The 45,991-nt window shown below is 47.4% G+C and carries 31 protein-coding genes and 1 CRISPR repeat array (1 of these 32 running past the window's edge); of the genes, 5 read left to right on the forward strand and 26 right to left on the reverse strand.

Translation table 11 applies throughout. The features are described from left to right. Positions 1-169, forward strand: partial view of a rhodanese-like domain-containing protein gene (locus tag ABLA33_RS00610; RefSeq protein WP_311489755.1) — the 3' end only. The gene continues 215 nt to the left of window position 1, outside the view; 169 of the gene's 384 nt are visible here — the last part of the coding sequence; its start codon lies off the left edge, out of view; its stop codon occupies positions 167-169. Positions 170-412: 243 nt separating this feature from the next. Continuing rightward, positions 413-3,583 carry a carboxypeptidase regulatory-like domain-containing protein gene (locus ABLA33_RS00615; RefSeq protein ID WP_347718826.1) on the forward strand — a complete coding sequence of 1,057 codons (3,171 nt, stop codon included), beginning with the start codon at positions 413-415 and terminating at the stop codon, positions 3,581-3,583. A gap of 104 nt (positions 3,584-3,687) precedes the next feature. Here the strand turns inward: ABLA33_RS00615 and ABLA33_RS00620 are convergent, their stop codons facing one another. Beyond that, positions 3,688-5,820, reverse strand: a complete 2,133-nt coding sequence (locus tag ABLA33_RS00620) for a hypothetical protein (RefSeq protein ID WP_347718827.1) — start codon at positions 5,818-5,820, stop codon at positions 3,688-3,690. A gap of 495 nt (positions 5,821-6,315) precedes the next feature. Next, positions 6,316-9,804, reverse strand: a complete 3,489-nt coding sequence (locus ABLA33_RS00625) for a glycoside hydrolase family 95 protein (RefSeq protein WP_347718828.1) — start codon at positions 9,802-9,804, stop codon at positions 6,316-6,318. A 235-nt stretch (positions 9,805-10,039) separates the two neighbouring features. Between ABLA33_RS00625 and ABLA33_RS00630 the strand changes: the two genes are divergently transcribed. After that, positions 10,040-11,683 (forward strand): fumarate hydratase, encoded by a 1,644-nt coding sequence (locus tag ABLA33_RS00630; protein ID WP_347718829.1) that lies wholly within the window; start codon positions 10,040-10,042, stop codon positions 11,681-11,683. 176 nt (positions 11,684-11,859) lie between these two features. Here ABLA33_RS00630 and ABLA33_RS00635 read toward each other — a convergent pair whose 3' ends face one another. From ABLA33_RS00635 to cas3, 18 genes are all read right to left on the reverse strand, one after another. Further along, complete coding sequence (locus ABLA33_RS00635) at positions 11,860-12,774, reverse strand: tRNA threonylcarbamoyladenosine dehydratase (RefSeq protein WP_347718830.1); 915 nt, start codon at positions 12,772-12,774, stop codon at positions 11,860-11,862. A 90-nt stretch (positions 12,775-12,864) separates the two neighbouring features. Next, entirely contained in the window at positions 12,865-14,130 is a 1,266-nt protein-coding gene (gene hflX, locus ABLA33_RS00640) for a GTPase HflX (protein ID WP_347718831.1), read from the reverse strand. A gap of 131 nt (positions 14,131-14,261) precedes the next feature. Next, entirely contained in the window at positions 14,262-15,503 is a 1,242-nt protein-coding gene (locus ABLA33_RS00645; protein WP_347718832.1) for a D-alanyl-D-alanine carboxypeptidase, read from the reverse strand. 278 nt (positions 15,504-15,781) lie between these two features. Continuing rightward, on the reverse strand, positions 15,782-16,267 hold the full coding sequence (locus ABLA33_RS00650; RefSeq protein ID WP_347718833.1) for a DUF805 domain-containing protein: 486 nt from the start codon (positions 16,265-16,267) through the stop codon (positions 15,782-15,784). A gap of 1,809 nt (positions 16,268-18,076) precedes the next feature. Next, on the reverse strand, positions 18,077-18,481 hold the full coding sequence (locus tag ABLA33_RS00655; RefSeq protein ID WP_347718834.1) for a hypothetical protein: 405 nt from the start codon (positions 18,479-18,481) through the stop codon (positions 18,077-18,079). Positions 18,482-18,572: 91 nt separating this feature from the next. Then, the gene (locus tag ABLA33_RS00660) at positions 18,573-18,677 is read right to left on the reverse strand and encodes a type II toxin-antitoxin system HicA family toxin (protein WP_347718855.1); all 105 of its coding nucleotides are present in this window, start codon (positions 18,675-18,677) and stop codon (positions 18,573-18,575) included. A gap of 316 nt (positions 18,678-18,993) precedes the next feature. Continuing rightward, the gene (locus tag ABLA33_RS00665; RefSeq protein WP_347718835.1) at positions 18,994-19,263 is read right to left on the reverse strand and encodes a hypothetical protein; all 270 of its coding nucleotides are present in this window, start codon (positions 19,261-19,263) and stop codon (positions 18,994-18,996) included. Between the two features lie 56 nt (positions 19,264-19,319). After that, complete coding sequence (locus ABLA33_RS00670; RefSeq protein ID WP_347718836.1) at positions 19,320-19,781, reverse strand: hypothetical protein; 462 nt, start codon at positions 19,779-19,781, stop codon at positions 19,320-19,322. A 146-nt stretch (positions 19,782-19,927) separates the two neighbouring features. After that, entirely contained in the window at positions 19,928-20,398 is a 471-nt protein-coding gene (locus ABLA33_RS00675) for a hypothetical protein (protein WP_347718837.1), read from the reverse strand. After that, entirely contained in the window at positions 20,395-20,724 is a 330-nt protein-coding gene (locus ABLA33_RS00680; protein ID WP_347718838.1) for a hypothetical protein, read from the reverse strand. Before ABLA33_RS00680 ends, ABLA33_RS00675 begins: the two co-directional genes overlap by 4 nt. A 26-nt stretch (positions 20,725-20,750) precedes the next feature. Next, positions 20,751-21,182, reverse strand: coding sequence for a hypothetical protein (locus tag ABLA33_RS00685; RefSeq protein WP_347718839.1), 432 nt, complete (start codon positions 21,180-21,182; stop codon positions 20,751-20,753). Positions 21,183-21,796: 614 nt separating this feature from the next. Beyond that, positions 21,797-23,240: a CRISPR direct-repeat array (repeat unit 33 nt; unit sequence GTTTCAATCCACGCACCCCGGGCGGGGTGCGAC). A 169-nt stretch (positions 23,241-23,409) separates the two neighbouring features. Next, positions 23,410-23,700 carry a CRISPR-associated endonuclease Cas2 gene (cas2, locus tag ABLA33_RS00690; RefSeq protein ID WP_347718840.1) on the reverse strand — a complete coding sequence of 97 codons (291 nt, stop codon included), beginning with the start codon at positions 23,698-23,700 and terminating at the stop codon, positions 23,410-23,412. A gap of 4 nt (positions 23,701-23,704) precedes the next feature. After that, positions 23,705-24,727 (reverse strand): type I-C CRISPR-associated endonuclease Cas1c, encoded by a 1,023-nt coding sequence (gene cas1c / locus ABLA33_RS00695; protein WP_347718841.1) that lies wholly within the window; start codon positions 24,725-24,727, stop codon positions 23,705-23,707. After that, on the reverse strand, positions 24,711-25,382 hold the full coding sequence (gene cas4 / locus ABLA33_RS00700; protein ID WP_347718842.1) for a CRISPR-associated protein Cas4: 672 nt from the start codon (positions 25,380-25,382) through the stop codon (positions 24,711-24,713). The genes cas1c and cas4 overlap by 17 nt, the downstream gene beginning before the upstream one ends. Positions 25,383-25,386: 4 nt before the next feature. Further along, positions 25,387-26,244 carry a type I-C CRISPR-associated protein Cas7/Csd2 gene (gene cas7c / locus ABLA33_RS00705; RefSeq protein WP_347718843.1) on the reverse strand — a complete coding sequence of 286 codons (858 nt, stop codon included), beginning with the start codon at positions 26,242-26,244 and terminating at the stop codon, positions 25,387-25,389. 21 nt (positions 26,245-26,265) lie between these two features. After that, positions 26,266-27,987: a type I-C CRISPR-associated protein Cas8c/Csd1 gene (gene cas8c, locus ABLA33_RS00710; RefSeq protein WP_347718844.1), complete on the reverse strand. Its 1,722-nt coding sequence runs from the start codon at positions 27,985-27,987 to the stop codon at positions 26,266-26,268. Then, positions 27,984-28,700: a type I-C CRISPR-associated protein Cas5c gene (gene cas5c / locus ABLA33_RS00715; RefSeq protein WP_347718845.1), complete on the reverse strand. Its 717-nt coding sequence runs from the start codon at positions 28,698-28,700 to the stop codon at positions 27,984-27,986. Before cas5c ends, cas8c begins: the two co-directional genes overlap by 4 nt. A 5-nt stretch (positions 28,701-28,705) precedes the next feature. Beyond that, positions 28,706-30,880, reverse strand: coding sequence for a CRISPR-associated helicase Cas3' (cas3, locus tag ABLA33_RS00720; protein ID WP_347718846.1), 2,175 nt, complete (start codon positions 30,878-30,880; stop codon positions 28,706-28,708). Positions 30,881-31,345: 465 nt separating this feature from the next. On the opposite strand from cas3, the gene ABLA33_RS00725 reads away from it, so the two are divergent. After that, positions 31,346-33,031 carry a choice-of-anchor Q domain-containing protein gene (locus ABLA33_RS00725; protein WP_347718847.1) on the forward strand — a complete coding sequence of 562 codons (1,686 nt, stop codon included), beginning with the start codon at positions 31,346-31,348 and terminating at the stop codon, positions 33,029-33,031. A gap of 272 nt (positions 33,032-33,303) precedes the next feature. Here ABLA33_RS00725 and nifJ read toward each other — a convergent pair whose 3' ends face one another. The 5 genes from nifJ to ABLA33_RS00750 all read right to left on the reverse strand — a co-directional run bounded on the left by nifJ (position 33,304) and on the right by ABLA33_RS00750 (position 42,410). Beyond that, a complete protein-coding gene (gene nifJ / locus ABLA33_RS00730; RefSeq protein ID WP_347718848.1) occupies positions 33,304-36,855 on the reverse strand; it encodes a pyruvate:ferredoxin (flavodoxin) oxidoreductase in 3,552 nt (1,183 codons plus the stop codon). Positions 36,856-36,964: 109 nt separating this feature from the next. Further along, positions 36,965-38,152, reverse strand: a complete 1,188-nt coding sequence (locus ABLA33_RS00735; RefSeq protein ID WP_347718856.1) for an AAA family ATPase — start codon at positions 38,150-38,152, stop codon at positions 36,965-36,967. 955 nt (positions 38,153-39,107) lie between these two features. Next, entirely contained in the window at positions 39,108-40,109 is a 1,002-nt protein-coding gene (locus ABLA33_RS00740) for an iron ABC transporter permease (protein WP_315091739.1), read from the reverse strand. Between the two features lie 87 nt (positions 40,110-40,196). After that, positions 40,197-41,375 carry an ABC transporter substrate-binding protein gene (locus ABLA33_RS00745; protein WP_347718849.1) on the reverse strand — a complete coding sequence of 393 codons (1,179 nt, stop codon included), beginning with the start codon at positions 41,373-41,375 and terminating at the stop codon, positions 40,197-40,199. 9 nt (positions 41,376-41,384) lie between these two features. Beyond that, positions 41,385-42,410, reverse strand: coding sequence for a type I asparaginase (locus ABLA33_RS00750; protein ID WP_347718850.1), 1,026 nt, complete (start codon positions 42,408-42,410; stop codon positions 41,385-41,387). A 277-nt stretch (positions 42,411-42,687) separates the two neighbouring features. On the opposite strand from ABLA33_RS00750, the gene ABLA33_RS00755 reads away from it, so the two are divergent. Beyond that, a complete protein-coding gene (locus ABLA33_RS00755) occupies positions 42,688-45,141 on the forward strand; it encodes a polysaccharide biosynthesis tyrosine autokinase (protein ID WP_347718851.1) in 2,454 nt (817 codons plus the stop codon). Between the two features lie 152 nt (positions 45,142-45,293). Here the strand turns inward: ABLA33_RS00755 and ABLA33_RS00760 are convergent, their stop codons facing one another. Then, positions 45,294-45,443 (reverse strand): hypothetical protein, encoded by a 150-nt coding sequence (locus ABLA33_RS00760; protein WP_347718852.1) that lies wholly within the window; start codon positions 45,441-45,443, stop codon positions 45,294-45,296. Between the last annotated feature and the right edge of the window lie 548 nt (positions 45,444-45,991).

Raw genomic sequence — 45,991 nt, forward strand, 5'->3', positions numbered from 1 at the left:
AAAAGCACAAGCGGCTCTCTCGCGCAAACGCATCGTGGGCATCTATTGCCGTTCGGGCAAACGCAGTATGCGCGGTGCTGAAATCCTAAACAAAGCAAAGTTCACCGTTGTCAACCTCCAAGGCGGCATCATCGAATGGCAGGATGCGCAAAAAGTCACAGAAGAGTGAAAAAACCCTTAAAACTGCAAACTGCATCGGACAATTTGTAAGTTTCCAACTTGTCTGATGGGCAAGAATAGCATCTTTATTCTCTTTTTCTCTGTTAAAAGCCCAAAAAGAATTTAATTTCTTACAAAAACGTGTAACTTCGCGGCGTGGAAAAGTGGCAGGTTCGAGCAACCCGCTGCAAGAGAGGCTTAATTCCTTTCCCCTCTAAGTTTTAAAGGACATTCTAAATCTTTTCTATTTCTTATGGAATACTATCAAAGAGTATTGTTGGCAGCCTTGACGCCTGCAGTTGCAGTTTGCGTTCAGGCTCAGGTGACTACGTCCTCATTGGGCGGTCAAATCCTGAATGAGTCCAACCAGCCAGTTGCAGGAGTAGTGGTAAAGGCCACTCACGTTCCTTCTGGAACGACCTACAGCGCAGTGACCAACGCCAATGGCCGTTATACCATTCAGGGTATGCGTCCGGGCGGCCCTTACACCGTAGCTATCCACTACCTGGGTTACAATGCAGAGAAGTTTGAGAACATCAATCTCGAGCTCGGCAATATGTTCCCGCTCGATGCTTCATTGTCACCGAAATCTACTGACTTGGGCGAAGCAACGGTAGTGGCCAATCGCAAGACACGTACGGGAGCAGGCGAGAACTTCACGCTGCAAAAAATGCAGAACATCCCAACGATTGATCGTTCTGTGGCAAGCATTGTGAAGAACACGCCGATGGCCGTTTCATCCAAGAGTGGCGGTATTTCCTTCGTAGGTTCTAACAATCGCTACAACAGTTTCCAGATCGACGGTGTTGTGGCCAACGACGTGTTTGGTTTGAGTGCCGATGGTACCAACGGCGGACAAACGGGTGCAAACCCCATCTCCATGGATGCCGTTCAGGAACTCCAGGTGGTTATTGCTCCTTATGATGTTCGCCAAGGTGGCTTCACGGGTGGCGGTATCAATGTAGTGACAAAGTCGGGTACGAACGATTTCCACGGAAGTGCGTACTCCTACTTCAACAACCAGAGCATGTATGGCAAGTACAGTGCTGTGCGCGACTATGCCAAGGTGCCCCTCACCGACCAGTTTGAGCGCACCTTCGGTGGAACGCTCGGCGGTCCGATCATCAAGAACAAACTCTTCTTCTTCGCTTCTGTAGAAAACAAGAGAAAGAGTTATCCCAACAACATCTACCCCGGCTATAGCGAGAAATACATCTCAACGGATGTGGCACAGCAGGTAGTGGATCGCTACTATGCGCTGACGGGCATTCGTGATAGTTTCGGCCCACGCAACGTTGAGAGCCACAGCCTCGGCATTACGAGCCGCATCGACTGGAATATCAACGAGACCAACCACCTCACACTGCGCTATCAGCACAATAATAGCTACAAAGACGGCTATGCTGTTGGTGCTACCAGCTATTTTTTCGCTAATTCGGGCTACCGTTATAACAACAAGACCAACGACATTGTTGCAGAATGGACAAACCGCATCAGTGATAGCTTCTACAATGAGTTGCGCGCCAGTGCAAGCTTCGTGCGCGACCACCGCGAGTCACCCTACCAAGGTCCAACGGTATTGATTCAGAACGTGTACAGTGCAGACAATTCAACTCGCATAGGCCTCAATATCGGTACAGAATATAGCTCTGCAGCCAACGGACTGGACCAGAACATCTACACGTTGGAGGACAACCTCAGCTGGTACTTGGGTAGCCATACGCTGACTTTCGGTACACACAACGAAATCTACAGGGTTTCTAACCTCTTCATTCAGGCTGCTAATGGTTCTTGGACTTTCGATAATTTGAACGATTTCCTCAACGATAAGCCCAACAGATTCAACTATAAGTACACCGACCCATCTCTCACCGGCGGTGACACGAAGTATTCTCCAGCCATCAAGGCGGGCCAGTTTGGTTTCTATGCGCAAGACAAATGGAACGCTACTTCCAACTTCAATGTGACTTATGGTTTGCGTATCGATTTGCCCGCTGTTTTCAACAAACCAACAGCTAACGAAACTTTCAACCAATACGCCAAGAGCAAGAATCTGGATGCTCAGGTAGGTGTCGTTCCTAGCACGAAACTCATGGTTAGTCCGCGTCTCGGCTTCAACTGGTACCTCACCGACGACCACAAGACGCTCCTGCGCGGCGGTACGGGTATCTTCACCGGTCGTGTGCCTTTCGTATGGCTCAGCAACGCCTTCAATAGTAATGGTGTAGAAATGAAATCTACCACTATCTCTAAGAGCGTGCCTGGTATGAACAACTACCAGCAGGCTCTCACTGATGTGGTTAACTCTAGCGCTACGAGCCAGAAACCCGACATTGCTGTAGTGAGCAAGAAGTTTAAGTATCCACAGGTTTTCCGCTCTAACCTCGCCCTCGAACACACGCTGCCCGGCGACGTGAAGATGACGCTCGAGGCCATCTATAGCAAGACGATGAACAACGTCTTCTTCGAGAACCTTGCCATCAATCAAGTGGCAAAGACCTATGCTGTGCCTGGCAAAGAGAACTCTGCTGTTCCCTACTACAACAGTGAAAAATCTGACTACTACAGCATCATCAATCTGAAGAATACGAACCGCGGCTACAGCTACGCCCTCAGTGCACTCTTTGAAAAGACTTTCAACTTCGGCCTTGACCTCGCAGCAAGCTACACCTTTGGACACTCTAAGAGTGTGAACGATGGTACAAGTTCTGTTGCTTATTCTAACTGGAAGTACAACTATTCTCGCGACACCAACGGTAAGGGTGAACTTGGCTATTCTAAGTTCGACATTCCTCACCGCGTGATGGTACGTGTGGGCTGGACTTCTCCCAAATACCTCAACGGCTGGACCAGCACGCAGATCGGTATCGTTTACAACGGCTCTAATGGTGGCCGCTACAGTCTCTCAATGAACGAGAGCGAAGACTTCAACGGTGACGGACAGAAGGGTAACAACCTCCTCTACATCCCAACGAAGGACGAACTCGCGCTGATGAACTTCACGCCGACCATTGTGAAGGGTCAGGTGATTATGGATGCTGATAAAAACCGTGCAGCTTTTGAAAAATGGATCGAAGGCGACAGCTACGCTAAGAACCACCGCGGACAGTATGCTGAACGTAATTCTAACATGACTGAATGGGAACACCAGATTGATCTCCACTTCGGTCAGAAGATTTACTGGAAGAACATCTGCAACTTTGAGTTCACCTTCGACATCATGAACTTCGCCAACTGTCTGAACAAGAAGTGGGGTGCTCAGTATAGCAACGTCTACAACGTAAGCCCGCTGATGGTTTCTAAGATGACGAAGGGTGCTGATGGCAACTATACGCCGGTTTACCAGTATAACAACCCACGTCTCACGAAGAGCGATATCCTCAGCCGCTGGCACATGCAGCTCGGCTTCCGCGTAAGCTTCTAAGCGAGACCTCTATTCTCTAAGCGGACTCTTTAGAGACCGCTCACAAAAAGGCTTCACCTCCGTTCGGGGTGAAGCCTTTTCTTGTTGTCTTTTTTTGAGTTATCCTATTTCCCGTCGAAGTTGATAATCATATCCTCTACAGCATCTGCTGGCACACCGATAGCGGCAGGTTGAGCGGATTGGGCTTGTTCTTTGAGGCGTGCAAACTCATCGTCAAAATTGTGGAAGCCGTTGATGCTGAGGTCTTCTCTGACGCGGTAGCCCTCAGGGGTGATGGTCTCGTAGTGCGGAATGGCGTTGAAGCGGAAGAGTTCGCACAGTTGGTTGTATTCTGCTGGCGAAAGGCAGATACACTCCTCGTCGGTGAGCCATTCTTTCACATATTTCTGATATGCCTCACTGCCCTGCGGCGTGTTCTCTGCAGCGATAAAGATGAGTTTCACATCCTTGCGTTGCGCAATGCTGGCGCGCAAATCCTTACTCTTCTGGATAGCGGCACGGCAGGGAGCACAGCCCATTCCCCAGAAATCGATGAGGAGATAGCGGCCCGGGAAGCGCGCCGATAGTTGGCGGATCATTTCGGCCGCTGCGTTGTTGGCGGGGAGAGGCGTAGCGATGTCTTGTTCCATCATGGCTGCCGAACAGAAGAGATCGGCTTGTTGGCGGATGAAGGGAGAGGAAAGAACTTCCAAGTAGGGCGATAGCATATTGTTGAGCGCGGGCAGACTTTCCGCCTCGGCCAAGCGTTCTTGTTCTGTGAGGCTTGTGTCGGCCAGTATTCCAGGGATGAGCGCCTCATTGTTGCGCCACTCTTTGAAGTTTTCCTGAATGTCTTTGTAGATGCAGATTTGCAGCATCAGGTTGCTGTCGTTGCATCTCATTAGTTTTTTCAGGGCCGCGCGCTTGTTGTTGAGAATTTTCTGCTGAATATCGGCCGTTATCTTGACGCTGTCCATCTTTCCAAGGGAAGCAAACTGCCCTGAGAAGACGGGAGGGGCGAAGCGCAGGCGGTTGATGAGAGTGGGGAAGTAGCTACTGGCTGTCAGCAAAGGATTGTCGAAAGGAATGCGCGATAAGAGTTTGAAATTGCTGGGATCGTTCAGCGCATCCATTTCGGCTTTGTCCGCTCCAGTGAGTTCCTTCTGTCCGTTGGCTTCTGCTTTTTTTGAAAAATCATCCTCACGGTTCATGGCATATTCAATCAATGCGCTGGCAAAGCTCACTTGCAAATCAGCCAAGGCCAACTGCTCTTCCATCGGAGTGAACTTGTCGCGCTCGCTCGTAAGTGCCAGTAGCGTTAGCGCATTTTTCCAGAGCGTTTCCGCAAGGGGTTGCGCTTGGCTAAACGGCCCATTGAAATAGCGCAGGGCATTCATGATGCCATTGAAAGGGAGTTTCGCTTTGAGCCATCGTTCCATCTCTTTGCAACTCCCGTTGTTGTACTGGCACTCATATTGTCCGCGCGCGTTCTTTTGCACCGTCACATCGATGGTCTCGCCAGGGCGGGCAAAGAAAGGTATCTCGCTGAACGCTATATTGGAATTGCCCGCGAAGAAAGCCTCTCTCACGGGATAGCACGCCGAGAATTTCTTTTCGAAAGTCCCATCCGGCGCAATATTGAGCATGAGTATTCCCTGCTCCTTCTCAAAAATGTTTTCGTAGTAACATTCTAAGTGGTTGAAACCAAATTTTGCGACATCATAGTCCATGATGCGACCGCGAATGGTGATGGAATCGTTCTTGAACCACTCCGTTGGCAGCACATAGGGATGGCTCTCGGTGAGTGCTTCGAGCCTGGGCGTGGTGAGTGGGGTGTTCTTGTCGTGGATGCCGAGGAGCATAAACGAATAGAAGTCGTCTCCCCCTATGAAGTCGAACACTCTGACGCGTTGCGGCATGGGGGCAAAATGCAGGGCGAATTGAGTTGGGCCATTTTTAGGAGAAGAAATCGGTTGGTCGAGCACGACGCCCTCAGCCGAGCGCAAGGGATATCGGTGGCCGCTTTCATCTTTCAGATAACTGCTCTTGTTGAGAATGAACGGATCTCCTGCTGGCGATTCGATGCAAAGGTGAAGCGTGGTGGCCGTATCTGTCAAGACCACTTCTTGCACAGTGATTTTTTCTTTGAATGGGATTGCGCAAGCCGTCACCTTGGGCGTTTTGATGGTTTTGAAGGTCTTGCTCCAGCTCGCCACCGTGCAAGTCAGGAGTAGAAGGGTGATAAAAAACTGTTTCATTGTATTTAGGAAATACTACCGATTAAAAAATAAAGCCTCGAACCCCTTTCGTTGTTCAAGGCTCTTATCGTGTGGTTGCAAAAATACGTCATAATTCTATTTTCCACCAAGAGAACGCCCCAAATCCTTCATCTATATGGTCATCAGTAAGCGGTTTGACGGTGGACATCTCGCCTCTGTTGGAAGCGCATTATCTCCATCGCGGGGAAAAACTAAGCTTTGCGCGGGAGATTTCGCGGAATTTTCAGCCCTTTTATTACCGTCGAAAATGCAATAAGAATGCTGGCTGACAGAATAAGGCTGTCAGCTGACACAATAAGGAAGCCAGCTGACAGCCTTATTGTATTTTCAAGCGCAATAAGGATATCCACGCACTGCTTGATGGCGTTTTGTGGAGCAACCATAATGGGGAATGGCGTGTGGATATTTGTCATAGAAAAAGAGCGAACCTGCTGTGGGGCGGGTTCGCTCTTTGTCTTGAGAGGTGGGATGCTCTTAGAGAGCCACCTTATAGGAATGGTTGCCCAGTTGGAGGACAACGGTGTTGCCTGCTGCAGCCGGAATGGTGAATGTGCGCTTAGCGGTCTGCACAAACTTGCGACCTTGGAGGTCGTAAACGCTCACGCTTTCAACGTCAGTACCTTTGAGGGTCACCGTGCGGCCTTCGACCGTGAAGAGCGGCGCATTTTCTGTGACTTGCCTGACGCCCGTGGGCTGGTAGCTGCCGTCGATGTCGAACACTACTACAGCACCCTGACGAGCAGGGATAGCAGCGGTGTTGCTGTTTGCGCCAGCGGGCTGCTTTGTGCCGTCGATGTAGCAGTTGGCTTGACCAATGCCGGGATACTTCACAGTTCCAGCTTGTCCCTTCACATTCGTCACCGTGATGCGAGTGGCCTTGCCTGCCTTCCATGCAATGTCGACCGTGTAGTTACCGATGGCTTTGAGGCCCTTGATATGACCAGCCTTCCAAACAGAGGGAAGAGCGGGTAGCACTACGATGGTGTCCGTTGCGCTCTGCATGAGCATCTCTGCAATACCTGCACAAGCACCGAAGTTACCATCGATCTGGAACGGAGCGTGTGCATCGTAGAGATTGTAGTAGATACCGCCAGCGTACTGGTTTGTGCCGAACGACGTAGCGTGGCGCAGAGCGCGGTGGAGTATCACGCGAGCGTGGTCGCCGTCTTGAGCGCGCGCCCAGAGGTTGATGCGCCAGCCCATAGACCATCCTGTTGATTCATCGGAACGGAGTTTCAGAGAGTTGACAGCAGCCTTGAAGTAAGGGCTACCAGGTGTCACCTGATTGAAAGGATAGAGACACATCAGATGGCTCTGGTGGCGGTGGCCATCTTCGCCGCGCGTGTAGGAGCTATATTTCCATTCGCGCAGAAGGTCTTGACCCGTGCTCACGCTGTGGTGAGGAGAACCCCATTTGCCCGTATATTTTTCGATGGCGAGACCTTTGTCGGCCTTCTCCAAGCGGTCTTCCAATTTTGCTTTATCAGCAGCGGAGAGATTAGCATCGCTGCCCAGAATGTCGGCAGCGTCTTTGGTGTTCTGCAAGAGCTCAACCACGAGTTGCTGTGCATGAGCTACGGCGTTTTCCGTAGGACCTTGTTCGGGAGAGTATTCGCTGGGGCATTCGTAAGTGCCATCGGCAGCCAGCTTCATACGCTCAATCCAGAATTGCGAAGCACTCCACATGGTGGGGAAGGCGCTGAGCAAGAAATCGCGGTCGAGCGTGTAGCGATAGTGCTGCCAAAGGTGAGTGGCATACCAAGCGTTGGCGATGACATAATTGTGCATGAAACCACCTACACCGCCGAAGATGTTGTTCTCAGTATAGCAAGTCCAACCCTTCGTTTGGCCGGCATCCTTGGCATACTTCTGCCACTGACTATGATTCATGGCCATGTTGGTGATATAATTGAGGAACGGCAGGTGCATCTCGCTCAGGTTCGTAGGTTCTGCGGGCCAGTAGTTCATCTGCACGTTGATGTTAGAGTGAATATCCGAAGCCCAAGGTGGAGTGTTGGTGTTGTTCCAAATACCCTGCAAGTTGCTGGGCAGATCCACACCGCGTGAAGAAGCAATCTCGAGGTAGCGGCCGTAAGCAAAGTAGAGCTGTTCGAGCATGAGGGAAGAACCCTTCACGCCAGTATTGTCAGCTGAGTAAGCATCCACCAGTTTGTTGGTAGGTATAGCATTCTCCGAACCTTCGAGGGAGAAATCCACACGGTCGAAGTAGTTGCGATAGTCGGCCACATGATCCGTCAAGATGGCTGCCATACCTTTCTGTGCGGCAGCGTCCACGCGCTCTTTCATCGTGCTGGGAAGAGCAGCGGTGTTACTGATATACGTAGTCTTGTAAGCATCGAAATCAGTACCAGCAGCGAGATACACGCAAATCTCATCAGCATTGCGCACCTCCACGCCGTTGGCATCCGTGGTCATCGTACCGCCAACGGGCACCACCTTCATGCGAGCGTTGAACGTCACCGTGGTGAGTTTGCCGCTGAACGTTCCTTCGCCGTCGGCATAGGAGAGGTTGGCTTTTACGCCCGGTTTGAGCGTGAAGCGCAGGGAGAGGCTTCCCGGTTTGTTGCAAGCGTAGCGCACAGCAATAACGCGGTCGGGGAAGCTGGCAAGATAGGTGCGGTCGTAAGTCTTGCTGCCGTCAGCATTGGTGAAGTGTGTTGAACCAATGGCACGGGTCAAGTCGAGCGCACGATAATAGTTTTTCACTTTCTTATCTGAACCGAAATCGAAATCTCCGCTCAAATCTTCGGCAAAGAGGGAGCCGAAGTTCTGGTATGCCCCGTAGGAACTACCGTTGTCCGTGCTCGAACCACTCCAGAGGGTTTTCTCGTTGAATTGTACTTCGTCCTTGTAAGCGCCATTGAAGAGGCTCGCGCCCAACTGGCCATTGCCGATGGGCAAGGAGTATTCCATCCAGTTGTTCGACGTTCCGCCGAGCGTAGCGGGCTGTGTGTACCAAAGCGTGAGTTTGGACAATCCGCTTACAGATGCGGGAGCGATGCCCTCCACCTTGTAGTCAGCGTAGGTCATGTCCTTAGGTAGGATAAATTCCACGGGGTTGTTCACATCGTTAGCCGCCCACAAACCAATCTCATTTCCCAGTTGCGCACCGCCCCATTGGTTGAAAGCGTTATTGCCACTGATACCGTTGGCGTGGATTTCCCAGTTGGGGCTAAATGCTGCCACACCTGTTGTTTCCAGAGAGAAGCCGTTGGCGTCGGGCGTGGTGCGCGTTTTGATGCGTGCGGCATTGCCCGTTCCGTCCACATAGGCGTAGAGTCCAGCCTCGTTGACGAGTTGGAAGTTGCTTTGAGTGCCCACGAGTTTCCATTTCTGCGCTGGTATGGGGTCGGCAGCTGCTATTTGCACGCTCTGGCCTGCACCCTGGTCGGCCAAATAGCCACCGCCTTGGCAGAACTTCACGAAATAGAAAGTAGAGGACGTTTCGGAGCTAAACACAGGCAGTTTGGCCTCAGTAGCCACAAAACGAACGGGATTGTTGTTGTCGCCAGCAGTCCACTCTCCGAGGTTCACGCCAGCCGACGTGCCGCCCCATTGATTCATGCTTTGTGACGATGTCTTGCGCTGTATCTCCCAGCAGTCGGAAGCCGCAGCGTTGGTGCTCTCCACCATCTTCAGCGCAACACCAGTAGCGGAGGTGGTGAAGTTTGAGCTATTGAAATTAACGTAGTTGCCTTTCTTGGAAAGCAACACAAAGTTGTCTTTCGTGCCGATAAAAGCCCATTTCTGTGCATCGACATTTGCTTTTGTCGCAGTTTTGAGTGCGTTGCCGCGCCCTTGGTCTGCCAAGCAGTTGGAACCCGTCTTAAACTGAACGTGGTACCAAACTGGATTGTCGGCCGTAGAGAACGACGGCAAAACCTGCGCTTGCATCGAGCTGACGCCCAGCAAAACAAGCAGCAAGAGTAACAATTTTCTCATAGATTGTTGGTGTTTAGTAATTTGTTAAATGAATTATGGTGGCGAAGATACAAAAATTTCATAAAAAGCAGAAATACAATAAGGAAAAGCCTTTACAAATGTGTCGTTTCTGCCGGATTGTCTTTACTGTGTGTACACTTGTGCGTTTCTGTCTCTTTTCTCCTCACCATCTTTCCTATTTGAATTATAATACTTAATTTCGCAGCAACATAATCATTAAATAACTCATAGCATTATGGCACAAACACCGGAATTCAAGTATGCTCCTATGTTCCAGCTCGGCAAGGACGACACGGAGTACTATCTGCTGACGAAAGAAGGCGTCAGCACCAGCGAGTTCGAAGGTAAGACAATCCTGAAAGTAACACCCGAAGCCCTGACGCGCATGACCAATCAGGCTTTCCGCGACGTGGCTTTCCTGCTCCGCCCCGCCCACAACGCCCAAGTGGCCAAGATTCTGAGCGACCCGGAGGCTTCTGACAACGACAAATACGTGGCACTCACGTTCCTGCGCAATGCAGAAATCGCGGCGAAAGGGCAGCTCCCCATCTGCCAAGATACGGGTACGGCCATCGTTCACGGAGAAAAGGGACAGCGCGTTTGGACTGATTTCGACGATGCTGAAGCCATCGCGCGCGGTGTCTATAAAACTTATACGGAGGAGAATCTCCGCTACTCACAGAATGCACCGCTCTCTATGTTTGAGGAGGTGAACACGCGCTGCAACCTGCCCGCACAAATCGACATCGAAGCTGAGGAAGGCGACGAGTATAAATTCCTCTGCGTGATGAAGGGTGGCGGTTCGGCCAATAAGACGTATCTCTTCCAGGAAACGAAAGCCATTCTCAACGAGCCTACGCTCATTCCGTTCCTCATTGAAAAGATGAAGAGCCTCGGTACGGCTGCCTGCCCGCCTTACCATATCGGTATCGCCATCGGTGGTACGAGTGCGGAGAAGAACTTGATGACCGTGAAACTGGCTTCTACTCACTACTACGATAACCTCCCCACTACGGGCGACGAGACCGGCCGCGCTTTCCGCGACCTCGAACTGGAGAAACAGTTGCTTGAAGAGGCCTATAAGATAGGACTTGGTGCTCAGTTTGGCGGTAAATATTTTGCCCATGATATTCGTGTAGTTCGTTTGCCCCGCCACGGTGCAAGTCTGCCTGTAGGCATCGGTGTGAGTTGCTCGGCCGACCGTAACATTAAGTGTAAGATCAATAAGGACGGTATTTGGATTGAGAAACTCGACGATAATCCTACGCGTTGGATTCCGGAGGAACTCCGCAACGCAGGCGAAGGTGGCGGTGTGAAAATAGACCTTGACCAACCGATGGAAGAAGTGCTCAAGGAACTCACTAAGTACCCCGTGAGCACGCGCTTGAGCATGAGCGGCACCATCATTGTGGCGCGCGACATTGCCCACGCTAAGATCAAAGCCCGCATTGATGCCGGTGAAGGTATCCCTGATTATTTGAAGAACCACCCTGTGCTCTACGCTGGTCCAGCAAAGACGCCGAAGGGTATGGCCTGTGGCTCTATGGGTCCGACAACTGCCAACCGCATGGACCCCTATGTAGACCTCTTCCAGAGTATGGGCGGTTCGATGGTGATGATTGCCAAGGGCAACCGCACGCAAGTGGTGACCGATGCCTGCAAGAAGCACGGCGGTTTCTACCTCGGTTCTATTGGTGGTCCAGCAGCTATCCTCTCCTATAACAATATAAAGAGCATCGAGTGTGTGGAATATCCCGAACTCGGTATGGAAGCTGTGTGGAAGATTCGCGTGGAAGATTTCCCCGCCTTTATCCTCGTCGACGATAAGGGCAACGATTTCTTCAAACAAATCAAACCCACTTGCGGCAGCTGCAAGTAATCTTTATCAACTCCATAATTTTAGCCCCGAACATTCGCTGAATGCTCGGGGCTTTCTATTGAATAGCTGGTATTTTGAAGAATCGGACGAGTCGGAGAAGTCGGACGAGTCGGACGGATCAGACTTGTCAGACAGGTCGGATTAGTCAGACTGGTCGGAGAAGCAGGCAGCTTTTTTTATTCTCCTTTGTTGTGGATTTTGCTGACACGTTCGCGGTGGGCTTTGGCCCGTTCGGCCGCAGCTTGGGCGGCAGGACTGTTGGCCATGTCGGCAGGCGCGATGCGATAGGTATCGGCCAAACGGAGGAGGTCCTTCACCACTTCGCCGCCCGCGATGAGACCCGCAGCAGCAGGTACGAAAGCGTTGCTGGCGGGAACGGAACGCCGCCCCGCGGGAGTGGGCATCTCCGCATTTGTCGAGAGGTTGGGGGAGGAGGCGGCAGAAGCCTGAGCAGCGGCGGAAACGCTTTGGACTGCTTCGGCAGGCATCTCCTCGGTGAGCGGACGGAGCGGCTGCTCCTCGCTATACACCACTTTGAGATGAGGTATGCGCAGAGTGCGAAGTTTCTTGCGTATAACTTTCGCCAGAGGGTCCATTGTTGTCTTGGTAATATCCGCCACGCGAAAGGCCGTTGCATCCATTTTGTTGGCAGCTCCCATGCTTGAAATGATAGGCACGTGGAGCTGGTGGCAACGCTTGATGAGTTCGATTTTTGCCGTGACCGTGTCGATGCAATCCACCACATAGTCGTACTGGCTCAAATCGTAGTCGTCGGCATTTGAGGGAAGATAAAAAGTGGGATATTTATGGACAATGCAATGCGGGTTGATGTCGTGGATACGCGCCTCGGCCGCATCCACTTTATATTGCCCCACAGTGGAATGAAGAGCCACAATTTGTCGGTTCAGATTGGAGAGACACACGCGATCGTTGTCGAAAAGAGCGAGTTCGCCCACGCCGCTGCGGGCGAGTACTTCCACAACGTAGCCGCCTACGCCACCTACGCCGAAAACCGCCACGCTGCTACCTTCGAGCGTATCGATGGCCGGACGACCTAAGAGGAGTTGGGTTCGAGAATGTTGTTCTTGCATAATGGGTGGGAAAAGGCCGAGCCGCGGCAGCACGGAAACGAGAGAAGGTGCTGCAAACTGGATCGGCTCTTAGGGATATGATAGAATGAATCAGAGTGGACGGCCGTCGCTGTCGTACTGATTGAAAAGAAAATCGTTGTAGGGATATTTTTGAACGTGGAGCTGACGCACACGATTATAGAGCAAGTCGCGGAGTTCGTCGATGTTGAGGCGTTCTCGAGCGGAGATGAAAATACAATTCTCGCCCATCTTATTCATCCAAGTTTGTTGAAGTTCCACAAGGCTCACGTTCTCGCTACCTGCCGGCGTGAGATCGTCAGCCTCCTTCTCCGTCCAGGTGTAAGCGTCCACTTTGTTGAACACGATAATGACAGGTTTCTCCGCACAACCCAGGTCGGCCAGCGTGCGGTTGACCACTTCGATTTGTTCCTCGAAATCGGGGTGCGAAATATCGACAACGTGGAGCAGGAGGTCGGCCTCGCGCACCTCATCAAGGGTGGATTTGAATGAATCAACGAGGTCGGTGGGAATCTTGCGGATGAAGCCTACGGTGTCGGAGAGGAGGAACGGCAGATTGTCGATAACCACCTTTCGGACCGTCGTATCGAGCGTGGCGAAAAGTTTGTTTTCGGCGAACACCTCCGTCTTAGCCATGAGGTTGAGGAGCGTGGATTTTCCCACGTTCGTATAACCCACGAGAGCCACGCGAATCATGCGGCCGCGGTTGGAACGCTGCGTGCGCTTTTGTTTGTCGATTTCCGCCAAGCGACTTTTGAGCAGTGCCATACGGTTGAGGATGATTCGGCGGTCCATCTCGAGCTGTGTCTCACCCGGACCGCGAAGTCCTACCGAACCTTTTCCACCGCCCGAGCCAGAGCCGCCACCCTGACGTTCGAGGTGGGTCCACATGCGTTGCAAGCGCGGCAGCATATATTTGTATTGAGCCAGCTCCACTTGCGTCTTGGCGTTGGCCGTCTGGGCGCGCATGGCGAAGATGTCGAGGATGAGTTGTGTGCGGTCGATGACGCGCACTTTCAGCTCGTTTTCAATGTTGCGGATCTGCTTCGCGCTGAGTTCATCGTCGAAGACCACCATATCTACATCCCGCTCCGCTTCGAGTTCGGACTCGATCCAGCGGCGCATCTCTTCGAGCTTTCCTTTGCCCACATAAGTGACGGAATTGGGCCCATCGAGCTTCTGCGTGAAGCGTTTGACGCATTCCGCGCCAGCCGTTTCGGCCAGAAAAGCCAGCTCGTCGAGGTATTCGTTAGCTTGGCGTTCGTCCTGCGTTTTAGTGATGAGCGCAACGAGCACCGCCTTTTCCACGCGGTTCTCTATTTTTTCTATTTCGAACATAATGATTGGTTTGACTGCAAAAATACGATATTGTGATAAAAACGCCAAATAAGCCTATCGGCAGAGCGGGCGGATTTTTGGGCAATGCCTTTGGGCTTTCCCTTCTGCCCCTTCCTTTGTTTCCCTTCTCCCTACTGGATCATGATTTCGCAGAGCCGTTGCTGAATGGGGCGGGCATCGAGGATGGACATCTGACTGTTGAGAATGGCGAAAGCCAAGAGATGGCCGTTGCGACCGCGGCAAAAGCCCGACAGTGTGGAGATACCGTAAGGGCGAGTGAGTGTGCCGGTTTTGGCCTGAATCTTACCGCGCGCCGTGCTGCGTTCCATCATGTGGCGGAAAGAGCCGCTGGTGCCCGAGATAGGAAGGTGGGCGCGCATCATGCGGAAGATGTCGGGATGGTGGTAGGCGTAGCGCAGGGTCTTAACGAGGAGCTCGGCTGTGACGCGGTTTTCGGAGCAGAGGCCGCAAGCGTCGTGGATGGTATTTGTTCCAGTGCTGTCGAGCTGCTCACGCACGAAGCGGTGGATATAGTCCACGCCGCGCTGGCGTAGGTCGTGGCGGTCGGGATTTGCGGATGCACTGGGCGCCGACTCTAAGCCGATGGTGTAGAGAATGCCGTTGCTCTGCGTGTTACTACTGTTGTGCCATGCCCGCCCGAGGACGAGCCCCATTTGGCGGCTGAAGCGGAAGATTCGGCGCGCTCCATGGGGCACTGTGCCTATGCCCACTCGTGCGGCGTCCACTTTGATGCCGGCGCGCTGCAGTGCGTTGCGGAGGGCGCGCAAGATGGTGGGGCGCGGTTGGTAGAAGAGTCCGTACTGAGGGAGCACTACATCGCCAGGGCCCCAATGTTGCTCAGGCGTGGGTACTTCATCGTGGACGGGCGCGAAGAAGACATTGCCCTCCACCTCCTGGATGCCGCGACGCTTCAGGGCGTTGGTGAACATAGCGAGGTCGGGAGCGTAGAGTTGCGGGTCGAGACTGCCTTGTAGCACTACATCGCCTTGCAATACGCCGTTGAGGATGCGTCCTTTCGTGTAGAGCGTGGTGCGGTAGAAGTATTTGTCTGTGAGCAGGTGCATAGCCGCCACGCCACTGATGAGTTTCATGCACGAAGCCGGTGGCATCGGGGTTTGTTCGCGATAGCCAAAAACGGGCTTATCGGCCGTGAGGTCGTAGACATAAAGCCCCAAATGGTCGGCTTGCTGTTTTTGTTCGACATAGTCCGCCAGCTGCTGGCGGAGCGCATCGTCCACCACGGTATCGGCAGGACTTTGCTGATTAGAATGATTGTGCTGATTTTTGCCACTGCTGCAACTGGCGAGCAGCAGCAGAAGGGCGGGGAGATATAGAAAAAGTCTGTGAAACATTTTTTGTGCGTTAAGTCTTACGCAAAAATACACCAAAAAAACGGTAGCTTTGAGGAATTAAAGATTTTTAGATACGGAGCACATGGATTCCTACAGAAGCGTATGTCTCCAACTATTTTGACACAGGAAAAAGTGTTACCTCATACTCTTTTGTCAGTTTTTTCTCTCTTTCAGTTCCTTCCTAATATGTACCATTTCTTAGAAAAAAAAGAGGAGGCCACATTTCGCAATGTAGCGCTCCTCCGAAACAATTAAATGTTGATTGACTTTTGTAGATATTAGTCTATATATTTGGGCGAAGGCCCATACTTGTTGCTGTATGTACTCGAATCGCTGGCGCAGAACACCAAGATGGTGATGCTGAGAGCTAAGCAGATCAGAGCGCAAAGAGAGAGAATCACTACTGCCCAGATATAGCCATTCCATACGGCTAAAGGGAGAGTAGGTATCATTGGAATTGCCGAGAAGAAAAGCCCGACAGTCCAACCACCGCTCCGTCCCGTGTCATGTAGGCGGCGCACCGCGACGGCGAAGGACGGAATGAGTGTTGCCAAAGAATAGAGATAAACAAGGAATTTTACCCAAACAAGTCCCGTGATACCAGAGATCGTGAAAAATGCAAACTGCAAACCCATGGTCACAACCATGTTGAATAGTGCGAACCACCAGAATTCCGACCGGCGCGAGCGTCCACTGAAGACGGCGTAGTCGCGGAATGCCTTTTTTATTGCTTTCGGAGCCGAAAGCATCGGTGTTGTTTGCATGATTTAAGTAGTTGTATAGATGTTAACTTTAGTTGGGATAGGCAAATATATATACTATATTTTATTATGCCAAGTAAAGTTAACAAAATCTGCAATAAAATCGTAAAAAACTTTATCCTTCTCCTTTCCGTTCCATCTTTCTTCTCTTTTGCACCCTATATATTTACATTAGAGCTGTATGTGTGTAGCGTGGAGAGGACACAGAATGCTGCATGGGATATTGTCGCTTTTTCCTCCACGAGCGAAACTGTTCTCTTTTTGTTGTCACGTTGTCACAGAGGTGCTGATGGGTTGATAAACAGGAGTTTAGACGTGTGGCAACGATTTGTGTTTTGATTTTGTTGTCACGCTGTTGTCACCCGCGCAACATGCATGTTTCCAGTTTGTTATAATAGAAGTGTGACAACGTGACAACGTGACGGCACGAAAACAAAGCAGAGGAGGAGAATGAATCCTCTTCGCTTCAGCATTCCTTATCATCAGCTTCGCTACAATAAGGGTGTCGGCTGACAGAATAAGGCTATCAGCTGACAGCCTTATTCTGTTCTCAAACGCAATAAGGCTATGGACGATGCAATAAAAGATATGTTTTTTTCGCCTTTTTCTGCTGAAGACAATCAAAATTGCAAAAAAAGGAAGATTACACAGATTTTTCCGTATATTTGCAGTGCGAGGGTGCGGTTAACCTTCAGTTGTGAATTGCTTTCAGAATCGTATCTTTGTGTGCATTATTGTTTAGCGCTTTAGAAAAGAGAGAATTTTATTCGTAACTTTTTGTGTTTTGAAAAGTTATTGCTACTTTTGCCCTAAAGCAATGTATCAAGTTATCCTTCGTCCGCGTTTATCGCGAGACACACGAGGAAGGCGACGGATCATTGCTTTTCTTTTTTTATATCCTCGTAGGGATGTACATGAAGTTTCCGTTGCACTTATGACTTTTTGTGTTTTGAAAAGTTATTGCTCTCTTTGCAGAGAGAACGATGCGGATTTTTACATGTCGGTGTTTTATTCTTCCTCCCTTGCTTCCTCTTCTTCTCTTCTTCCTGTCTGCTGCTGGCGTATGAGTTTGCACGCTGCATCATACATAAGTGAGTAGTGCTATGTAATATACAAAGACAAGGCTATGATTTCTTTTCTGGAGAGGCGAGGCAAACGAATGAAATAATAAGGACTGAATTAGAAAAAATAAAAAGGTGACCGAAGCCACCTTTGAAAGTGTGAAAGGAAAGCTTGAAGTTATCGCGCCGAATCTTCGACATTCACACGCTGCAAAGATAACAATATTTTGCAACATAACAAGTTACGAACAAAATACTCTCATTTCTAAAGAAAAGTAATCCCATGATGGACCGAATGCCGAACGCTTCTTCTGAGGGCTTATATCGATCACCTTGAAAATGAATACCAGATGCAGTTGTTTAGAATGGGGCATAGTGCTATTCATCATGGATGAGTCTCATCTATCACAAAGAATAAAAAAAGCCGGGTGCTCCCGAAAAGCCCCCGACACCTTCCTTAGATGTAAGAACCGAATTATTGATTCTTACCGATGCAAATATACAATTTATTTTGAAAAATAAATGGGCGCAAAAGATTTCGTAAGACTCATAGAGTAGGAGCAAAGGAGGCTGAGAGAAAACTCATGCGGCATCAACTTTTTGGCATTATCGGGCGTATGGAGAAAGACCATAATCAGGACAACTTTAGCACAGACCGATCCCGAAACCACCTAAAAGATGCTTGTAGTGATTTGATTCGGGGATGAACCTCAAAAGAGTTCATTTTACAATTGAAATATTCAATTTCTTATCAATAGACACTCGTTAATTCAATTTTCTTTGCGAGTGATTTAACGCCTTCAATAATCCGTGTTTTTCGCTTTTGGCTCGGTTTCCTTGCGCCAGTGGCATATTGTCGCATAACTGCCGGACTAATACCTATCTCCCGTGATATGCCAGCAACGTTGATAAAGTCGTAGTAATTGAAAAAGGCGCCAATATCAAAGGTGTATTCAATATCTATGGAAGGAACACCAACCCCATCATCTTTCAAGTCCGTTTTGATGTCTTCCCAACCTCGGAGCATATCGGCAATGGCCGCCTTTGCAGTATTCCCTTGTCCTAATACTCCTACATTAATACTACCAACTTTCATGTAACAAGAGAAATTCCTGTCTCCAGTCTCTCGTTCTACTTTTGCAACTACCTTACACATACCTTCTATTGTTTATATATTAAAAGTCCAATTGTACATGTACACATTCTGTAAGGAGATACCGCCATCCATGAAGGATGGCGGCACTCTTTTACTCATTCAAAAGGTCTTCAAGAATTGATTTTGCAGTCTTTTCTTTGATTTTCTTACTTCCATGCCTCGGTACGCTTGTTCTCGCCCCTGTTTTTGGGTTTATCCAATGTCATGCGAAGCACCATGTCGCTTCAAAAGGCAGCCAGCCCTTCTTAACACGCGAATTAACTCTGAATGTTTCATGATGTAAATGAACTCTTGTCTTAATGACAATGTAAAGATGACAAAAAAGTAATCAATTACCAAAACATTTTGCGTTTTTTACTACTAACCCCAATTCGGTTTATTGGTCTTTCCGAAAATATACACGGACTTTCTTACTTTTCCACCTGCAAGAACTTTATCTGCAAATCCTTGTAGGTCTTTTGTGTATCTCCGTTTGCTATCATTTAATCTATATATCAATATATCTTCACCCATTATTTAGTTAAAAGCGTTTCTATCTTTTCAGAGAATACTTCACCTTTGAGAAACTTCTCATCGGGGTTAAACCCGAACTTCTCACAGAACTCTGCCTTTGCGTCCCAATTGTCGAATGATAGCATAAGGTAAGCGTCCATGTTGGCGGCCGCCTTTGTAGCAGCTTGTTTCACTTCTTCTTTTACTTGCTTCATGTGAGCAACTTTCTCCGCTCTCTCGGCTTGCTTTTGTGCTACTTCTACTTGACGTTCCTCCCTGACGGGTTCCATGAGTGTTTCGAGTTCATCAGCGATAGTATTTTCTTTTTCTGTCTGAAAATTGAAGTCTACGCCGATGATGTCAAGGTCTTGCTCGGTAAGACCTGCATCTTTATTGTCGATATTTCTGATTCTTGCATAACCGCCTTATCAGTGAGCGTTACCCACCCTGTACCACCGCAATAGGGGCATTTCTTATCCTGCCCCATGCATTCGCACTTATCTTGGACGAACTTAACAACCTTTGATTTTGTCTTCTTGCCACCAAAAGCACCTTTGATATATACACCACGAAGTAAAGCTACTATCTTTGTCCGACCATGCGCTAAGACGTTAGTTATACACTCTCCACGCCTTTTGTTTTCTTCATCAGTCCAATTCTCATAGTTGCCGTTTTTCATGCAAGTAAACACCTCTCTACGAAGGTTCAGCTCGTTTGCTATCTCCTCATCCGTATATCCATTCATTGCAAGAGCTTCTATGCGCTTGTAGAAATCTTCACTATCGTAGTCGTGTTTTGGCTTTGCCATATCTTTTAACGTTTATAATTTGCGTTTATCGAATTTTTTCGTTTATCTTTGTAGTGTAAAGGTTGGTAGATAGAGCCTGTATGTATGGTAAGTAGGCATAGGATATTCCTATGAGCAGCAGTTCGATTCTGCCGTCTACCAAACTTTTATACTTTTGAGTATTTTTTTAACTTAAATTCGTTTGCATCATTAACTTTCGTTGCGGTAATATAGTTTACCTTTTTCACTTTATTGCGATTTATTTTAATATCATAGTTTGGATGAATAATGAATTTAGACTTGTAGTCCGTATAAACAAAGGCCTTGCCGTCAAAATATAAATCCATCCTTGATCGGCTTTTGGGGAAACTTGCCAAGTCCATTAAAGATACAGCCATATTATCTCGTTGTTTACTTCCTCTAAAAGTATGAGCTATGGAATGGGAACTCATATATACAGATTTGCTTGCCAACGTTATACCATGTGTTTTTGCATATTCTGCCATTCGAGATTCTACTCGCCCCATAGCGAACGGTTTTATTTTGGAAAATCCCTTCATCTTGATGTCTGTCACTATATCACGGATTTTCCGTGCCGCAGAACTCGTCCCATATATGTCAATACCCTCACCATTCATTCAGTCAAAAGTGCGTCTATCTTTTCTTCAAACACTTCTCCTTTGAGAAATTTCTCTTCGGGATTAAATCCGAACTTCTCACAGAAATCTGCCTTTGCATCCCAATTATCGAATGATAGCATAAGATAAGCATCCATATTTGCAGCCGCCTTTGTAGTGGCTTGTTTCACTTCTTCTTTTACTTGCTTCATGTGAGCAACCTTCTCCGCTCTTTCTGCTTGCTTTTGTGCTACTTCTGCTTGTCTTTCTTCTCTGATGGGTTCCATGAGTGTTTCGAGTTCATCAGCGATGGTGTTTTCTTCTTCTGTCTGGAAGTGGAAATTCACACCGATAATATCGAGGTCTTGCTCGGTCAGTCCTGCATCTTTATTGTCAATATTTCTGATTCTTGCACCACTGCTTTATCAGTGAGCGTTATCCACCCTGTGCCGCCGCAATAGGGGCATTTCTTATCCTGCCCCATACACTCGCACTTGTCTTGGACGAACTTAACAACCTTTGATTTTGTCTTCTTTCCACCAAAAGCACCTTTGATATATGCACCACGAAGTAAAGCTACTATCTTTGTCCGACCATGCGCTAAGACCCTATAAACTTCGCTTCCACGACGTTTGTTTTCTTCATCATTCCATCCTTGGTAGTTTCCGTTCTTCATAGCCCCAAACACGTCAGCGGACAAGTTGAGTTCGTTTGCTATCTCCTCATCCGTGTATCCGTTCATTGCAAGTCCTTCTATTCGCTTGTAGAAATATTCATTATCGTAGTCGTGTTTTGGTTTTGCCATAACGTTCAACGATTATAATTTACTTTTATCGAATATTCTCTTTACATTCGCAAAGTAAAGTTCAGCATGGTAGAGACGTGATAGCTTGGAACGGAGGAGGCTTAGCCTTATGAGGGTGTCGATAGCCCCGCCATGCTGAGTTTTATATTCTGTCAAACCTGCTCCCTTCAAACCTCTTATTCTTGTTCAATTTTTGTGTCGTGATGAAGTTTAGGACCTTTGTTTTCCCATTCCTGAGTTTCATCTCATAGTTGAGAAGAATGATAAACTTAAACTTATTCCTTACATACACAAAATTCCTTCTCCTTTGATCGGCCTTGTTGTCAAAGTAACTTAGCTTAAACTTTATTGTAAACGTCTTAATAGGTATTGTGGTGTATAATTTTTATAACACGACCTTTCAATTAATATGGAATTTGAGAAAGGAGAAGTTGAGAATGTGAAGTAGTTAACGCTATTTCTAAAACGTTGTGTAAAAAATGCTAATAAAGAGAAAAAGGGAGAATTGTGCTCATTAATACCGATAATGAAAAGCTCCATTAAATCGAATAGGGGAATATCTTTGTCGCGAGATGCGCCCCTTTTCCTGGCTCTGTAGTGTCTGTTCAACCTCCGTTTCAATGCATGCACCCCGGGCGGAGTGCGACAACGACTTTCGTACTTGAATTGTGTAAGTACCTTACGTTTCAATGCACGCACCCCGGGCGGGGTGAGACTTCCCCGAATTTGCATCTGCAATAACCAGTTATATGTTTCAATCCACGCACCCCGGGCGGGGTGCGACCAAGAAAGGTGAAGCAGGAGCGGTAATTGAGGGTGTTTCAATCCACGCACCCCGGGCGGAGTGCGACTTCACCGCGACCTTTCTTCAATGTTGCACTTCTTGTTTCAATCCACGCACCTCGGGTGGGGTGCGACATTTATCTCCAGCTGGTAAAGTTGGCCGTGTCTTGTTTCAATCCACGCACCCCGGGCGGGGTGCGACTTCAATGCTTTGTGTCAGTCGTTCAGCTTCTTTCAGTTTCAATCCACGCACCCCGGGCGGGGTGCGACTTCTCTAAACAAATAAATTCTTGCTCCATCAGTGTGTTTCAATCCACGCACCCCGGGCGGGGTGCGACCATAAAACGCTAGACTTGCGCTGCTCGTCGTCTTTGTTTCAATCCACGCACCCCGGGCGGGGTGCGACCGGAGATACAGACGCATCCAGATGCCCGAAAAGGTGTTTCAATCCACGCACCCCGGGCGGGGTGCGACCTTGGAGAGGTTTCTCGTTGGCGTGACCAATTGGTTTCAATCCACGCACCCCGGGCGGGGTGCGACTCGGCTTTACGCAAATTCCCAGAAGTAACGTGTTGGTTTCAATCCACGCACCCCGGGCGGGGTGCGACTTCTGAAAGGCCGTTGCACCGCGCTCCACGCCCAGTTTCAATCCACGCACCCCGGGCGGGGTGCGACGAGGATAATCGGCAGGGATGATATTACGCCTAAGTTTCAATCCACGCACCCCGGGCGGGGTGCGACCGGGTCTACACCATGAGAGTTATAGGTAGTTTCAGTTTCAATCCACGCACCCCGGGCGGGGTGCGACTGAGACTCAGATATAATATTTTGCAAATATTGCTGTTTCAATCCACGCACCCCGGGCGGGGTGCGACCCTGTCAGACCGACAACACGGGACAAGTGGGGGCGTTTCAATCCACGCACCCCGGGCGGGGTGCGACATAAGTTAGCTGGCTTTGATGTGATAGGGTGCAATGTTTCAATCCACGCACCCCGGGCGGGGTGCGACAGATTTAAACAATTCTGTAGATTGTTCTTTGCCAGTTTCAATCCACGCACCCCGGGCGGGGTGCGACAGATTAACGAAGTAGTTGCTACGTCTGATTCAGGTTTCAATCCACGCACCCCGGGCGGGGTGCGACAAGGCTGATTATAATTCTATCCTTGATAATATGTTTCAATCCACGCACCCCGGGCGGGGTGCGACCGGAGCAGTTAAAAGCGCTTTACGAGACAAGTCGGTTTCAATCCACGCACCCCGGGCGGGGTGCGACTGTATAAAAAGGAAAGGGCTGAAAGTCAGGGTAATATGTGGTACGTTTTGCGAACGTATTGGTGTAGATTTCCTTTGAATAAACTTTCTGACTTTTCCTTTAAGTTAAATAGTTGATAATCTGAGACTGCGAAACTGCGATGATTTATGTGGAGCATAAGGTTCGCATTTTAGATCATCAAGAGACTTTCTACGTTATAAGACGTAATTTTACCTATAATTATTGTGCTTTGTTGTGAATTATTTTTTAGATGATAGATTCGGATGCTATCAGATTCCTTGTCTATTATACTTTCGAGTTTATATTTGAGAAGTACGAATTGGGATTCATCAACGTCACATTCAAAAACAGAGTTTTGAACGCGTTGTCCAAAGTCTTTACAAGCTTTTGCTACAAGGCGGAGTCTTTTCTGTCCTTCTTTTGTGATTGTTTCAACATCGTAGGTTATGAGAAGTTTCATGGTGTTAGGGAATTAAGAAAACGGGGTAGTTATCAATGTCGTGGCGTATGTATCGTGCAAGGAGCATAGCTTGTGCATGGGGAATTAAACCGATTTCTATTTTCTCATTCAGATAAGGATGTATGACGGTTTCTCGTTTTCGACTTTGCCATGCTGTAAGAAACACTTTGCGTCCTTTGTCGGTAAGTAGGATACCATTCTCACCTTGTTGAAGGAAGTCGGCCCGAGTGATTTGTTTGCGATTGATGAGAGATAGGACGAAGCGATCACCAAGATAGGCTCTGAGTTCTTCCATTAAGTCTAATGCTAAGGCTGCTCGTCCAGGGCGTAGCGCATGGAAGAAACCGACGTAAGGGTCAAGACCTACGCTTTCTAAAGCTGCTTTTATGTCGTTGGCGATAAGAGTGTATGCAAAAGAAAGTAAGGTGTTAACTGGATCTTTTGGAGGGCGTCTATTTCGGCCGTTAAAAGGGAAATCTGTATTTTGTTGTGTGATTAGATTGGGGAAGATGGAGAAGTATTCGTTTGCTGCAATGCCTTCTATGCCTCTTAGTGTGTCTTTGTTATCAGCTTGTAGAGCTTCATTTTTCCTGAAGTTGAGAGTCTTTGAAATTTGTTCTATCTCTGGAAATGAGCCATAGTCACGTATGCAGCGTTGCACAATGTTGCGATAGTTTCGTATTTTGGCAGCGATGAGTAATCGGGAGATTTGTAGCGACCATTCTTCGTCGTCTGCATTTTGATATTGTGCTTTTCGGAGCAGGACATTCCCCCGTGTAGGGCCTTGAAAATGTCCGATAAAGCGACCTACGGGGGAAAGAAATGTGAGTGAGACTCCTTTTTCTGCACAGAGATTCATGAGTCCAGGACTAGCTCCCATATAGCCGAAAGTAACGATGCTCTCTATATTGATAATGGGAATTCTGAAAACTTCTTCTTGCTTGACAGATACTACCACATTCTCGCTATCTTTGCTGAGGTAGGCCTCTGGCGTAGTGATATAGAGTGTGTTAAGGAGTTTTCTCATAGAGATATTTATTGAGATAGGTTGCAACTTTTGTAGCTTTAGCAGAGCTTGGCATACAATTATTTTTGAGCGAGCAATTATGGCAATGGTGTTGAAGATTGATAGCGGGGAGTAGTTCCTTATTGAATATGTGATGCATCTTTTCTGCTATCTCTCTTACGATGGTTCGTAAATGCTCTGTTATTTCTATTTCCTGCCGATGTTTGATAGCTCCATAGAAGAAGTACGCTTTATGTAGCTGAATCTGGTACATTTCTTCCAGACACATAACTTGTGCTGTTAGTTGTACCTCATCTGTTTCGTCCCTTTTAGGTTTACCGTGTTTATATTCGATAGGATACGGCGTCCACAGTCCAGGATATTTGGGATGTTGTATGCTGTTAGTTTCATTGGATGTAGGATGAAGTTCGATTACATCTGCTATTCCGTATAGTCCCAGTTCTTTGGAGGCGATATGAACAGAGCGTAAGCAAATGTTATCTCCGCATTTCTGCCGATAGAACGGATCGTCCACATTTCGGTGCATCAGGCTACCTTCTGTTGTCAGACGATTGTCCTCCCATTGTTGTTCTAAATGGATTAAAGCCCATTGTCGGGGACAGAACTTGAAGTGCTGTATCCCCGACAACATGAGCATATCGTCTTCTGCATACATATATTTAGATGACTTCTTCAACGCTAACTCCTGCAGGGAGTTGAGTCTTATCTATCGTTACTTGGTAGTCAGAGAAGGAGCGGGGAACATTGTCCGTGGTTCTTTCCACTTTGACCAAATCGAAGAGTTTGTTAGCAGGAGCATTACCTAAAACAGAATCGTGGCGGAAGAGAATGAGTTTCTGCGCGCTCATCAAACCACGTGCGGCAGAGCGGTCGCAATCGAACATTCCTTTGAGCGCGTCAATAAAGAGTGTGAAGTCTTCTTCCGAGAAGCCTGTTTGTTTTGCCAAACTGGCCGATACGAAACCATGACAAACATAGAGACCATAGGGGATTGTAGCTTTGCGACCCATGGTGCGGTTATCGCCATTTTGCTTTTCAGCTTCTTTCTCTGTAGCAACAGCCATTCTCGTAATGGAGTGTTCTGCTGGAACAATGGGGTCTACGGAACGTGCAAAAGTGAATTGAATAGGGCCACGAACTTGTCCGGCATTTTTTCCTGTAGACATTACGGCTCCAAAAGTGCGAATGTCGTAGTATTTGCTGCACATCACATCCCGCGCGGCAGCTGTTTTGCTTTTCGCATCAGCTGCTTTAACTGTTTCATCTTCGTGGGAAGCATCAATCAGTGTGTTGAGAACTGCTTTCTCTTTAATGAAAATATCATATCCTTGCGTGCAGTTCTTTGATAGTTGAACATAGTTGCGCACCTTTCGTTTCAGACAAACGTCTGTGACAATTCCGCAACTTGTTTCGGCATCTACTCGAGGTAAGTTGCCTGCATCAGGGTCACCATTAGGGTTGCCGTCTTGTACATCAAAGATGTAAACGAAATCAATTCTGTTTTTTAATTCTGACATAGTTGTATAGTTGTTTTAGGTTTATTCTTCAGTTTGTTTTGTTTCTGTTAAGAAGAAGGACTGCATTTGCTGGTAGTAGCCCACAAAGAAGCGTCCTTGGTCTTGTAAGTCGAGATGGGAAGGGAAGCCATCAGCGTTTATCTTAGAGATGATTTCTTGCTTGAGTTTGTCATAGAAAATACGACTCCCTTCATTGTTTAAGTTGTTTGCATGAATAGCCGATAGGTTAAGAATGGTTGCAAAAACCGTTGCGGGGGTGGAGCTTGCAGCATTCATGTAGCGCTCTCGGATGGAGTGGATATGGTTTGCATCATTTTGTAGTTTGTCAATGACTGCAAACAAGCGGCCGCATAAGTAGCCTTGGTTGGTGTTTTCTTTGTCTAACATAATTTGTATAGGTTTTTGATTTGTGTTTTTTCTGTTTAAGTATGCCTTGAGGATTGCAGCTCGTGTGATGCTTACAGACTGTTCTGCCCGAATTCTGCGAAGACAGCTATGGTAAAGAGTATCAGGATAGGGGAGGCCTTGGAAGATACTTTTGATTACTGCGTCTGGGAGGTTAGGAGTTGCTTCAGACGATTTGCCTCCCAAGGTTACTGTAGCCAGTATAGATTTTAATCCCATGTATGGCTTTTTCTCTTTTCGTGTATCAACGATGTCCATGTCTTCAAAATGTCGAAGAATGGTATGAGCGAATTCTTTTAGCGGAAGTTCTGCCCAATAAACGATCGCTATGCGTGCAGCATTAGGAGCCAGTCCAGCAATATAAAAACGGTCGTTCAAATCGGTCTTAATACTTCCTGAATAGATTCCTTCGAATACTTTTCGAATTTGGTAAATGCGTGCATTGGGATCTTCTTCCTCTGAATCATTAAAACCAAACATTGCAAAAATGCTGCTTTCTGTTTCTTGATTACCATTGCTATTTGAGGAACCCCAAAACAGGTAAGTGCGATTACCAACAAGGAATTTATTGCGAGAATTAGCTGATAGTATGTGGTTTAATGCTGTAGTATAAGCAAATTCAGCCTTTTGAGAAATTGGAGCATTGAATCCTTTTTGTTTCCCGTAAGAGTCATAGCCGGAGTTTACTTGAAAGGCAACTAATTTAGCCGTAGCTTGACTACCTGCAATCATAGTTGCAGTTGTTACATCTACAGCCTTTCCGTGATTTCCTGTAATTAGGCATAGCTGTTCTTTTTCATTTCCCTCCTTTTCTTCATCAGCGTTTATCACGTCTTTTTGAGCAGCCACAATAGTTGTTTCTCCTTCTAACAAAAAAGAAAAGGTTGAATATTTCTTGTTGAGATTTTTCTCTATTTCAGGCCATAATGGATCAGCTTGCACTTTCAATAGATTTTCTGCAGGATTCTTTTGATAGAACTTCCATATTGCAGAAACTGCGCTATTATTAGGAAGCTTTGTGTAGAGTTCTTCTACTTTAGCTTTGAAGACACTTATATATTTTGCATTTGAGTCGATATCTCCCTCTGTTGAATATCCGAGGATATAGGAGCAATTGTCATATAAAAGGTTGGCAATTGGGGCACTACTTCTTCCAACATGTTTTTTTACCAAAAAACTCGATGCGTTCTTTTTATCAATGCGTCTGTCTTCAAAGCGTAGAAAATTGCCATCCTTGTCGATAACAAGAATAAAGCCTATTTCTTTTAGTTCGCAGCCGAAAGCAGGTAGTTCTTCCGATTTTCGTTGGTAATAGTCGTATAAAGCTTTTAGAATCATTTTAGTACCTCCTCACTATCTTTTAGTGGAACATTTATTACGCCATTTTCCATGCGAGCACGATAAAACATAGCATCGGGATGTTCTAGGTTGTTTTCGAAATCCATATCATAGAGCATCAGTCCTAAGTCTCTCGTTTCATCAATAGGAGTTGTAAGTTGTTCCGACTCAGGACGAACAAGGCGGAAAGAAGCTACACACTCTCGAGTGCCGAGATAGGGTTGATTAAAGCATTGTCCCTTACTTGCACGTCTTTCAAACATAGCATTGTATTTCCCAGGGTTCTCATCTTTGTGGAGAAGTTCTGCTTCTTCTCTATCTATTTCGGGATTGCGTGTGTCAAGATATTTTCTATTCTGCTTGGGAATAAAAACTAATTTAGCATAGAGTCGGTATCGAACATCTCTCAGCATCAGCGAGTTTTTTTGTTGTCTCTTCTCTTCAATGAAGATAGGGGAAGCATTCTTCTTTGCAGAAGCGACAGCCCCCACTTCGTTGCGTCGAATGTTGATCCATTTGATAGGGTTGAGCACTTCTATTCGAGTGATTTGCCAACGGATGGCAGGCTTCCAAAAGATAGCTTCGAAAATGGCTCTGGCAGCAGAGGGCGTAATTACATCGTAGCTCACGCGCTCTACTTTCAGTTCTGGGCGCGTGAAGCAGGCAAGTGGTCCCCATACTTCCAGACAAAATTCTTTGTCGTGATATTCCATATTGTTTATTTTATTAGTATTTCTTCAATCCAGTGGTTTGTGGTGATAAGGCCTACTTTTTCGTCATAGAACAGTTTATCTCTAACAACAAAAATGTTTTGGAAAAGTTCTTCTATAGCTCCAGCTTCTTTCAGTTTATTGAAATCTTGTTGGCGAACGCTGACGGTGTATTGTGCCAGTTGTTTCATGAGTGAATAGCTTGGCGTGAACCTCTCAGCATCGTCAATAAGGCTGAGACTATCTTTCCAATTTATGATGATAGGAATTGTATTGTCCTCAATAAGCTGGAATGTCTTTGCTGCTGTTTCAAACTGCATATAAGGGGTGTAGAGCAGGCTTTTTATATCTTTACTATCAAAAGTTTGTGTGCGGGAGTAGAGTTGGCGAAAGTACTGTTGCATAGTTTCAGGAGAAAACCAGTCAGAGTCTTTCGCTAAAGCCATACGGGCACTATTGGTTCTAGAAATAAAACCTCGTGGCAAGTTACTGATTTTTTGTAGACTGAATACATGTGTAACTCCACGTTTGATTTTCCCTTCCCGATTGCAGCGGCCAGCCGCTTGGAGGATAGAGTCGAGTCCAGCTTGTTGGCGGAAAACGATGGGGAAGTCTATATCAACGCCAGCTTCTATCAGCTGAGTTGCAACGACACGAATAATTTCGTTTTCTTCATTTTTTAGAGCGTCTTTTATCTGCTCAATTGTTTCTCGGATGTGCTGAGGGCACATCATGCGTGAAAGATGCAGCGTAATACCTTCTTTAGGTAGGCGTTCAAATATCTCTTTTGCATCTTTGCGCGTATTAACGATGCAGAGCACTCGTTTGTGTTGGGTGATTTGCGTTGCAATCTCCTCGTAATCTTTCGCGGAATCGTCAATTTTGAGATCTACTCTGCGCAGCTTGTCATAAAGTTTAGCATCTGAAGGGACTATTTCTTTGATATGAGAGAATCCTTTGATTTTGATGAGTGTGTTTTCTCCTTCGAGCTCTCCTGTTAAAACTGGTTGGCTGGCAGTAGTAAAAAGAATGGATGTGCCAAACACTCGATTTAGCGTCTTGAGAGAGTCAACGATAGGGCGGAGAAAATCGATGGGCAAAGTTTGTACCTCGTCTAGAATCAGTACGCTCTTGGCTATGTTGTGTAGTTTTCTGCACGCGGAGGGCCTATTGCTGAATAATGATTCAAAGAGTTGTACGTTGGTTGTAACGATGATGGGGTAGTTCCAATTTTCTGTTGCTAGCAGTAAGCGGTTTGTTAATTCTGAATCTTTATTGTTGCTGTAGTCAATATTAGAATGGTGTTCCAAAACATTTTCTTCTCCAAAAATGTTTTTTAGGACGTGCGCTGTTTGAACAATAATACTTGTGTAAGGTATAGCGATAATGATTCGTTGCAGGTTATTACGGACAGCATGATGCAGAGCCCAAAGTACAGAGGAGAGTGTCTTTCCGCCACCTGTAGGGACTGTCAAACTGAATACGCCCGTTTCAGCATTGCCAGCACTAACGCATTGCTCTTGCACATAATTGCGGATATGATTGACAGGAGTGTTTTCAGATTTTCTTTTCAGAGTATCGAGCCATGATTGTAGTTTTTCGAGTAGTTCTGGCATAGATGCTTTTGTACCTCTCAAACGTGTTTGGTCAGGCTGCATGAAGTTTTCTGTGTCCAAATAATCCGCATCAACAAGGCAACTAAACAACATTCGCTCGAGGTGGTGTAAATCTGCAACTTCTAGTTTGATTTGTGGCAGTTGTATGTCTATTTGTGGAACCTCATCCGTGACATCCTGCGGAATCTGGTTTTTGAGCAATTCTTTCTCATCGCCAGCGTCATATAAGCCGCGATGATGCCCTGCAATGCAGTTTGTGAGGAGTGGAGCAACTCGTGAGAAATGTTTCTTTAGTAGGAGTGCTCCCACATAGGCATGATGGTAATTACCGTTTACTTTGATGTTAGGTTGAAAGCCACTTTCTTTTTTTATGTGTTGTTGAAAGCTTTCTTGTTCTTTCCCCTTGTCGTGTAAGAGTCCAAGGAGTTCCCCGTATTCCTTCATGCCAAAAGTATCAGCAAACTTAGCAGCCATTTTAGCAACACCTTGTTGGTGCTCTTCGTTGCTTTGGAATTCAAAAGAATTGTTTAGTGTGCGAATATGTGAGATAGTATTGGGTATTTTCATTGTAGTAAGAAGATTAACTTAGAGGTATAAGTCTAGAACTTTTATAAAAGCAAAAATAAAGATATTTTTCAAGAAAATAAACTTTGTTTATTCAGAATTGTGATTTATACCGATGAGATCGTTCGTGTGATTTGCAGTTATAATTGTTTGTTTTACCTATGGATTTCTGAACCTCTTCTGACTTCTCCACTTTTTAGAATGAACATTGATAAATGTTTTCTTTTCAAAACTTCAAAAAATGTAGGAATAATTTGTTATATAAAAAATTTCTGTAAATTTGTTTCCGAGATTATTATAATCTTTGTTTTAATTTGTATGTATATTAATACCTTATGGTTACCTGAAATCAGAAAATACCCAACTTTTAGATACCTATAATTCTTTGAGTTCATATTCGACAGACTCTTTTGAGCTAAAAACGAGATCTTCTCTTTTTATTTTTTATTAACTAAAACATATTGAGACATGAAACATTTTTATTCCTTTGCGGTTGGACTTAGTCTGTTTCTTGCTGCAACACCGCTACAAGCAAAAGTTTTCTATGTGACAACAACGGGAACAGGCGATGGTTCTTCATGGACAAAAGCCTTTGGAAGTATAGATGATGCCTTGGCAAAGGCAACTTCTGGGGATGAAATTTGGATTGCAGCAGGCACCTACAAGCCTACACAGCTCATTAAATCTTCAAAGAAAAACTCACGCCATTTTCCTCTAAAAGATGGTGTTTCGCTCTATGGTGGGTTTGCTGGTACAGAAACAACGAAGGAAGCGCGCGCGAAGAAAGAAGGTGGCGAAGCCTACGAATATGTACATGAGACTATTTTGAGTGCCGATGACGACGTGGCTGATGAATGGGTAAGAGAATCCAACCCTGAAAATCCTTTTAGCTATGGGTGGAAAGTTGAAAACAACATTATACCAGGAACAAAAAACAATGCTAATCATATCTTATTCAAGAAGGAGGAATTGACAGCTCCAATCACAATTGACGGACTTACCCTGAAGGGTGCGAACGCAATGGTATATAACGTTCAATGTTCGGGTGGCGCAATCTATGCAGTGGGCGATGTAACCATAACAACTTGCCAATTCGTAGAAAACTCTTGCTACTTCACGGCTGAAGGAAATAGGGATGCCAATGGTGCTGCTATCTATTTGGAGGGTAAAGGCAAGGCGAAAATAGTTGATTGCTTCTTCAAGCGAACTTATGGCCACTCTCCAAACTCTCAAGCACAAGGTGGCGCAATATATGCAGTGAATACCGAGATAAAAGATTGTTACTTTTTGGACTGTGTTGCATTGGATGCAGGAGGAGCCGTTTATAATGTAGGGGGATCGGTTGTAGATTGCAATTTCGATGGTTGTTATGCTCGTGATGGTGGTGCTATCTATTCAGCGTCAGGTACATTGAGAAATAATAAAATATTTAATTGTCGTGCACTCCTTGGCGGAGGTATCTTCAATTTAGGTACAGCAATCAATAATGTTGTAGGCAATTGCTTTGCAGATTATACTTTGGTAGGCGAAGATAAAGGCGGTGCCGGTGGTGGTGTATATAACAAAGGTACTTTTGTCGGAGGAATTGTGTACAACTGTACATCGTTCCATGGTGGAGGCATCTTTGTCGATGGCGGTAAGGTAATAAACTGTACGATCCAGAATAATAAGTCAAGAAAAGCCGCAACCAGTGCTAATATCGACTATTCTTCGAAAAGCGAAGAGCAGAAAGATGTTATCAATACCATCAGTAGCACTACTGTAGATAAATCAAATTTCAAAGCTCCAACGACTTTTGAAGGAAGTACTATTGATGAAAAGGAGATGAAAGACATTCTTCTTGCCAGTTGGGAACTGCAAGCGGGTAGCGAATTTATAGATAAAGGTGTGGCCATCAACGTTGAGAACTATACTAAAGACATTTATGGCAACGACCGAATAGTGGGTAATAGCATTGATATTGGTGCTTCTGAGTTCAAACCAGCAACGGCCATTGCGTCTGTTCTGTCTAATGGGGAGTCTCTCCGATATAGCTATTATTCTATTAGCGGACAATATATAGGTTCTGTATGTCCTTCTCTTGCAGGTCTTTATATTGTGAAAACAACTGAAGGAAACAAGGTTGTAAGCACAAAGAAAGTACTCGTTAAATAGAGACGGTCCAGAATCTTTTAAGGAACTTATACCTTATATAATAGGCTGCGCACTAATAAAAGTATTGGTGCGTAGCTTTTTTCATGGATAGACCGAAAAAGAAACAATGGAAGTTTTCATGGTAGTAAGAAGACGAACTTAGAGATAGGAGTATAGAACTTTTTATCAACACGGAAGGAAAGTTTTTTCAAGAAATAAAAAAAGGTACAAAGAAAAAGGCGCAGTCCATAACGGGCTGCGCCTTTTTATAAAAAGGGATGAATAAATGTCAATTAGATTTCGTTGCTCCAGTCCTCTTGAGTCTTGCGGACATAGGCAGCGTAGCGACGCTGAGCGGCCTTCTTTGTTTCGGCATAAAGCTCATCGGCCTGTGCGGGGAGAGCTTTGCGCAGTGACAAGAAGCGAACCTCGTTGTCGAGGAACTCTTGGAACTTGTCCCAGTTAGGCTGTTTAGAATCGAGCGTGAACGGATTCTTGCCTTCTTTAGCCAATTCGGGGTTGAAGCGCCAGAGATGCCAGTAGCCACATTCAACGGCACGAGCTTCTTCGGCCTGACTGCGACCCATACCGCCTTTCACCTTCAAGCCGTGGTTGATACACGGTGAGTAAGCAATGATGAGTGATGGTCCGGGGTAGGCTTCTGCTTCGCGGAAGGCTTTGAGGCACTGTGCTTGGTCGGCACCCATTGCCACTTGAGCTACATAGATGTAGCCATAAGTTGCTTGCATCAAGCCGAGGTCTTTCTTCGTGATGCGCTTACCAGCTGCTGCAAACTGTGCGATAGCGCCGATAGGAGTAGACTTAGAAGACTGACCACCAGTGTTGGAGTAAACCTCGGTGTCGAGTACGAGGATGTTTACATCTTCGCCAGAAGCGAGCACGTGGTCAAGACCGCCGTAACCGATGTCATAAGAAGCACCGTCACCACCGATGATCCACTGGCTACGCTTCGTGAGGAAGTGGCTGAGTTCATCGAGCTGTGCGCAACCTGGGCAACCGTGTTCCTTACCTGCCTTGATGAATGGGAGGAGCTTGTCGGCTGCTGCGCGACTTGCTGCTGCATCGTCCTTGCCTGCTTCCCATTCCTGTGCTGCTGCCTTGAACTCTTCGGGTGCGCCGTCGCAAGCCTGAGCCAGGAGGCTGGAGATGCGAGCGCGCATCTTCTTGTTGGCGAGCAGCATACCCATACCAAATTCGCAGAAGTCCTCGAAGAGTGAGTTAGCCCAAGCTGGACCTTGACCCTTTTCGTTGGTAGTGTACGGAGTTGAAGGAATAGAGCCAGAATAGATAGAAGAACAACCTGTTGCGTTAGCCACCATTTCACGGTCGCCAAAGAGTTGAGAAATCAACTTCACGTAAGGCGTTTCACCACAACCTGAGCAAGCACCAGAGAACTCGAAGAGCGGAGTAGCAAACTGGCTGTTCTTCGGGCTTTGTTTGATGTCTACGAGGTTTTGCTTAGATGTTACGTTCTTCTCGCAGTAGTCCCAGTTGTCGGCCTGGTCGAGCTGACTGTCGAACGGAACCATTTCGAGCGCCTTATTACCACGCATACCCGGACAAACATCGGCACAGTTACCGCAACCGAGACAGTCGAGCACGTCCACCTGTTGAACGAAGTGCATGCCCTTTAGAGCTGCAGGAGCCTTGATGTCGATCGTTTTGCCCTTGAAGTCTTTGAGTTCTTCCTCATTGAGGACGAACGGACGGATAGTTGCGTGAGGACAAACGAAGGCACATTTGTTACACTGGATACAGTTCTCTGATTTCCAAACGGGAACGAAAGCTGCCACACCGCGTTTGTCGTAAGCGGCAGTGCCTTGTTGCCATGTACCGTCTACGCTGCATTCGTAAGCACTAACGGGGAGCTTATCGCCCTGCTGTGCATTGATGGGGCGCACAATCTTGCTGATGAATGCTGGTTCATCGCGCTCCTCTTCAGCATCAGCGGGAAGATTTGCCCATGCGGGATCTATTGTGAGCTGCTGGTATTCGCTACCGCGGTCAACAGCCTGATAGTTCTTGTTAACAACGTCTTCACCCTTGCGGCCGTAGGACTTAACGATGAATTTCTTCATCTGTTCCACTGCGAGATCAACGGGGATGACGTTGGTGATGCGGAAGAATGCGGACTGCAAGATGGTGTTCGTGCGGTTGCCAAGGCCAATCTCTTGTGCAATCTTCGTAGCGTTGATATAGTAAACGGTGATGTTGTGTTCAGCAAAGTACTTCTTGATGTTGTTTGGCAAGAAGTCTACCAGCTCTTGTCCCTCATGGATCGTGTTGAGGAGGAACGTTCCGTTGTCGCGCAAACCTTCGAGTACGTGGTACATGCGGAGGTATGCCTGAACGTGACAAGCCACGAAGTTAGGTGTCTTGATCTGATAGGTGCTGCGGATGGGCGTGTCGCCGAAGCGCAGGTGAGAGCAGGTGAAACCGCCCGACTTCTTAGAGTCGTAGCTGAAGTAGGCCTGGCAGTACTTGTTGGTGTTGTCACCAATGATCTTGACAGAGTTCTTGTTGGCACCTACCGTACCATCGGCACCCAGACCATAGAATTTGGCTTCGAAGATGCCTTCGCCGCCGAGTGCCTGTTCTTTCTCCAAAGGCAGTGACTCGAACGTTACGTCGTCCACGATACCCACACTGAAGTGGTTCTTAGGCTCAGGCAGAGCGAGGTTGTCGTAAACGCTGATAATCATTGTCGGGGTGGTGTCGCAAGAACCGAGACCATAACGGCCGCCAACGATCAATGGGCGATTCTCCTGATCGTAGAAGGCTTCCTTCACGTCCAGATAGAGCGGTTCGCCTTCTGCTCCTGGCTCTTTCGTGCGGTCGAGCACAGCGATGCGCTTGCAAGTCTTGGGGACTGCTGCAAGGAGGTGCTTCTTGCTGAACGGACGATAGAGGTGTACGCTGATGAGACCCACTTTGCGGCCTTGTGCCATGAGGTGGTCGATGGCTTCGCGAGCTGCTTCGGTCACTGAACCCATACAGATGATAACATCCGTAGCATCTTCTGCACCGTAGTAGCTGAAGAGTTTGTATTCACGACCTGTGATGCGGCTCACTTCCTTCATGTATTTCTCAACAATGCCTGGGATGGCAGCGTAGTACTTATTGGAAGCTTCGCGATGTGCAAAGAAGGTTTCGGGGTTCTCTGCCATACCGCGCGCTACGGGGCGTTCAGGGCTGAGTGCGCGGGCGCGGAATTCAGAGAGAGCCTTCTGATCCACGAGCGGACGGAGTTCTTCTTGATCTATCTCCTCAATCTTCTGATATTCGTGAGAGGTGCGGAAACCGTCGAAGAAGTTGATGAAAGGTACGCGAGCTTCGATGGTTGCCAGGTGGGCAACAGCGCTCAAGTCCATCACCTCTTGCACGCTACCTTCGCAGAGCATAGCGAAACCTGTCTGGCGGCAAGCCATGACGTCACTATGGTCACCGAAGATACAGAGGGAGTGAGTGGCCAACGTACGAGCGGATACGTGGAAAACGCACGGCAGCAGTTCGCCAGCAATTTTGTACATATTCGGGATCATCAGGAGCAAACCCTGAGAAGCTGTAAACGTAGTGGTCAGCGCACCGGCTTGGAGTGAACCGTGTACGGCACCTGCTGCACCTCCTTCAGACTGCATTTCCTGAACGGAAACGGTGTCGCCGAAAAGGTTCTTGCGGTCTTGTGCGGCCCATTCATCAACGTGTTCGGCCATCGGGCTTGATGGCGTGATGGGATAGATGGCAGCAACCTCGGAGAACATGTAGGCTACATGTGCTGCGGCTTGGTTACCGTCACAAGTAATAAATTTCTTTTCTTTTGCCATAAGTTATAGAAAATATAAATTGTGAATTGTCGTTTGTTTGGCAGACTCACTGCCATGTATGAGTTAGCGAGCCGAGCCTCTTGTGCTCGGCTCGCTGTATGGGGACAGACTAATAGAGGAAGCCGAACAACCAAATGGGGATTTCGTTGTCGCGGCCCACTTCTGTCTGATAGCGGGCAAGATATGTGTTGGGGGCATTCTTCACACGGCGTGAACGGTCGCATACACATACGTTGGTGATACCATCAATAAGGAAAACGCCGTCGCGGCGGGTACTGTTGATTTTGTGGTGCCGCCACATCACGTTCACAAAGAATGTCTCCATCACGTTCTGCGTCGTAATGCCTGGCGCTTGCATACCATACACCAGATTGGAGTCGTGGAGATAGATGGCTGCAGGCTTTTTGGGATATTCATTGCCCTCTCGGTAAATCGTGTTGATGAGGCGCGCCTCTTCGAGATACTCGATATAGTTCATCACTGTGGCACGGCTCGTTTGGATTTCCTCTGCCAGCTTCGACACGTTGGGCGCGTTGTTCTCCCCGTTGGCTGCCAGGAGATAGAGCAACTTCTTGATCTTCGATAGATAGCTCAGCTCCACTTGTTTGCGGAAGAGAACGTCCACTTCAATCATGTTGTTCATCGCCTTCAGTAGGGCCTCGGTGAAATTGCGGTTTTCGAGGTAGAAGGGGTAGTAACCGTGATGCAGATAGTCCTGAAAATGTTCCTGCGGACGTACTTTTGGGAGGATGGCCTTGAGGATAGTCTCATGTCCTTCCAGAATCTGCGGTAGGGTGTAAGTTCCCAATTCGAGACCTGTCTGCTGGTTGATGTATTCGCGGAAAGAGAAGCCGTGGAGCACATAACTGCGTGTGATGCGATCCAACTCGTGGTTGGCATTTGCTCCTTCGCCATGTACGCTCGTTGTGGAGAAAACAACGCGCAGATAAGGGTAGGCGTGGTATATCTCTACCAGCTGGTCTTTCCAGTTGGGGAGTTTGAAAGCTTGGTCTATAATCAGCACTTGCCCTCCACGGTCCACAAATTCGTGGACGAGCTCTTGCAGGCCACGTCCTTGGAAGTAGAAATTATTGGCACTGATATAGAGGGCTTGGTGCAGTTGAGGATCGAAAAATTCCTTGGCAAACTCGAGTAAGAAGCTCGTTCGTCCAACACCTCGTGGGCCACGGATGGCTATCATGCGGTAACTCCAGTCGATATTGTCCATCAATGTGCGACGAACTACTGTCTTCAAATGACTGACGAGGTACTCATGTGTCTGGAAAAAAGGTTCTATCACGGCGTAATTTATTTAGTGCTCACATTTATAGAACTTCGCTCCTTGGGGGAGTTCTGTGTCCTGATGGAGCTATTAGGTTGCAAATTTACTTATTTTTATTGTATATACAAATTTAGTTCCTACTCTTTTTCTCCCTTTTCTGTCTGTCGCCACTCCTTGTTGTAGGCATCATCGGCCTTCTTTTGTCTTCTTTTTTATTTTCTTCTTTTCCTTGTTGTTTTTGGTGGATTGAAGCCTACTTTTAGTCTGTTTGTGGGATGTGTTTGTGTGGTCGTTTACTACCTTTATTCTTGACAATACTACTTATGTAAATAGCGAGCGACGGAATCTTTTTGGATGGAAAAATGAGGAAGGAGTGAGAAAATAAAACCATAAAAGTGTTCAATTTTTACTATTGTGGTCGATGGAATAAGGATGTTCTTGAAAAAGCGGAGAGAGATGCTCCTGACTGGTTCTGTTCTTTTCGTGTTTCTCCTTATTGTGTCGACTGACGCAATAAGGCTGCCAGCTGACGCAATAAGGAAGCTAACCGATAGCCTTATTGTATAGACGGATTGCAGTATTCTGTCTGTATTTCAAAAGGAAGGGTGTTGTGAGAATATTATCGAAAGACTGATTTTCTTGCGATTCTCAGTCTTATAAAATAAGAATTCTGTTTACAAAACTAAGGTGTTGAAAAACTTCTTGTAAAGACACCCGATTCTCTTTTGTTTGTGTGAGTGTAAGCAGTATCTGCTCATTAGCACATTCACTCATTAGCACATTAGCACATTAGCGAGCTTGCTCGCATCGCATTAGCACATTAGCACATTCACTCATTAGCACATTAGCACATTAGTGATCTTGCTCGCGCCCCATTAGCACATTGGCACATTAGCACATTCCCCCATTAGCACATTAGCGAGCTTGCTCGCGTCTCATTAGCACATTAGCACATTAGCACATTCCCCCATTACCTCCTTCTCATCAGCAGATAAAACACCATCGGGACACCGAGCAACGGCGTGAGCGTGTTGAGGGGTAGCGTGCCGCGGTCGCCAGGTAGCAAACTCACGACATTGCAAAGCAACGCCACGTTGGCACCCCAAATCATGGTGGCAGGCAAAAGACGATGGTGATCGCTGGTGCGCAATGTGAGGCGCGCGGCATGAGGTACGGCCAGTCCGATGAATGAGATAGGACCGCATAGAGCTGTGACAACAGCCGTCAGAAGTCCCGTGAGCAGCAATACGATGGTGCGGCTGCCCACTACGTTTGTCCCCAGATTTTGCGCGTAGTTGTCGCCCAACAGGAGGGCATTTAGAGGTTTGGCCATGAAGATGGTGGCGGCGAGCGTCAGCAGGATAACGGTGGCGAAGAGAGGGAGTCGCTCCAGCGTGACCCCACTGAAGTTTCCCAGTCCCCAAATCATGAAACTCTGCACGCCTTGCGCTGTGGCGTAGAAACTGAGAAGCGAAATGAGAGAAGAGGTGATGAAACTAATCATCACGCCCGCAATGAGCAGCGTGAGCGTTCCAGGCATCCGCCGACTGAAGATGAGGAGAAGTACGATGACTACGGCGGCCCCTATGAAAGCAGCCACCACGGTGAGCAGGAAGCCACTCAGTGTGAGTTCGCCAGCCGTGAATGTGCCGCCCAGTAAAAGCATGGCGATGGCAACGCCCAATCCTGCGCCACTATTGACGCCCAGAATGCTCGGGTCGGCCAGTGGATTGGCAAAAATGGTTTGTAGCAGTAAGCCAGCCACAGCCAGAGCAGCACCTGCCATAGCAGCGGTGAGCAAAGCTGGTAGGCGCGATTGCAGGACGATGAAAGCCGTGGCGCTCGTAGTGTCGTTGCCCGTCAGAGCCTGCCACACTTCGCCTGCTGGTAGGTCAATGCTACCCCAAAAGAGATTGGCCGTGGTGAGCAAAAGGAGTAGGCCCACGCTTGCGGCATTCCAGAGGGTGCGCATCCTGTGGGCGTGGGAATCTCTTTGTGGAGACGTACTGTCGGTGGTGCGCGTCGGTTGGTCGGGCATAAGTGGTGAGGGAAAAGAGGGTTATTTCATCGGGAAGAAATACCGCGTTTGATAGTCGGGCAGTATTTCCGGATGGAAAATCTTGATGAGGTCTTTCAGCAGGAAGTCGGGGCGGAATGGAGCTTCCTCGAAATAGGGCACTTTCATAGAGTTACAGTACCAAATATGGTGTTCTTGGAACGCTTTGAACTGAGCGTTGGGGGCGAAGTCTTGTTGCAACTGTTTGTAGGTCAGATCCGTTGGACCGCCGCTCTTGATGAGCCAGAGGTCGGCAGCATGTGCTTTCTGGAAGACGGTTTCGAACGAGAGAGATACAGAACCACTCTCGTCATTGTTGGCGAAGCAATAGTTGGCGCCTGCATCCTTGTAGAGGCTACCTAAATAGCTCTTGCCGCCAGGAACATACCATGCGCCGCCTTGCTTTTGGTCGATGAGCAGCGTGGGGCGTGTGGTGGTCTTTTGAACCGTTGCGGTCAGTTCGGTGTAGTTCTTTTCCACGATTTTGAAAAGACTGTCGGCCGTGGCCTCTCGTCCAAAGAGCAGTCCGAAGAAGCGTATCCATTCCGCTCGCCCCAGCGGTGTGGCTTCCATATAGTCGGCGCATTCTATCAGAGGAATATTGAGTTTTTCGATACCGCCGTAACTGGCGTTCTGAAAGGGCGAAACAAGCAGAGCGTCTGCATGGCTCGCTATCATCTTTTCCAAATCGGGTTGGGTGGACATCCCCATGTTTGCGAGCTTTCCGTTGGTCACCGCCTGGCGCAGTTCGGGGCGCATGATATAGTCGTAGTCGCACACGCCGCAGAGCTGCTTCATCGCGCCAAGGTCGCAAAGTAAACTCCCATGGACACTCGTGAACGCTACGGCGCGTTCCAGCGGAGTGCGCACAACCGTGCCTTTGGGACATTGAGTGGGCATCGGAGCGGAGCGTGGGATGAGGATGTAGCGGTGAAGTGTTCGCCCTTTGTTCCATGCGTCCATGACATCGCAAACGGTGAAACTGTCCGCGTGTTCTATCTTGAGGAGTTGGGCATACTGGATGCCGCCGTCTTTCGCCCCTTGGATGGTCTCGGCTTGCTTACCAGCGCAACCTGTGAGTAGGAGATGGGCGAAAAGAAAGGATAAAGCGAAGAGGGCATCCCATGCGTGATGGTACGCCCTTTTCGTGTGAGAATGTTGCTGTTGTGTGTGGTTTTTCATCACTAAGAATTAGATGGAGATTTCCCCGCAAAGGCTCGTGTTCATAAGCTTGTGGATAGTGTCGCGGTCGTAGTTGTGCCCCAAAAGGAACATGAGCTTTGTTAGCATTGATTCGGGCGTGGAGTCGTAGCCATTTACCACGCCAACTTGCAGGAGTTGTAGACCTGTTTCATAACGGTGCATCTCCACACGCCCCTCGGAACATTGCGTGATATTGGCCAGCACAACGCCTTGATCGTCCAATTTTTTTAGGCAATCAATGAGCCACGGCTTTTGTGGGGCGTTGCCCGCGCCAAAAGTCTTCAACACCACGCCGCGAAGGTTGGGAACGCTGAGAAAATGCTCTACGAATTCTTTACGTATGCCTGGGAAAATCGTCAGAATCATGACGTGGTCGTCCATCAAGTAGTGCGGCTTGAGTGGGCGGGAGAAGTCGCGCTGCAAGATCAGGTGCGGTTCGTATTTGATGTTGATGCCTGCATGAGCCAATGAGGGATAGTTGAAGGAGCGGAAAGCATTAAATCCTTCTGCATTTATCTTTGTGGTGCGATTGCCGCGCATCAGTCGGCTGTCGAAATAGATGCAGACTTCGGGAACTATAGGCGTGCCGTCGGGGTTCTTGGCTGCGGCAATCTCTATGCTTGTCAGGAGATTTTCTTTGCCGTCGGTGCGCAACTGTCCGATGGGCAACTGCGAGCCGGTGATAATAACGGGCTTGGACAAGTCCTCCAGCAGGAAGCTCAGAGCTGAGGCGGTGTAGGCCATCGTGTCTGTGCCGTGAAGCACAACAAAGCCGTCGAAGTCGTTGTAGTGTTTGTCGATTATTTTCGCTATCTCAATCCAATTCTTCGGGTCCATGTCACTGGAGTCAATAGGGGGATCGAAGGAAAAAGCCTTCACGCAGTAGTCCATGCGGTTCACTTCTGGCACCATCTTTTGGAAGCGATCAAATCCGAAGTTTTCTAATGCGCCCGTCACGGGGTTTTCTATCATTCCGATAGTTCCACCAGTGTAAATAATCAAAATAGAGGTCATAAAATATGTATTTTATGGGGCAAACATACTAAATAATTTATAAATATGACAAACTTACGCCTTTCTTTAATAAAGGAAAATGTATCTCGGCGGGGCTTGCGGCGATTTTTGTTTAGATGTGTGTTCTGTATTTTTGTGGCGTTTTTGTGTTTTATACCCTATCATTTGTTGGGAAAAAGGGAAAATACAAGTGATATTTTTGTGCGGTTGGAAACCTTTATTTAATTTTGTGGCTCAAATGTGTAAATGCAATTTTCTCTAAAGAAAACTATAAATAATGTCTGGAAGCGTTCAAAATAAGAATAAGGAAGAGGATATTCAACTTATTCCCTTGTTCAAAATGTGCTGGGCACTGTTCCTCGCTAATCTTAAATGGTTTCTTCTCTCTGTGGCGCTCTGCCTCGTGTTAGGCTATATCTATCAGGCTCGTAAACCTCGCGTCTACCAGCGTCAAGCTGTCATTCTTTTCGAGGATAACGACAATGACAACAGTGGGGGAATGTCGCGCAGTTCGCGTAATAACGGACTCAATACATTGATGCAACTCAATGGTATCAGTGTTGGAGACAATCTCAAGAATGAGATGTTTATTCTTACCTCTGAGCGACTCATGACGCGCGTTGTAGATAGTCTGGGGCTTGACGTGGATTACACGACGAGCGCGGGACTTCATTCCGTGGCGCTTTATACGGATCGTCCCTTTGAGATTGCTTTCCAGAGAAAAACCGAAGATCTTATAAATTTCGAGGCGAAGATTCAGAGCGATGGTACTGTGAAGCTTTCCAACTTCGTTCGTTTTAATGGAACAACGGGGAAAAAGAAAATGTTTAAGGAGCATCTTAGTGTGCGCCCTGGTACTGTGGTGAAAACGCCTATAGGAAATCTGCAAATCAATAAGACTACGCTTTTCTCGCGCTTTCCTGAAAATAAGGCCATCGAGATATCTCAGATGCCTGTTCAGATGGCGGCAAAAATATATAAGGATAAGATTTCTGCAAGTGCCTACGACAAGGAGACATCTCTCGTGGTGCTTTCAGTGCAAGATATAAATACTGCACGGGCTGAGGACTTGCTCAACGCGGTCTATGAGTTGTACAAACAGGATGTTGTTGACAATAAAAATAGAGTGGCTTCAAGTACAGCCAACTTTATTGATAAGCGTGTGATGCTTATTGGGCAGGAACTGACAAACGTGGAAAATCGCTTGGCGTCCTTCAAGCAGCAGAATAGTGTGATAGATTTCCAAGAAGCGGCAGGAGCCATGACAGCACAGAGTGCTGATGCTCGTCAGCAGGCTTTGCAGCTTGAAACGCAACTTTCTGTGGCGCGCTATCTGCAAGAATTTCTTCAGAACAATTCCAATGAACACCAGATTATCCCTGCCATCAATCTGGAGAAAGCTACCTTCAATGGCCAGATTGATGCCTACAATCAGTTGATGAATGAGCGCAATAAAAATGCAGCTAACTCTAGTGAGCAATCGCCTTTAGTGCGCGATCTCGATAAGCAGTTGGCATCACAGCGCACAAGCATTCTTTCTTCTGTTCGCAGTTATGTGCGCTCTGTGGAGATGCAGGCTAATGCAGCGCGGAGTAATGAAAACTCGCTGATGGGGCAAGTAAACAACGCTCCTCAGGCTGCTAGAAAAGCACTCGATATTCAGCGGCAGCAGAATCTCAAAGAAACTCTGTATACTTACTTGCTGAACAAGCGCGAGGAGGTGGCTCTTCAGTTGGCCATCAATGAAGCCAATGTTCGTATGGTAGAAAATCCGCTGGGTCCTTCGTCTCCTGTCTCACCACGCAAGGTGGTAATCATGTTCATCGCCTTCCTGATAGGTTTGATAATACCTGCAGTGGTTCTTTGGCTGCGCGAACTTTTCGATGTCACTATTTCTGGTCGTCAGGATGTTGAAGGTGTTGTTACGGCACCGATTGTGGGAGAATTACCTCGTTGGGAGTCGCCTTCGGAAGATGCACTTATCACTCATTGTGCGGCAAACGATCCTATCGTTGAGGCTTTCCGTATGTTGCGCTTCAGTCTGAGCTTCGTGCGCCGTACGGCAAAGGTGATGGTTCTTACGTCTACGACGCCACACCATGGTAAGAGTTTTATCTCGCGCAACCTCTCTGTTGTCTTTGCTATGGCAAACAAACGTGTTCTCTTGATTGACGCGGATATTCGTAAGCGTACGCTTTCGAGCGACTTCGGTCGTACTGCGGGACTCACTTCTTGGCTTGTCGATGTTGATAATCAAACGCGCCTGGAGGATATCGTGGTGAAGGATAGTCTTACGAAGGGCGTTGACTTCTTGCCGGCTGGTATCTTACCGCCCAATCCTGCTGAATTGCTAATGAGTGATCGTCTGGAAGAGTTGGTGGCTGTAGCGCGTGAGCAATATGACTTCATAATTTTTGATACTACTCCAATCTTTGGTGTTGCAGATGCGAGCATCGTTGATCGTGTGGCCGATTTAACTCTCTATGTGATGCGTGTGGGCATGCAAGAGAAGGCTTTCCTTCCCGAGCTTGAAAAAATGTATCAAGATAAGAAGATGCGCAATCTCTGCCTTATACTTAACGATTCAGACGCTAAATCGCGTAAGAAGGGGTATGGCTACGGCTATGGTTACGGTTATGGTCAATATGGTTATGGTTATGGCTACGGTTATGCCCAAGAGCGGAAAACGCAAAAACTAGGAAGTGGGCTGCTTGGCAAACTTCGGAAATAATCTCAGTCTCTAACTCATATATATAATAAGAAAGGTGGAAAGTGGGCAAGGTCTCTCTTTCCACCTTTTTTCTTTGCCAGCTCAGCCCCATTCTTCTATGCCTTCTTTTCGTTACTGCGTTTTATTCTTCTTCTGTATTCTTCCTTGTACTCTTATTTTCTTTTAATCATTTCAATAAGCCCGCCTCGTTGGCCTTCTCTTCTTTGCCGCTCTTTATCAAATGTTCTCAAAACTTGACAGAATCTTGCTGCTGATTGCCGTCTGGAAAAATCAAAACGTCCTCTTCCTTCCTGAAAATCCATACTTTCTCATCATCTACACTCGCCCAAAAGTTTACAAAACCACCAGAAAAACTGCAATCTTTAACGTAAATCCTCTTTTCCTGCACTCTTTTCCCTAAAAAGCCTCTTCATCTCTCGGTCATTTTCCTTATTGTATTCGCCGCTCCCATAAGCCTGTCCGCTCACAGCCTTATTGTGTCGGCCGATATCCTTATTGTAATGACGCCCAAGCCCCTTCAACTTCTCCCTATTTCCTGCGACTTTCCAAATTTACGCCCTTCTCCAACGAGAAAAAGTAAGAACATTCTTGATAAAATCTATCTACTCATCAAGAACAGCCACCCACCACTCCTATATATAATAGAGGATATCAATCCCTCCGCTCCGCCCGATCACTCCCACCATACCTCCTCGTTCTTTTCTCAATAATCCCTCACTTTTCCTCAGATCTCCTCACGGTTTTCTCCCAGTAAAGCTCCGATTTGAAACTTTTTTCAAAAAAAGTAGTGTATATGCTTTGCTATTCCAAAAACTCGTAGTACTTTTGCATCCGCAACCGAGAAACGAGG

This window comes from uncultured Alloprevotella sp., from assembly GCF_963536905.1.
Taxonomy (GTDB): domain Bacteria; phylum Bacteroidota; class Bacteroidia; order Bacteroidales; family Bacteroidaceae; genus Alloprevotella.

Bases quoted from the DNA above. Each gene is read 5' to 3' on its own strand.
- ABLA33_RS00615 (WP_347718826.1), top strand. From the start codon at position 413: ATGGAATACTATCAAAGAGTATTGTTGGCAGCCTTGACGCCTGCAGTT.
- ABLA33_RS00620 (WP_347718827.1), bottom strand. From the start codon at position 5,820: ATGAAACAGTTTTTTATCACCCTTCTACTCCTGACTTGCACGGTGGCG.
- ABLA33_RS00625 (WP_347718828.1), bottom strand. From the start codon at position 9,804: ATGAGAAAATTGTTACTCTTGCTGCTTGTTTTGCTGGGCGTCAGCTCG.
- ABLA33_RS00630 (WP_347718829.1), top strand. From the start codon at position 10,040: ATGGCACAAACACCGGAATTCAAGTATGCTCCTATGTTCCAGCTCGGC.
- ABLA33_RS00635 (WP_347718830.1), bottom strand. From the start codon at position 12,774: ATGCAAGAACAACATTCTCGAACCCAACTCCTCTTAGGTCGTCCGGCC.
- hflX (WP_347718831.1), bottom strand. From the start codon at position 14,130: ATGTTCGAAATAGAAAAAATAGAGAACCGCGTGGAAAAGGCGGTGCTC.
- ABLA33_RS00645 (WP_347718832.1), bottom strand. From the start codon at position 15,503: ATGTTTCACAGACTTTTTCTATATCTCCCCGCCCTTCTGCTGCTGCTC.
- ABLA33_RS00650 (WP_347718833.1), bottom strand. From the start codon at position 16,267: ATGCAAACAACACCGATGCTTTCGGCTCCGAAAGCAATAAAAAAGGCA.
- ABLA33_RS00655 (WP_347718834.1), bottom strand. From the start codon at position 18,481: ATGTGTAAGGTAGTTGCAAAAGTAGAACGAGAGACTGGAGACAGGAAT.
- ABLA33_RS00665 (WP_347718835.1), bottom strand. From the start codon at position 19,263: ATGGAACCCGTCAGGGAGGAACGTCAAGTAGAAGTAGCACAAAAGCAA.
- ABLA33_RS00670 (WP_347718836.1), bottom strand. From the start codon at position 19,781: ATGGCAAAGCCAAAACACGACTACGATAGTGAAGATTTCTACAAGCGC.
- ABLA33_RS00675 (WP_347718837.1), bottom strand. From the start codon at position 20,398: ATGAATGGTGAGGGTATTGACATATATGGGACGAGTTCTGCGGCACGG.
- ABLA33_RS00685 (WP_347718839.1), bottom strand. From the start codon at position 21,182: ATGGCAAAACCAAAACACGACTACGATAATGAATATTTCTACAAGCGA.
- cas2 (WP_347718840.1), bottom strand. From the start codon at position 23,700: ATGAAACTTCTCATAACCTACGATGTTGAAACAATCACAAAAGAAGGA.
- cas1c (WP_347718841.1), bottom strand. From the start codon at position 24,727: ATGAGAAAACTCCTTAACACACTCTATATCACTACGCCAGAGGCCTAC.
- cas4 (WP_347718842.1), bottom strand. From the start codon at position 25,382: ATGTATGCAGAAGACGATATGCTCATGTTGTCGGGGATACAGCACTTC.
- cas7c (WP_347718843.1), bottom strand. From the start codon at position 26,244: ATGTCAGAATTAAAAAACAGAATTGATTTCGTTTACATCTTTGATGTA.
- cas8c (WP_347718844.1), bottom strand. From the start codon at position 27,987: ATGATTCTAAAAGCTTTATACGACTATTACCAACGAAAATCGGAAGAA.
- cas5c (WP_347718845.1), bottom strand. From the start codon at position 28,700: ATGGAATATCACGACAAAGAATTTTGTCTGGAAGTATGGGGACCACTT.
- cas3 (WP_347718846.1), bottom strand. From the start codon at position 30,880: ATGAAAATACCCAATACTATCTCACATATTCGCACACTAAACAATTCT.
- ABLA33_RS00725 (WP_347718847.1), top strand. From the start codon at position 31,346: ATGAAACATTTTTATTCCTTTGCGGTTGGACTTAGTCTGTTTCTTGCT.
- nifJ (WP_347718848.1), bottom strand. From the start codon at position 36,855: ATGGCAAAAGAAAAGAAATTTATTACTTGTGACGGTAACCAAGCCGCA.
- ABLA33_RS00740 (WP_315091739.1), bottom strand. From the start codon at position 40,109: ATGCGCACCCTCTGGAATGCCGCAAGCGTGGGCCTACTCCTTTTGCTC.
- ABLA33_RS00745 (WP_347718849.1), bottom strand. From the start codon at position 41,375: ATGAAAAACCACACACAACAGCAACATTCTCACACGAAAAGGGCGTAC.
- ABLA33_RS00750 (WP_347718850.1), bottom strand. From the start codon at position 42,410: ATGACCTCTATTTTGATTATTTACACTGGTGGAACTATCGGAATGATA.
- ABLA33_RS00755 (WP_347718851.1), top strand. From the start codon at position 42,688: ATGTCTGGAAGCGTTCAAAATAAGAATAAGGAAGAGGATATTCAACTT.
- ABLA33_RS00760 (WP_347718852.1), bottom strand. From the start codon at position 45,443: ATGGATTTTCAGGAAGGAAGAGGACGTTTTGATTTTTCCAGACGGCAA.